General features: G+C 27.5%; 40 protein-coding genes (1 of these 40 running past the window's edge). 16 read left to right on the top strand and 24 right to left on the bottom strand.

Features of this window, described 5'->3' with window-relative positions:
• Positions 1-137 precede the first annotated feature (137 nt).
• A complete protein-coding gene (locus tag BLA33_RS04265) occupies positions 138-716 on the top strand; it encodes a hypothetical protein (protein ID WP_075226571.1) in 579 nt (192 codons plus the stop codon).
• A gap of 102 nt (positions 717-818) precedes the next feature.
• On the opposite strand, the gene BLA33_RS04260 is transcribed toward BLA33_RS04265, so the two are convergent.
• Together BLA33_RS04260 and BLA33_RS04255 are read right to left on the bottom strand one after the other, a co-directional pair.
• Positions 819-1,838, bottom strand: coding sequence for a glycoside hydrolase family 3 N-terminal domain-containing protein (locus BLA33_RS04260; RefSeq protein WP_029346899.1), 1,020 nt, complete (start codon positions 1,836-1,838; stop codon positions 819-821).
• Positions 1,826-3,304 carry a UTP--glucose-1-phosphate uridylyltransferase gene (locus tag BLA33_RS04255; protein ID WP_029346900.1) on the bottom strand — a complete coding sequence of 493 codons (1,479 nt, stop codon included), beginning with the start codon at positions 3,302-3,304 and terminating at the stop codon, positions 1,826-1,828. The genes BLA33_RS04260 and BLA33_RS04255 overlap by 13 nt, the downstream gene beginning before the upstream one ends.
• Before the next feature lie 138 nt (positions 3,305-3,442).
• Here BLA33_RS04255 and BLA33_RS04250 point away from each other — a divergent pair, with 138 nt between their 5' ends.
• Positions 3,443-5,230, top strand: coding sequence for a phosphoglucomutase (locus BLA33_RS04250; protein WP_029346901.1), 1,788 nt, complete (start codon positions 3,443-3,445; stop codon positions 5,228-5,230).
• Positions 5,231-5,302: 72 nt separating this feature from the next.
• On the opposite strand, the gene trpS is transcribed toward BLA33_RS04250, so the two are convergent.
• The 3 genes from trpS to BLA33_RS04235 are packed head-to-tail and all read right to left on the bottom strand — an operon-like array spanning position 5,303 to position 8,359.
• Complete coding sequence (gene trpS / locus BLA33_RS04245) at positions 5,303-6,352, bottom strand: tryptophan--tRNA ligase (RefSeq protein ID WP_029346902.1); 1,050 nt, start codon at positions 6,350-6,352, stop codon at positions 5,303-5,305.
• 2 nt (positions 6,353-6,354) lie between these two features.
• Positions 6,355-7,443, bottom strand: a complete 1,089-nt coding sequence (locus BLA33_RS04240) for an AI-2E family transporter (protein ID WP_029346903.1) — start codon at positions 7,441-7,443, stop codon at positions 6,355-6,357.
• 55 nt (positions 7,444-7,498) lie between these two features.
• Positions 7,499-8,359: a haloacid dehalogenase-like hydrolase gene (locus BLA33_RS04235; protein ID WP_029346904.1), complete on the bottom strand. Its 861-nt coding sequence runs from the start codon at positions 8,357-8,359 to the stop codon at positions 7,499-7,501.
• A 108-nt stretch (positions 8,360-8,467) separates the two neighbouring features.
• On the opposite strand from BLA33_RS04235, the gene cdaA reads away from it, so the two are divergent.
• The 7 genes from cdaA to priA are packed head-to-tail and all read left to right on the top strand — an operon-like array spanning position 8,468 to position 14,778.
• Positions 8,468-9,238 carry a diadenylate cyclase CdaA gene (cdaA, locus tag BLA33_RS04230; RefSeq protein WP_004792857.1) on the top strand — a complete coding sequence of 257 codons (771 nt, stop codon included), beginning with the start codon at positions 8,468-8,470 and terminating at the stop codon, positions 9,236-9,238.
• Between the two features lie 4 nt (positions 9,239-9,242).
• Positions 9,243-10,247, top strand: a complete 1,005-nt coding sequence (locus BLA33_RS04225) for a YbbR-like domain-containing protein (protein WP_029346905.1) — start codon at positions 9,243-9,245, stop codon at positions 10,245-10,247.
• Positions 10,244-10,618 (top strand): holo-ACP synthase, encoded by a 375-nt coding sequence (acpS, locus tag BLA33_RS05760; protein WP_029346906.1) that lies wholly within the window; start codon positions 10,244-10,246, stop codon positions 10,616-10,618. Before BLA33_RS04225 ends, acpS begins: the two co-directional genes overlap by 4 nt.
• 3 nt (positions 10,619-10,621) lie before the next feature.
• Entirely contained in the window at positions 10,622-11,461 is an 840-nt protein-coding gene (locus tag BLA33_RS04220; RefSeq protein ID WP_029346907.1) for a DUF2225 domain-containing protein, read from the top strand.
• Entirely contained in the window at positions 11,462-12,202 is a 741-nt protein-coding gene (truA, locus tag BLA33_RS04215) for a tRNA pseudouridine(38-40) synthase TruA (RefSeq protein ID WP_075226569.1), read from the top strand.
• On the top strand, positions 12,195-12,794 hold the full coding sequence (locus BLA33_RS04210) for a uracil-DNA glycosylase family protein (protein ID WP_029346908.1): 600 nt from the start codon (positions 12,195-12,197) through the stop codon (positions 12,792-12,794). The genes truA and BLA33_RS04210 overlap by 8 nt, the downstream gene beginning before the upstream one ends.
• Complete coding sequence (gene priA, locus BLA33_RS04205) at positions 12,787-14,778, top strand: replication restart helicase PriA (RefSeq protein ID WP_075226567.1); 1,992 nt, start codon at positions 12,787-12,789, stop codon at positions 14,776-14,778. The genes BLA33_RS04210 and priA overlap by 8 nt, the downstream gene beginning before the upstream one ends.
• On the opposite strand, the gene udk is transcribed toward priA, so the two are convergent.
• Together udk and BLA33_RS04195 are read right to left on the bottom strand one after the other, a co-directional pair.
• Positions 14,775-15,395, bottom strand: a complete 621-nt coding sequence (gene udk, locus BLA33_RS04200) for a uridine kinase (RefSeq protein WP_004792201.1) — start codon at positions 15,393-15,395, stop codon at positions 14,775-14,777. The genes priA and udk overlap by 4 nt on opposite strands.
• Positions 15,395-15,769, bottom strand: a complete 375-nt coding sequence (locus BLA33_RS04195) for a rhodanese-like domain-containing protein (RefSeq protein ID WP_088123893.1) — start codon at positions 15,767-15,769, stop codon at positions 15,395-15,397. The genes udk and BLA33_RS04195 overlap by 1 nt, the downstream gene beginning before the upstream one ends.
• Before the next feature lie 129 nt (positions 15,770-15,898).
• Here BLA33_RS04195 and BLA33_RS04190 point away from each other — a divergent pair, with 129 nt between their 5' ends.
• Positions 15,899-16,864 (top strand): YitT family protein, encoded by a 966-nt coding sequence (locus BLA33_RS04190; RefSeq protein WP_029346827.1) that lies wholly within the window; start codon positions 15,899-15,901, stop codon positions 16,862-16,864.
• On the opposite strand, the gene BLA33_RS04185 is transcribed toward BLA33_RS04190, so the two are convergent.
• The 6 genes from BLA33_RS04185 to ruvA all read right to left on the bottom strand — a co-directional run bounded on the left by BLA33_RS04185 (position 16,861) and on the right by ruvA (position 22,801).
• Entirely contained in the window at positions 16,861-17,841 is a 981-nt protein-coding gene (locus BLA33_RS04185; protein WP_029346828.1) for an RluA family pseudouridine synthase, read from the bottom strand. The two genes, BLA33_RS04190 and BLA33_RS04185, sit on opposite strands and share 4 nt — an antisense overlap.
• Position 17,842: 1 nt before the next feature.
• On the bottom strand, positions 17,843-18,355 hold the full coding sequence (locus BLA33_RS04180) for a hypothetical protein (protein ID WP_075226565.1): 513 nt from the start codon (positions 18,353-18,355) through the stop codon (positions 17,843-17,845).
• A 7-nt stretch (positions 18,356-18,362) separates the two neighbouring features.
• Positions 18,363-20,030 carry a diphosphate--fructose-6-phosphate 1-phosphotransferase gene (locus tag BLA33_RS04175; protein WP_029346829.1) on the bottom strand — a complete coding sequence of 556 codons (1,668 nt, stop codon included), beginning with the start codon at positions 20,028-20,030 and terminating at the stop codon, positions 18,363-18,365.
• Between the two features lie 77 nt (positions 20,031-20,107).
• Positions 20,108-21,148, bottom strand: a complete 1,041-nt coding sequence (gene queA / locus BLA33_RS04170; protein WP_029346830.1) for a tRNA preQ1(34) S-adenosylmethionine ribosyltransferase-isomerase QueA — start codon at positions 21,146-21,148, stop codon at positions 20,108-20,110.
• Positions 21,123-22,166 carry a Holliday junction branch migration DNA helicase RuvB gene (gene ruvB / locus BLA33_RS04165; protein ID WP_029346831.1) on the bottom strand — a complete coding sequence of 348 codons (1,044 nt, stop codon included), beginning with the start codon at positions 22,164-22,166 and terminating at the stop codon, positions 21,123-21,125. The genes queA and ruvB overlap by 26 nt, the downstream gene beginning before the upstream one ends.
• Before the next feature lie 44 nt (positions 22,167-22,210).
• A complete protein-coding gene (gene ruvA, locus BLA33_RS04160; protein ID WP_004792319.1) occupies positions 22,211-22,801 on the bottom strand; it encodes a Holliday junction branch migration protein RuvA in 591 nt (196 codons plus the stop codon).
• Positions 22,802-22,871: 70 nt separating this feature from the next.
• Between ruvA and BLA33_RS04155 the strand changes: the two genes are divergently transcribed.
• Positions 22,872-24,011 carry a PQQ-dependent sugar dehydrogenase gene (locus BLA33_RS04155; protein WP_075226563.1) on the top strand — a complete coding sequence of 380 codons (1,140 nt, stop codon included), beginning with the start codon at positions 22,872-22,874 and terminating at the stop codon, positions 24,009-24,011.
• 14 nt (positions 24,012-24,025) lie between these two features.
• Here the strand turns inward: BLA33_RS04155 and BLA33_RS04150 are convergent, their stop codons facing one another.
• Together BLA33_RS04150 and BLA33_RS04145 are read right to left on the bottom strand one after the other, a co-directional pair.
• The gene (locus BLA33_RS04150) at positions 24,026-24,757 is read right to left on the bottom strand and encodes a YebC/PmpR family DNA-binding transcriptional regulator (protein ID WP_029346832.1); all 732 of its coding nucleotides are present in this window, start codon (positions 24,755-24,757) and stop codon (positions 24,026-24,028) included.
• Entirely contained in the window at positions 24,758-25,663 is a 906-nt protein-coding gene (locus BLA33_RS04145; RefSeq protein ID WP_029346833.1) for a bifunctional 5,10-methylenetetrahydrofolate dehydrogenase/5,10-methenyltetrahydrofolate cyclohydrolase, read from the bottom strand.
• Positions 25,664-25,812: 149 nt separating this feature from the next.
• Between BLA33_RS04145 and BLA33_RS04140 the strand changes: the two genes are divergently transcribed.
• Both BLA33_RS04140 and bamB read left to right on the top strand, forming a co-directional pair.
• Positions 25,813-26,451, top strand: coding sequence for a BB0027 family outer member beta-barrel protein (locus tag BLA33_RS04140; RefSeq protein WP_004792165.1), 639 nt, complete (start codon positions 25,813-25,815; stop codon positions 26,449-26,451).
• Between the two features lie 7 nt (positions 26,452-26,458).
• A complete protein-coding gene (gene bamB, locus BLA33_RS04135; RefSeq protein WP_075226561.1) occupies positions 26,459-27,508 on the top strand; it encodes an outer membrane protein assembly factor BamB in 1,050 nt (349 codons plus the stop codon).
• On the opposite strand, the gene BLA33_RS04130 is transcribed toward bamB, so the two are convergent.
• Genes BLA33_RS04130 through lepB (BLA33_RS04120) form a run of 3 tightly spaced genes read right to left on the bottom strand, consistent with a single transcriptional unit; the run spans position 27,494 to position 29,532 of the window.
• On the bottom strand, positions 27,494-27,925 hold the full coding sequence (locus tag BLA33_RS04130) for a DUF188 domain-containing protein (RefSeq protein ID WP_075226559.1): 432 nt from the start codon (positions 27,923-27,925) through the stop codon (positions 27,494-27,496). The genes bamB and BLA33_RS04130 overlap by 15 nt on opposite strands.
• Positions 27,915-28,550 carry a signal peptidase I gene (lepB, locus tag BLA33_RS04125; protein WP_075226557.1) on the bottom strand — a complete coding sequence of 212 codons (636 nt, stop codon included), beginning with the start codon at positions 28,548-28,550 and terminating at the stop codon, positions 27,915-27,917. The genes BLA33_RS04130 and lepB (BLA33_RS04125) overlap by 11 nt, the downstream gene beginning before the upstream one ends.
• A gap of 1 nt (position 28,551) precedes the next feature.
• A complete protein-coding gene (gene lepB / locus BLA33_RS04120; RefSeq protein WP_029346834.1) occupies positions 28,552-29,532 on the bottom strand; it encodes a signal peptidase I in 981 nt (326 codons plus the stop codon).
• Between the two features lie 70 nt (positions 29,533-29,602).
• Here lepB (BLA33_RS04120) and BLA33_RS04115 point away from each other — a divergent pair, with 70 nt between their 5' ends.
• Positions 29,603-31,066 carry an SUMF1/EgtB/PvdO family nonheme iron enzyme gene (locus tag BLA33_RS04115; RefSeq protein ID WP_029346835.1) on the top strand — a complete coding sequence of 488 codons (1,464 nt, stop codon included), beginning with the start codon at positions 29,603-29,605 and terminating at the stop codon, positions 31,064-31,066.
• 11 nt (positions 31,067-31,077) lie between these two features.
• On the top strand, positions 31,078-31,530 hold the full coding sequence (gene smpB / locus BLA33_RS04110) for an SsrA-binding protein SmpB (protein WP_075226555.1): 453 nt from the start codon (positions 31,078-31,080) through the stop codon (positions 31,528-31,530).
• Between the two features lie 73 nt (positions 31,531-31,603).
• Here smpB and BLA33_RS04105 read toward each other — a convergent pair whose 3' ends face one another.
• From BLA33_RS04105 to BLA33_RS04080, 6 genes are all read right to left on the bottom strand, one after another.
• The gene (locus BLA33_RS04105; RefSeq protein ID WP_032985425.1) at positions 31,604-32,137 is read right to left on the bottom strand and encodes a P13 family porin; all 534 of its coding nucleotides are present in this window, start codon (positions 32,135-32,137) and stop codon (positions 31,604-31,606) included.
• A gap of 66 nt (positions 32,138-32,203) precedes the next feature.
• Complete coding sequence (locus BLA33_RS04100; protein WP_029346837.1) at positions 32,204-34,084, bottom strand: DNA topoisomerase IV subunit A; 1,881 nt, start codon at positions 34,082-34,084, stop codon at positions 32,204-32,206.
• Entirely contained in the window at positions 34,084-35,883 is a 1,800-nt protein-coding gene (locus tag BLA33_RS04095; RefSeq protein WP_075226553.1) for a DNA topoisomerase IV subunit B, read from the bottom strand. Before BLA33_RS04095 ends, BLA33_RS04100 begins: the two co-directional genes overlap by 1 nt.
• A gap of 20 nt (positions 35,884-35,903) precedes the next feature.
• Positions 35,904-36,641, bottom strand: coding sequence for a 1-acylglycerol-3-phosphate O-acyltransferase (locus tag BLA33_RS04090; protein ID WP_075226551.1), 738 nt, complete (start codon positions 36,639-36,641; stop codon positions 35,904-35,906).
• A gap of 8 nt (positions 36,642-36,649) precedes the next feature.
• Positions 36,650-38,188 carry a pallilysin-related adhesin gene (locus BLA33_RS04085; RefSeq protein WP_029346838.1) on the bottom strand — a complete coding sequence of 513 codons (1,539 nt, stop codon included), beginning with the start codon at positions 38,186-38,188 and terminating at the stop codon, positions 36,650-36,652.
• A gap of 11 nt (positions 38,189-38,199) precedes the next feature.
• Positions 38,200-39,705: a peptidylprolyl isomerase gene (locus tag BLA33_RS04080; protein ID WP_029346839.1), complete on the bottom strand. Its 1,506-nt coding sequence runs from the start codon at positions 39,703-39,705 to the stop codon at positions 38,200-38,202.
• A 191-nt stretch (positions 39,706-39,896) separates the two neighbouring features.
• Here BLA33_RS04080 and BLA33_RS04075 point away from each other — a divergent pair, with 191 nt between their 5' ends.
• Positions 39,897-40,566: the 5' portion of a protein-glutamate O-methyltransferase gene (locus BLA33_RS04075; RefSeq protein ID WP_004792220.1), read on the top strand. It continues 182 nt past the right edge of the window; only the first 670 of its 852 coding nucleotides appear in the window; it begins with the start codon at positions 39,897-39,899; its stop codon lies off the right edge, out of view.

Here is a 40,566-nt window from a genome sequence, read left to right as displayed (position 1 = left end):
TTTTTATACTATTAGATTATATATATATATATAATCTAATAGTATAAAAAGCTTAAAAAAACTAAATAGTTATAGTTGAAGAAGTTGAAAAAAAGGCTTGTATATAATAATATTATATACAAGCCAACTATACTGCAATGAAATATACTACTATTTTATCAATCTCTTTATTAATGTGTAGTGTCAATTTATTTTGTTTCCAAAATAAATTGACTACTTCTTGCTGGGAATTCCCTAAAGAAAATATAATTAAAAAAAAAATGAAAATAGGTGTAATTTACCATAATTATATAAATCCTATCTTTTATAATGAAAACTATAAATACATTGCCTTTATCGGAATATTAACAGCTTATAATGAATGGATTGAAATACAGTTCAGTCCCATAAATTTTTTTACTATCCCAATAAATCAAGATTTTGTTTCAAATGCTTATTTTAATTTAGCTTTCACTATTTACATTGCTAAATATTCAATTTCAGCTGATACACTTACTATAAAATTCTTTATTGGAACCCAAGTCGATTTAACTCTAAGAACTAGTATCTTTATAGGGAAAACAACTAATGCATTTCTCTATCCAATCCTTCCCGTAATTGCCTTAAAATTTGAAATTGATTTCATACCTAATAACTATAGCATTTACTATAAATTATCAACTTCTTTTAAAGAATTTATTCTTTTGGATCTAGGAATTTCTATATTTATACCATAAAAAATTTTAAACATTTTTCTTCTTTTTGAAATGTTTTAGCAAAAGACTATCCAATTACCTAAAATAAAACAAAGACCAAAAACAAATTTTTTAGCAATTTTGCTAGGGAATAAGAACTATATTTATACCTGAACTTAAAGACTTTTTAATAGCATTTTCAATATTAGAAAAACTTCTTGTAATTGCTCCCATATTATAAGAGTCTGTTATCATAATACTAGTAATATTTAAATTTTCTCTTATAATATTAACAATACTTTTAGACATGCTAGTTATATCTTTAGAAATTTTAGGAACATTTGCATGGCCAATCATGATAAATTTAGAAGTCTTACCAAAAACAAACGGCACAAAATTATTTAACATTAGAAAGCTTTTACTATAAGGTAAAAAAGCCAAATATTTATGTGTATCTGTGGTTGCTCCCCCTAATCCGGGAAAATGTTTAATTGCCGAAAATACTCCATGATTCTGCATGCCATCAATAAAAGCTTCTACCATAAGTCCAATATTATAAGCAGAATATCCCCCGAATGTTCTATTTAGTAAAGGGGTATGTGGTATAAATTTTATGTCGGCAACTGGAGCCATATTTAAATTAATACCCAACCTGCGCAATTGTTTAGCAAGAACTTCACCAATTTTATAAATAAGATGCAAATCTTTGACATCCCCTACATACTCCATAGCCGGAAAATTATAAACTCCCATTTTTTTATTTTCACTAGCTCTACTAACTATCCCCCCCTCTTCATCAATAGCAATAAAAATATCATGTCCAATATGACTTTTTATTGCGTTAATCAATCCTTTTGTTTGCTCAGCATCTTTTAAATTTTCTCTAAATAAAATTATACCAATCGGATTAATCTTTTTTATTCTATTAATATCATCGAAATTAAGTCCCTGAACATTTTTAAAATCTTTTAAATTTCTAATTCCAATAAATAATCTTCTATCTTTTAAAATAGTTTGAAAATCAAATTCACCTAAAAACCTCATTAAATCTACAAGATCTGATTTATCCTTATTGAAATATTCATAATCTATTTCTGGTAAAGATTCTATCGCAAATAAATTTAAACAAAAAAAGATAAAAGATAAAGCTTTTAAAAAGCCCATCTACAACACCTATTAAGCAACCCATAATCTTTTGATAACAAATTAGAAAGAGAACAATACAAATCTTTAGTAGCATTAGAATTAGCAACTCTCTTTCTACAACAATATTTGTACCTATCTTCAAGATAATTACTATTAAGCAACATGTCGATAAATAACTTTGCAGGAAGGAATCTTTTACTTCTGTCAACCGTTAAAATCAATGGATTTTCCATTAATTTTAATACTTCCCACGTTATTTGCTCAACCGAAATATATTTACCAACTTCTTTATCTTGCTCTATAATTCTAATGGGCATTTTTTCTATTATTTTATCAATATTTTTTATCAAATATTCTAAATTAAAAAGCCCGGTAGCACAATTAAATAACAGCTTATTACCCTTATTCTCAAACTCTTGTATAATCTCTGAAGAAATACCTCCACCAATATCAACACAAGTTAAACGATTCTCACTATTTACTGCCAATACCCCTCCCTTAAAATCTGTCTTGCTTTTAAAACTAAATTCAAATCCAGAAGAACAATTCGTTAAAGCCATTATAGCAAGTGCTTTAAAATTAATTGTATAACCCATATTATCAACATTACCAATGTATACGAATCTTTTCCCAGATTCATAAAGCTGTAAATAAATATCTTTTAAAATTTTAAAATTTTGACCATGACCAGCAGGCAAAGCTAAAATAGAATTATCATTTTCATTATCCTTGAAAGTAAAATATTGATAATTAGAATTATTAAGTTTTTCATAACAATAAATTAAAGGTTGAATAGCTGTAAGAATATCTTCTTTTTTCAAATTGCAAAAATTTACACTTTTAATCAAATCATCTGCAAATAAATGCTCCAAAAATTTTGAAATAAATTCATCCGTTTTGCAACTAGTCATTTGAAATATTGAAGGCTTAATCCTTCTACCATAAAAAGATTCATATCTTTTGGCAACCATTAAAAGATGTCTGATTTTCAAAGCAAAAAATGAAAATCCTAAACTACCGTCTTTATTAATATAAGCTGGGGTCATACCCTTTGGGAATTCTCCAAATTTTTCTTTAAATTCAAGTATTTTAGATTCATATAGCATGTATAAATCTTTATTCAACTCCCTATTTTTAGCTAAATCAAAATAACTTGTTGCAGAGCCTCCATTTAAAATTCCAAAAGAAAGATATGGGAAAAGAATTAGTCCCAAATTTTCAAGATCGCAAGAAGAAAAAATATAGCAATCACCTTCTTCTGAATGCAAAAATTTAGAAAAATCATAAAAATATTTTTTTAAATTGTCTTCAACCAAACCTTTGTTAAGCTTAAACTTTAAAATTTTATCTGAAATATTAAAAATATTTTCATGACTATCACAAGGAAAATATTTAATGGATTCAAAATTATTAATTCCTATCTCACCAGAATTAAGTTTTTCGAGTATCATTTCAGAAAAAATTTTATCAACTTTAACATTCATCAGTAAAAACTAAAACCATTAAGATAAAGCTTATTAATATAAGCAAAAAAACAAATTTTCAAGTATAATGATATAAGTGACATATTATTGATTATTATAGCAATAATATAACTAGAATATCAATGAGAAGAAATTTAAATGCTTAAACAATATTCACTTAACATGAAGAATTTTAAAAAAGCTTTTGATGAGATGATATTTTCTGCTTCGGGATTTAGAAAAATTTTTGCAAAATCAAAAAATGAAGATTCAACAGAAAATGAAATAGACAATGAAGATAAAGTGTTAATAGCGCTAATAATCTTCACAATATCAAATTATTTTAAAAATGAATCCAGACCCTATATTGGATTAGGATTAGATTCAAGACCAACTGGTAACATTATTGCAGAAATAACAATGAAAATATTAATAACAAGCAAAGAAAAGATTAAGTTTTTTGGCATACTCCCAATAACTGAAATTTTAGCTTGTATAAAAAAAAGCAAAGATTCAAAAGGCTTCATTTACATCTCTGCAAGCCATAATCCAGTAGGTTACAATGGAATAAAAATAGGATTAAACGATGGTGGCGTACTAAATTCTGCAAAAACTCGGGAAATAATAAAACAAATTAAAAATAATAGCCAAAATGAAAAGTTAATAAAGCATTTAATTAATACTCTGAATAAATTTGATGAAGATAAAGCACATTTAGAATATTATAAAAAAACAATAAAATTGGAAAAAGAAAACAAAAACCAATCTTACGAAGCCTATAAATCATTAATACATGAAATAGCATATGAAAATGATATTAACAATAAAAATATCGAAATTTTAAAGAAAAGAATATTAAAAAATCCAATTGGAATAATAGCAGAAATGAATGGAAGCTCTAGAATCAATTCAATAGATAAAGAATTGATAGAATCTTTGGGATTGAAAATAGAATTACATAATGACAAAATAGGCATTTTTAAGCATAATATTATTCCTGAAGGAAAATCTTTAAATAAATGTAAAAAGCTACTACAAAAAAAATATATAAAAGACAATTCTTTTGAACTGGGATATGTACCGGATTGTGATGGAGATAGGGGTAATCTAGTGTTTATAGACAAAGTCACAAACACTACAGGCATTATCGAAGCACAAAAAATATTTGCACTTGTAGTAATTTCAGAGCTTAGCTATCTTTATTATACAGGAATAAAAAATAACATAGCAATAGTAACCAATGATGCAACATCTCTAAATATTGAAAAAATTGCAAATTTTTTCAACGCCAAAGTTTACAGAGTAGAAGTTGGAGAAGCCAATCTAACAGAAATGGCAGATGATTTAAGAGCCCAGGGATTTATTGTAAAAATCTCAGGAGAGGGATCAAATGGGGGTTGCATAATATATCCTTCAAGGGTAAGAGATCCAATTACCACTCTGCTTAGTATCGTAAAATTATTAAAAATGAAAGAACTTTATCAAATATGGTGCAAATTGTCCAAAAACTACTATAAAGAAAAATACAGCTTAAAAGATATTTTAAATACAACAAATTTTTATAGCAATGTAATAGTATCATCCAAGAAAGCCAATTTAACAAATCTCAAAATAGAAAACCAAGAAATTTTAAAAAGCAATTACGAAAATTTATTGATTAAAGAAATAAAACGCAACAAGTTGTTTCAAGAATTATCAATAGTTGATTATGAAATCATTAACTACGAAGGCAAAATACAATCTAAGATTAGAACAGGAGATGCCTCGGGTGGATTAAAGGTATTATTAAAAACTAATAAAGAAATCGTTGCAACCTTATGGATGAGAATCTCAAAAACAGAACCAGTAACAAGGGTGCTTAGCGAGGTTATTTATACAAAAAGAAATATTTTGCTCAAGCTATTAGAATTTAATAAAAGATTAATAAAAAAGGCAAACCTACTATAATAATTAATATTGTTTGATTTAAATAATAAGTTGATCACAACTATAAGTCTATCATAAAATTAATAATTTTCATTATTCATTTTTTTGTTTTTCAACACTAGACTTTATCCCATTCCAAGTTTTTGAAAGTCCTACTAAATCTTTAACCTCTTTTACTACTTTATTTGCAATAAACCTTGCCTTGCTTGTACCATTAAAAATAATTTCATCAATGTAATCTTTTTTTTTGGCTTCATAAAAACTTCTTTTATCCCTGATTGGCTTTAAAAAGCTATTCAAAGCTAAAAACAATTTCTTCTTAACCTCAACATCACCTACTTTGCCCTTCTTATACCTACTTTTAAGATCTTCAACTTCTTCATGATTACTATTAAAAATAGTGTGATAAATAAAAACAGGATTACCTTCAACATTACCGGGAATATCTGCCCTTATTCTATTTGGATCTGTATACATAGACATAATTTTTTTTTCTAACAAATTTTCATCATCTTTTAAAAAAATTGCATTATCAAGACTCTTGCTCATTTTATTTTTACCACAAATACCTACCAAAGGACTAGAATCTGTAAAAACAGATTCGGGTATTGGAAAGAAATTATTTTCGTACAAATGATTAAACCTTCTTGCAAGTTCTCTTGCAAATTCAATATGAGATTCATTATCACGCCCAACGGGAACTAAATTTGCCTTCGCCATTAAAATATCTGCACTCATAAGAACAGGATATCCCAAAAGACCATAAGGAATCTCCTTGAGTCCAGCCGCAATGCTCATATCCTTTATACTTGGAATCCTTTGCAAACGCGCAACAGTAACAATCATTGAAAATATTAAATAAAGCTCAAAGAGCTCGGGTATGGCTGATTGCAAATATATACTAACCTTATTAGGATTAATCCCGCAAGCAAGATAATCTAAAACCATTTCTCTAACATTAAAAGGTATTGTATTAATACTTTTTAAATCGGGTTTTGTAGTCAAAGTGTGCAAATCGGCTATAATAAAATACGTTTCATACTTTTCTTGAAATTTTAGTCGATTTACTACAGATCCCACATAGTGCCCTAAATGAAGAGCACCAGTAGGTCTATCTCCAGTAAGCATAACCTTTCTTTTCAAAATCAAATCTCCTTATCTTTGCCTGAAAAATGCCTAATATTGCTTAAAATCTCAGAACCACCTAAAAATACGGAAAAAGACTTTAACCAACTTACATTATCAACTATTACCTTTACAATCACAGTAAAAGGATAGGCTATTAAAAGGCCCACAATGCCCCAAAGCCATCCCCAAAAAAACAAAAAACATAAGAGCAAAAATGGTGAGATATCAAGTCTTTTTCCCTGCATTTTTGGCTCAAGAATATTTCCAATCAACATTTGAACGGAAGTATTGTATATAAAAATATAAAGCACTATGTTTAAATTTGGATAAAATTGAATTAAAGATGTTATTACAATAAAAAACACAGCTAATATAGATCCAATGCTAGGAATAAAATTGAAAACAAAGGTAAGAACTGCCCAAACAAGAGGAAAATCTTGTCCAAACAAAGTTAATCCAATAAACACTAAAATACCTGTTAAACAGCTCATAAGAATTTTTATCCCCAAATATTTGCCAATTTGATTATTAATCGTATCTAGAGCCCCAATAAATCTAGTAGATACTCGCTTTTTAAAAGCTTTATCAAGTTTCATTCCAAAAACATGGATTTCTGAAAGCAGAAAATACAACAACAAAAAAACCACTACTAAACTACTTGTAAATCCAATAATCTCATTAGAAGCTCTTGTTAAAAAAGGATAAATGTAGCCAGAAAAATTAATATCATTAATAACAGAGCTATCAACTTTATAGCGACTAAGCACATCTTTCATAATAAATGCCAATTGATTTTGATAATAGGGTAATTGTCTCATTAAAACAGTAACACTGTAATAAACAAAACTAAAAATCAAATAAGAAAAAGAAAATAATAAAAAAAATATAATAAAAACTATTAAAAATTTTGGAACTTTAAATCTTGCTAAAAAAGTATAAACGGGATAAACTAAAAATCCCAACACTATGGAAATAGCCAAAGGTTTAAATACGGCTTCTGCTATTTTAAAAGCCCCAATAAATATTAACACTATGACAATAAAATAAAAAACAGATTCTACTCTCCAAGGCCTTAACCCTTGATTTGTATTTAAATCTTTAAACATATTCCCTCTTTTCGTTTTTACTGTTTTTATCAACTAAAGGAAAATAAATCAACAATTAACCACAGCTCAAACAAATTTTCTCCATTATCCAATTATACAGTTTAGTGCCCTTACTGTAATTAGCCTCAGCAAAATCTCCAACTCTATTCTCATAAAACAATTTTTTTGCATTTTTATCATTTCCATGATACACTGTCAAGGTATTTTTACAATGATTTAAAATATTATTTAAAATTTCAAATGCCGGAACATCACTAAATCCATCTGCAATATAAAATATATTTTTAAAAGGAATTTCTCTTTTACTCTTTGGAACTCTCTCATTAATCTTCTCATAAGAACCTTTATTAATTTCAAAAATAACTCTGGTTTTTATTGTATGATCTACAAAGTAACAAACACTGCTTAAAACTTTATTTTTAGAAAATTTTTCATCTCTAAGCTCATAAAAAGGCATCAAATAAGAGTCTATAAACTCACATGCCCACACTTTGCTCACATAAGGCGCAATTTTGCTTCCCAAAATCATTTGTCTAAACCCGCTTGAAACAATATAAATTTTAACCTGCGAATTATTATTTTCCAACTTCTTATTTATTTCAGATATCTCATCAAATAAAGCAATAACCCCTTCAAAAAATCTTAACTTAGCACCTGAATTAAATAATGCTCTATTATCTAGACTTTTAAAAAACCCCTCTCTTACATAGGTTAAAAAATGAGATAAATATATCATTTCATTAGAAATTATATTATAACCGCTTTGCTTATAAACATGCTCTAAGCTTTCAACCTCTTTCCAAAAGGAACAAGAATCAACACAATACTCATCAAAAAGCACTTGCTGCATATTACCATAAATAAGAGTATTGTCAAAATCAAATATCAAAGCTACAATATTTTCTCTTTCATTCATAAATTCAAAAACAATTTAATTTAATTATAAACTGTGCTTATTTATATATTTTATATTATACTAATATAAGTTAATAAGTATAGCATTTTAACATTGAGTAGAAAATTTATGATAGACATAAATGATTTAAATCATATAAAAGATACTTTTTCAAGAATTTTAGATCTAAGCTTAATTAGCATCCTGGTGTACTACATATATAAAAATGTAATCAATTCTTATTCTACAAATCTACTAAAAGGAATGTTGATTATCACCTCTATAGGAATTATCTCATATTATTTAAATCTCTATACCATTAGTTGGCTGTTAAATTATATAGCTAATATACTACCAATAACAATAGTCATACTTTTTAATCAAGAAATAAAAAAAATAATAATGAAAATTGGAAATTTCAATTTAGCTTTTAAGCTTTCAAATAAAAAAGAAGAAACTTTAAAAGTTATTTCTGAAATCCTTAAAGCAGTTAAACACCTGTCTGAAAACAAATCTGGCAGCCTAATATGCATTGAAAAAAAAATACAGCTGGAGCAAATAATAAATAAAGGAACCAAAATTGATGCACTAATATCTAGTGAGCTACTAATATCACTATTTGAGCGCGAAACCCCTCTTCACGACGGAGCCGTAATAATTAGTAAAAATAAATTAAAATATGCAGGCTCATTTTTACCATTATCTAATGTTGATTCTATTAGTAAAGCATTTGGAACAAGACATAGAGCAGGACTTGGAATTTCTGAAAATTCTGATGCAATAACAATAATAACCTCCGAAGAGACCGGGTCTATTTCTATTACAGTCAATGCAAAATTGGAATACAATTTAAACTTAAATGAAATTAGAAATAAATTAAATCTCGAACTAATAGAGTAAATAAATGAAAATAAGCAAAAAAATAACAAATATAATAAAGTTACTATTTGATGATTGGCAAAATAAAGCTATTTCCATTTTAATAGCTATTCTAATGTTTGTAGCGTTTAATTTCAATAAAATAGAATCAATAACAACTGAGAAAGAATTCAAGATAATCTTGAATGATCAAATAGCTCTTGGGAAAGTTCCCGACTTTAGCAAAGTAAAGATTACAATAAAAGTCAACAAAGATGACTTAAAATACCTTGATCTTAATAAAATAATATTATTTATTGAAGCATCAAAAATAAAAATTCCTGGAAAATATAAACTACCAATAAAAATAAAAAATCTTAACTCAATACACATTGCAGAATATAAACTTTCAAAAACAAATGTATTGCTAAATCTTGATAACAAAATATCTAAATTAGTTAAAATAGAGCCCAAGTTTAAACTTATAGAAAAAGATGGTAAGGGAGAATATTTTATTGCAAAATACAATATATTACCTGAACATTTATTAGTATGTGGACCCGAACAAGAACTCAAAAAAATAAACACTATTCAAACCAACGTAAAAGAGTTTGATACAAGAACATTATTTGTATCAGATTATCTTGAAGTAGTTTCCCCAAATTCCCTAGTTATGCTTGAAAAAAGTCATGTAGTGATCAATATTTATTTAAACAAAAAATATTCAAATACAACAATAAAATCTCCTAACCTTATTTTTAATAATCTAAAAAATGGTCTTGCGATTAAAGATAAAGAAAAAATAATAAACCCAGAAAACAAAATGTTTGTAAAAATAAAAACAAGACTTTCTGAAAAACAAATTAAAACCCATGTAAACAATCAAAACATAAGCCTTGCTTTTGATTTATCAAGTATAAAAACCCCCGGAATTTACAACATTACCACAAATATAATTCTTAAAGAGAATATCAATGAAACAGAAATATATGATTATGAACCAAAAAAAATAAAACTAGAAATAATCGAAAGCTCGGAGATCAAGCCATGAAGTCAATAGGATGTGATATAATAAAAGTTGGTAGATTCAAAAATTTTTTAGAAAATAAAAAAAAATTAGAGAGATTCTTTACACATAAAGAAATTGAAAATTTTAAATTAAAAGGGGGAAGTGTCATAGAAAGTTTAGCTGGAAAATTTGCAGCTAAAGAATCTTTAATTAAAGCATTAAGTCCACTATTGCAACATAAAATACATTATAGTCTTAAAGATATTGAGGTAATAAAATCTTTAAAAGGAAATGCAAAGTTTTATTTGCATAATGAAATTGAAAAATTTGCAATTAAAATGAATTTAAAGCTATACCTAACAATATCCCATGAAAAGGAGTACGCTATTGCATTTGTAATGGTAGAAAATTAATTCATGAAAAAAATATCATATTTTACAAAAGAAAAAATTGAATGCCCTATATGCTCTTTTAAGTTTCAAAAAGAAGAGCTTTTGACTGGAAGTAGTAGATTAATAGCTGGTGAGTTGAAAATTGATCTAAAAAGAGAATATATAAAAAACAACAAATATGGCAATATTTATCCTAGAATATATTCTGTAACAGTATGTCCAAAATGCTACTTTGCAACATTTCCAAGCGAATTTAATTCAATCCCTAAAAACAAAAAAGAAATTTTGCAAAATAAAAAATCCGAAAGAAAAAAAATAAATGCTATTTTTGATGACATGATTAACTTCAACAAATCTAGAACATTAAAAGAGGGGGCTGCAAGTTACATTCTTGCTATGCTATGTTATGAACATCTTGAAAAGAATCATAACCCCACTTTAAATCAAGCAAAATCAGCAATAAGGGCCGCTTGGACATTTGAAGACCTTGAAAAAGAAGAGCCGAGCAAAAACTACAATTATCTTCAAAAAATATTTTATCATAAAGCTGCATATCTTTATAAACTAGTTATTGAAAAAGATAAAGACAATTCAGAACCTGTTAGCTCATCAACCATATTTGGTCCAGATACAGATAAAAATTATGGCTATGACAGTGTTCTCTACTTATCAGGTCTTCTAGAATACTTTTATGGAAATAAGGATAATAAGGAATACAGATACAAACAATTAAACGATATAAAAACCACTCTCTCTAAAATAGCCGGAATGGGTAAATCTTCAAAAGAAAAGCCTTCAATACTTTTAGATAAAATCAAAGAAGTCTACTTTAAAATATCAAAGGAAATGAAAAATCTTAAATAAATGAAAAAAATATTAGCTGAAATCGCTTATGACGGATCTATATACCATGGATTTCAAATACAACCAACAAAGCCTACTATTCAAGGAGAAATCGAAAAAGCTCTGATGAAAATCAACAAAAAAAAAGTAAAAATTCATTCATCTGGTAGAACAGATAAAGGAGTTCATGCAAAAAAACAAATAATAACTTTTGATATTAATATCAATATTCAGCTAAATAATCTAAAAAAAGCTTTAAATGCCATATTATTAAAGAATAGTATAAAAATACTAAAACTCAAGTATGTGAAAAATTCATTTCATCCACGTTTTAATGCCCAAAAAAGAAAATACAGCTACCGTATATTAAATAGTAATAACTACTATCCCTGGGAAGGCTATCAAGCTCACTATGTAAATAAAAAACTAAACATTAGCAATTTAAACCAAATGGCTAAAATATTAATTGGAAATCATGATTTTACCACATTTTCATGCATAAAAGATAAAAGCAAATCCAAATTTAGGAATATCTATTTTGCCAAATTTAAAAAAAGAGGAAAATATATTATTTTTGAAATAATAGGATCTTCTTTTTTGTGGAAAATGGTAAGATCAATAATGGGCACAATGCTGGATATTGAAATAAAAAATGAATCAGTTTCTACTTTTGAAACAATACTAAAATCAAAAAATAGAAACCTTGCAAGAACAACTGCTCCCGCAAATGCTTTATTTTTAGACAAGGTTTACTATGAATAACAATATTTTAACTAAAAAACTTTTTCTACTTAAAATATTGACAAATAATATCGAAGGCAAAATTACAGAAAATTTTGACAAAATAAATAATGAGATTAAACAAAAAATAGAAAAAGTTAAAAATGTTAAAATTTATCAAAAAAATGAAAATAGCGAAAAAACTGCAGAAATATCCATAAAAAACAAAAATTTAACGAACCTACTATCAAATAGTAGCTTACAAGAAAAAAGTATCAACGATTATATCATAATATATGTAAACAAAGACTATCTCGACGAACCTTCAAGGGATATTATAATAAAATGGTGCAAAAGCATAAACATGCACAATTATAAAATAATAGATACTATTGAATCACTTAACTTAGAAATCAGCAACAAAAACCTTAAAGCAATTTTATCTTGCGAAGAAATAGATTTTTTCTTAAATCAACCGCTAAGAATTCAAATTGTAAGAGGAATAGAACTAAGATTTAAAGGCATTCCATTGGTTTTTACACACCTTCCTACAAATCAAATAAAAAATCCAGAATTAAAAAAAGAAATATGGCAGGATTTAAAAATAATCAAAGGCATAATAAAATATGGATGAACATTATCATTCAACTTATTACTATGAAATTGCAATAAATATTCCTTTAAATAAACTTTTTCTTTATAGGTCTAACTTGAATCTAGAAATTGGAATAAGAGTAATGGTTAATTTTAATGGCTCCAATAAAATTGGAATAATTATTAAAAAATATCCTGAAAGCGAATTCAAAGAAAAATTTGAATTCAAAATAAAAGAAATTATTAAAATAATAGATAAAACTAAAATAATAACAGAACATAATATTGATTTAGCACATTGGATTAGTAGAAAAACATTTTCGGGATTTGGAGAAACTTTATTCTTTGGGTTGCCCAAAAATTCAAAATCTGAAAAAAATCAAACATTACCTTCAATAAATGATTATCCGTATCCGGATCATAAAAAGCACCTGCAACTAAACAACGAACAACAAAATATTTACAAAGAAATTATTGGGTCAGAAAAAACTAATGTTTTTTACCTTTTTGGAATACCTGGATCTGGAAAAACTGAAATATTTATCAAATTGTGTGAATACTACTTAACACTAGAACAACAAGTACTCTTTTTGATTCCTGAAATATCATTAGGATATCAAATAATAAAAAGAATAAAATATGCATTAAATATGCATCATAAAATTTATGAATATAACTCTAAAGTTTCAAATTCTAATAAAAATTTAATATGGAATAAAGTCAAAAATGGAGAAAGTCTGATTGTTGTTGGCATTAAAAGTGTGCTAATGCTGCCTTTTACCAAATTAAAATTAATAATTATGGACGAAGAACACGAAACTACATACAAATCTGAAAATATTCCAAGATTTCACTCAAGACACATATCATTTTTTTTGCAAAAAAAATTTAATGCTAAATTCATAATGGGAAGTGCAACACCTTCTCTTGAAGCATACCACGCAATGAAACATAACCAAATAAAGAAAATATTAATGCAAAATAAATTCTTTCAAAGCAAAATAGAAGATATAAAAATAATAAACATGAAAAAAGAACCTAGCACAATTTCATCAGAACTATTATACAGCATACAAAAAAGTTTAAATGAAAAAAGACAATCTTTAATTTTCATTAATAAAAGAGGATATTTAAAAAATCTTGAATGCAACGAATGCGGGCATACAATTTATTGTCCAAATTGCTCATTTAGTCTGATTTACCACAAAAAAGAAAACAAACTTTTATGCCACTATTGTAATTATAAAACAAAAACAGCAAGTAATTGCCCTAAATGCAAATCAAAAGACATTAAATACAAAACTTATGGAATTCAACTTGTTGAAAAAGAATTAAAAAAATTTTTGCCAAATGCAAAAATTGCAAGAATAGATTCCGATATTACAAAAATAGAAAATATAGATTCAATAAGTAAGTTCGAAAACAAAGAAATAGACATACTTATTGGAACACAAATCATTGCAAAAGGATTTAATTTTGAAAATATAAAAACATTAGGTATAATAAACGCAGATACTGGAATAGGATTGCCTGATTTTAGAAGTAGCGAAAGAATTTTTACAACACTCTCGCAGATTATGGGAAGAGCCGCAAGATTTAAAGATGATAACACAATTATAATACAAACAAAAAATCCTAATTATTATGCCATAAAATGTGCTTATAAGAACCAATATGAAGAATTTTACGAGCAAGAACTAGATATAAGAAAAAAATTAAACTATCCTCCGTTTAACAAAATTATTAGAATAATATTTAGAAGCAAAAATGAAGAATCTGCTAAACAAAAATGTTGGGAATTCTTTGAAAAATCTAAAGAATTTTTGCAAGAAGGAATTGAGCACTTGGGCCCATCAGAAGCTATTATGAAGAAAATATCTAAAAATTATAGATACAATATAATATACTTGTCAAAATCCTATGGCTTACTTGAAAAACTAGTTAACAAGACAAGAGAAAAGGTAAAACTAACAAATACTGTTTACATTGAAATAGATTATTATCCAATATCATTATTAATTTAGACAAAATCTAGCCCTTCTTTACTTAAAGACTTAAGAAACGTTGAAAGTACATAAAGAGCTTTATCATTGTGACCTCCTTCGGGAATAATAAGATCAGCATATTCTTTGGTAGGCTCAATAAATCTATAATAACCCCATCTAGTGGTATTTAAATATTGATCAATAACCGATTCTAAAGTACGTCCCCTTTTGGAAATATCTCTCTTTAAACGCCTAATAAATCTAATATCATTTGGGGTGTCAATATATATTTTAAGATCTATTAAATTTCTTACTCTCTCTTCAACAAAAATCATAATACCTTCAACAATAATAACGGGAGTTGGAACAACCATAACCGTTTTAAGTTGTCTTTTATGATTAATAAAGTCGTAAAGAGGCATATCTATTGGGCTATTTTTTTTTAAATTTTTCAGATGTTCATAAAATAAATTATTATCAAAAGCATCCGGATGATCAAAATTCACCTTAGAAAACTCATATTCATAATCACCCACACTCTTATAATAATTATCTTGAGAAATAAGGACAAACTCTGGAATAAACTCACTAATCTTGCTTACAACTGTAGTTTTTCCGCTTCCAGAACCACCAGATATCCCAATAATCTTAGCCATCAACTAACTTCTTCTTTTTTAGCTTGTGGCATGTCTTTCAAAGTACCAGCTACAAACACATTCTTAAATCCCATGCTTTTTAAAACTTTTTTAGCCTCATAAGATTTATTAAAACTTTTACCATAAACAATTATTTGGGACTCAAAATCACCCAATTTATCTTTTTTAGCAAATAAATTATTAAAAGGAATGTTGATCGATTTAAAATAATGAGACTTACTATATTCTTTGGGAGATCGAATATCTAAAATTTTTGCTCCATTTTTGATTTTTTCCAACAAAAATAGATTAGCCCTTTTCATCCTAAGGATAATAAAAACCCAAATATAAAAAAAAAGCAGAACTACTAATACTATAAATTTTATATAATTCATCGCCATAGTTTTCATGAACATAATATCAAAAAAAATAAAAAAAGGGAATAAAATTGTTTTTTTTGCAAAATTAATATAGAATTCAAATAAATTATTAACGTATAGCTTAAAAGCAACTTTAGAGTTAAGATGAAAAAGAAAAAAAAGATAAGTCGTCGCAGAATTAAAAAAAAACTCAAACTATTATTCATAATACTAACAAAAAAAATAAAAACTATAACTAAAAATCCCAAACTAATATTTGACAGCACAATACAAATAGCTTTAGGCTCTGCACTAATGGCAATTTCTACAAATGTTTTATATATTCCTCATGGACTTCTTAGTGGAGGAATTGGGGGAATCGCATTAATGATGCATTACCTGTTAAGCTTCAATTTAGGATGGACAATATTTGCATTAAACATCCCATTATTTCTTATTGGAATAAAATTTCTAAATATAACATTCATTATTCAAAGTTGGATTGCAATGGGATTATATTCTATTGTAATAAACTATTCCCAGTTTTTACAAAATAAAATACATCTTAACGATATGATGCTTGTATCAATACTAGCCGGACTTATTTCTGGACTTGGACTTGGACTAATATTTAAGGGCAAAGGATCTTCAGGAGGATCAGATATAATTGCGATGATCATTAAAGAAAAATATTCAATTAGCATTGGAACAACAAACTTCATAGTTAACTTAGCAGTATTAATACTTGCGACCTTTTTCTTTAATATTGAAATAGCCCTTTATACACTAATAGCATCATTTGTAACATCTATCATGACAGATAAAACAAGCACCGGATTTGGCAATCAAAAGGCGATATTAATCATTTCCGATAAAGGAAAAGAAATTGCTTATCTTCTTACAAATAAGTTAAAATTAGCCGCTACATTAATAGGCGGAAAAGGAGCTTGGGCAGGAACAGAAAAAACCATAGTATTTATAGTAGTTCCAATAATGCGTTTGTCAAGAATTAAGTATATATCACAAAAAGTCGATCCAAATTGTTTTATAACTGTTATTAACACTAATGAAATAACTGGGGGCAAAATAATAACTGATTCAGCCTTATCAAAACAAGAAATTTCAAATTAAAAATCTTTTAAGAAGAGAATCAAATTATCAATAATCAAATTCAGTTCATCGCTCTTGTAAAAATTTGACAAAAAAATAATAAATCTTTTGGGAAATTCAGAAATGAATTTCTTGAAAGAATTTTTTCCAACATCAACTTCAAGCTTATAAGAATGAAGCATTAAAGTTACTGTTTTAAAACTGCTATCTACTCTACCATAAACTTCATCTCCCAATATTGGAAAATTAAGATATTTCATATGAACTCTCAATTGATGCGTACGACCGGTCTTAGGTTTTAAAGCTAAAAGAGAATATCCTCCAAAATTAAGCAACAATCTATATTCTGTTAATGCTTTTTTACCCCTATCTTTAGAAACACTAAATTTTTTTCTATTGTATTTATCTCTATCTATAAAAGATTCAATACTTCCAGAAAAACTATTAAAATTACCCTTAACAATTGCAATATAGACTTTATTTGTTTTTTTATCTTTAAACTGCTGCGCTAAAAAGCTCAAAGTGTTAATGTTTTTTGCACAAATTAGTACTCCAGAAGTATCTTTGTCTAATCTATGAACAATTCCAGGTCTAACTTTTTCTTCATTAAAATTAATTTTCAATCTTTTTATATGGTATAAAAGAAAATTTACAACAGTATCATCCCAATGCGATATTCCAGGATGACTTAAAATTCCTTGTGGTTTATTAATAACAATAATATTAGAATCTTCATAAATTATAGCAATAGGGATATTATTGGGCCTAAGACAATCAATTTGATTACTCTCTTTGTCAAATTCAATCAACATTTCATCATTCTTAAAAACAGGCTTAGACAATTTTATCTTAAAAAATTTTCCATTACTCTTTTTGAACGCTTCTACATTTCTTCTTTTAATTTGACTTCTAGTAAAAATTTCTAAATTATTTGATAAGTAAAGATCTAATCTTAAAGCATTTTCTTTAACAGTAAATTCTTTCTTAAGTCTTATCATATCACTGAAGCAAATAATCAATCAAAGCAATAGTTAATGCAACCATAGCCCCAATGGAAGCTGAAATAATAAATTTTTTATAAATTTCATCTTTTGAAAAACTAGGGCCATTTGAAAAAGGATATGGAACGTAATTTGCATTCATTCCGCTATAAAAATAATATCCTACATCAAAAAAAAACAAGCTTAAAAATAAAACTATTGGAAAAGACCCAATGCTAATAGCTGAAAACCTAAACAAATCTTTTGCTGATTTTGACGCAAGATCATTCTCAAGATTTAAAGCTTTATTCTCTTGAATATTTTTATAAAGAAAAGAATCGTCCTTATCAAAAACAGGTATATTATTTTTTTTTTGAGAAGCAAAATTGCCACTGGAAGTTAATTTGTCTTGCAATGGCAAACTTTTGGCAATACTTAAATTTAAATAATTGAAATTCGGCTTGGAACAATCAAGTGAATTTGAATAAACATTCAAAACACTAAAAAACAATAACAAGCTTCCAATAAGCATAAATTTTCTACTTCAATAATTCGAGCTTTAAAGTCTCAGTTATTTCATCAACAATCTCAGAAGAACCAAAATACTGTACAGGACCTGGATATAAATACAAATTATTAAAAGCCCACTTATCACGATTTTCAACAAACTCTTTAAATGGTCTTCCTTCTAAATCAACTAGAGCTTTTTTTATAACAGGCTTTTGCACTCCGTATCTCTCTTCCATGTTCATTAACATTGTTAGGGGCACTCCTCCTGCAATCCAATCCGTTGGTTTTGAATTTAAATTTTTTATACAAGACATATAGCCTGTTAGACCATTTAAAATGAGAATAGCAGCATTATATCCTAAGCTATAGCAATAATCACTATCAAAATTAGAAGGAAAAGCGCTTCTACCTTCATAGCCAAAGAAATGATCAACTGGAATAAAGCTTCCCTTATATTCTCCCCTTTTTTTCATCTCGCTTAATCTTGCTTGAACCATTTCAATAAACAATTTTTCAGTAGGGACTCTTGAAACATTAAAATTCCCATGAGGATCTCTTTCTAAAATTGAATTTACAAGTTCAAATTGAATAAACAAAGGTAAAGACAAATAAACTTTCTTCATATAATCACTAAGCTTGGCAACGAAAACTTCTTTCATTCCTTCAATATCAAGTCCCTTAAACTCCACTATATTTTTATCAAAAATATTGCATAATTCAACCATTAAAGACTTAACTTCTGGAATAAACTCAATTACGCCTTCAGGAACTATAACTATTCCAAAATTATCTCCATTTAAAGATCTCTTTAAAATAACAAACACCATTTCATCAACAATTTCAGATAAAGTTTTCTTTTTAGCCAAAACCTCTTCAGACACAATACAAATGTTTGGATGAGTTTTTAAAGCACATTCCAAAGCAACATGAGAGGCACTCCTACCCATAAGTTTGACAAAATGCCAATATTTTTTAGTTGACATAGCATCTCGACATAAATTACCTATCATCTCAGAATAAATTTTTGTAGCAGAATCAAACCCAAATGAAATTTCAATATGATTATTTTTAAGATCAGCATCAATTGTCTTTGGGACTCCAATAACCTGTATATTTTCTCCCTTCTTTTTAAAATACTCTGCAAGAATAGCAGCATTAGTATTCGAATCATCACCACCAATAATAACAATTGCATTAAGATTGTTTTCTTTGGCAACCAATAAAGCTTTATTATAATGCTCTTCTGTTTCTATTTTTGTTCTTCCAGAAGATACAATATCAAAGCCTCCAGTATTTCTATAAGAATTCACCAAGCTCTCAGTAAGTTCAATTTTATCATTCTCTAGCAGGCCCAAAGGGCCCCCTTTAAATCCAAAAAGTTTTGAATTTGCATTAAATTTTTTTATTGCATCAAAAATACCAGATATAACATTATGCCCCCCAGGAGCAGGACCTCCAGAAAGAATAATTCCAATATTTAAGGCTTTTGAAAAAGATATATTAGACTCACCCTCGGTAAAACTTACAATTGGCAATCCATAAGTATTCTTAAAAAATTCCTTTAAAGCCTGTCTATCTTGAATTGATTCAGTCTTTTCTCCATAAACTAAGCTAATATTCTTAAAATCTTTTTTTAAAATATTTGGCAATTTAGGAACATACTTTTGCCTTTCTTGCTGCAAAAGAGAAGTATTCATACATTTTCCTCCTAATTAATTAAATTAAATTGAGCGTCTATCCTAACTTAAATATTAAAATAATTCACAACTAATATCTATATATGATTTAAAACTAACATCGCATCACCATAAGAAAAAAATTTATAACCTTTATTTATAGCTTCTTCATAAGAGCTAAACACAAAATCTTTGCCTGCAAATGAAGAGACCAGCATCAAAAGAGTAGATTGTGGTGTATGAAAATTTGTAAAAAGCATGTCAACAAACTTAAAACAATAATTTTTACCAGGATAAATAAAAAGATTTGTACTTTGCTGACCTGTTTTAAATTTTTTAAGCTTATTGTCATAAGATGACTCTAGGGCCCTAAGCGTTGTGGTGCCAATTGATAAAATTTTTTTACCAAGAAATTTAGCATTCTCCAATCTAGCAGCCACAGAATTTTCTATTAAAAAAGTTTCAAAATGCATATTATGTTCTTCAACCTTTTTTGATCTTACAGGAAGAAAAGTGCCAAGCCCCACATGAAGAGTGATAAAATCATATTCAATATTGTTCTTTTCAAAAGCAGAAAACAAATCCCTACTAAAGTGCAAACCTGCGGTTGCAGAAGCTGCCGACCCAACATACTTAGAATAAACAGTTTGATATCGATCTTCATCTATTTTATCATAATCTCTTTTAATGTAAGGAGGTATAGGAACAAAACCATGTTTTTCAAAATAATCTTCATCAACATTATTATCAAATTTTAAAACAATTTCACTATTATTTTTTGACAAAATTTCGCCCATTAGTCCTTCAGGGAATTTGTAAACATTGCCAACAATTTGCTTTTTAGACTTAGAAATCAACGCAGTAAACAAATCAGTGCCAATTCTATCTAAAATTAAAAATTCAATATTATTACCCATCTCTGATTCTGCATACATTCTTGATTTTCTAACTTTTGAGTTATTAAAAATAATAAAAGTATCGCTATTTATATATTTTAAAATATTGTTTACAGAATTTTCATGATAAATTTTTTGCAAATTAGGATCTAGCACCATTAACCTTGAAGATCCTCTTTTTTCACTTGGATATTGAGCTATTAAAGAATAGGGTAAATTAAAATGAAACTCTTTGGTTTTCACTAATATTATCCTCTTTCATCTCTAAGTTTAAGTGAAGATACGCAAACTCAGTAGCTTTACGACCTCTGTGAGTTCTGTTAATAAATCCTTTCATAATTAAATAAGGTTCATAAAAATCTTCAAGAGAATCTGCTGTCTCCCCTACAGAAATAGCCAAAGTATCAACGCCTACAGGTCCCCCATTAAATTTCAATATTAAACTTCTTAAAATATTTCTATCTTGCTCATCAAGACCTTCTCCATCAATTCTAAGCATTTCAAGCCCAATTGAAACAATGTCGCTTGTGACAACCAAACTTCCAGTTACCTGAGCAATATCTCTTATTCGTCTTAGCAATCTATTTGCTATACGGGGAGTTCCTCTTGAACTTCTTGCAAGAAGAAATGCAGCATCCTCTTCTATTTCAATATTTAAAATAATAGAATTTCTCTTTATTATCTCAACAAGCTCTATTTCGCTGTAAAGTTCAAATCTTGCAGTAATCCCAAATCTCGCATAAAGTGGAGATGTTACTTTTCCTGGTTTAGTAGTAGCTCCAATCAATGTGAATTTTGGAAGTGGCATTCGAACAGTTCTTGCATTAGCTCCTTGCCCGATTACCCAGTCTAGCTCATAATCTTCCATGGCAATACAAAGCATTTCTTCTATTATTGGTCTAAGTCTATGTATTTCATCAATAAATAAAACACTCTTCTCATCAAGACCTGTCAAAATTCCAATAATATCTTTGGGTTTGTCAAAAGCCGGAGCTGAAGTAATCTTAATCGAAGCATTCATCTCAAAGGCAATAATACTTGCAAGAGTAGTTTTTCCAAGGCCCGGAGGACCACTTAAAAAAACATGATCTAAAGCTTCACCTCTCTCTTTAGAAGCTCTTATAAAAATACTAAGAGTTTCTTTAACATTAACCTGACCTTTGAAATCTTCAAAAACTTTAGGCCTAAGCTCATTTTCACTCTTATCATATAAATAATTTTCATTAGAACTTAAAAAGTTTATACTATTTTCGTCTTTCATAAACACCTCTTAAAGACTATTTTATAACTATCAAAAACTAATAATTAATTCGACATTCTTTTTAAAACCTCCTTAAATAAAAACTGTTCCTTTTCAGAGTCTTTTAAATTTGAAAATTCAATTAGATCGCAAGCCTCCTTAAGCTTGCTATTTACAATTTTTCTGTCAAAACCCATGCTAACAATTGATTCTTCTAATTCTTTAAATCCAAAAAGACTAGATTCAAGCTCATTATTAATCAAAAGCTTACCCTGAAGATGTAAAAACATTTTACCAGCCATTTTTTTGCCAATACCTTTGATTTTAGAAACAAGCTCAACATCCTCTCTATCAATAGCGTCCTTAAACTCATTATACCTTATATTAGAAAGCACTCTTAAAGCAGCCCTTGGCCCTATTCCGCTTACTCCAATAAGACTTTTAAAAATCTCTCTTTCATCTGAATTTAGAAACCCAAAAAGCTTTAATTCATTTTCTCTAGCATAAAGATAAGTAAAAAGTTCAACCTTGTCTGACAACTTAAAATTAGCAAGGCAAAATGCACTAACTAAAAGCTCAAATTCAAAAACAGTAGTCATTAAAACTAAACTAGATTCTTTTTTTTCTATAACTTTACCATGAATCTTATTTATCATATAATTAAATTATATTACACAGAAACATCCAATTTAAAGCAAAAGCATTAAATAAAAAAAAGGACACTAAATGAAAAATCAATTTCTATATAGCTATTTTCTATTAATTACAAGTATTTTTTTAATCTCATCTATAACTATGGCAGCAGAAGAAATAACAACCGCACTAAAAGTTCCAAATGGATTTAAAGTCGAAATTTTTTTAAACAATACAATTGAAAAACCAAGAGGAATTACAAGCGATCAAGATGGAAACATATTCATAGGATCTGGAAGTACTTTTGCATACTTTGTAACAAAAAACAAAAAAATTTATACCATAGCAAAAACTCTAAAAAAACCTATTGGTATTGCTTATTGGGACAATAAATTGTATATATCTTCTGTAGATAAAATATATGTAGTTAAAAATGTAAAAGAAGAAATTAATAAAAGCATAAAAGCAAATAAAGACTATACATGGAAAATGCAAATTTTTTCACTTTTACCAAAAAATACTACCAAAATGCATGCTGGACGTTATATTAAAGTGGATCCTAAAAATAACAAATTAATAGTAAACATAGGATCCCAACATAATGCCAAAATTCCTTCAAAAAAAGAAGCAATAATTCTAAGCATTGATTTAAAAACAAAAAAAGAAGAAATAATAGCTTTTGGAGTAAGAAACTCAGTCGGATTTGATTTTCATCCAATTAGCAATGAAATATATTTCAGCGACAATGGCCAAGACGGATTGGGAGATAACATTCCCCCAGATGAAATAAACCTAATAATCAAAGATAAAGAACATTTTGGATTTCCCTATATGTTTGGGAAAAACCAAAAAAATTACAATTTTTATACCAAAGCACCAAAAAACACTAAGTTTAGCCCATCTATTTATGAACTTCCTGCACATGTAGCTCCGCTTGGAATACATTTTTACCAAGGAAATAACTTTCCAAAAGAATATATAAATAAATTATTTATAGCAGAACACGGGTCATGGAACAGATCCTCTCCTGTTGGCTACAGGATAACTACGCTAGATATTGATCCACAAAAAAAAATAGCAAAAAATTATAAGGTTTTCTTATCTGGATTTTTAAAGCACAATAACTCTAAATTTGGACGCCCTGTTGATATAATCACATATTACGACGGTTCAATTCTTTTTTCAGATGATTTTGGAAATAAAATCTACAAAGTCTACTACGAAAAGATTTAAATAAAACTATAAACTTAGCTTAATTCTTCTGGAATCTCCAAATTATGAATTACTTCCTGAACATCATCAAAGTCTTCAAGCTTTTCAATAAGAAGAATTATTTTTTCTGCTTGCTCTTTGTTTAAGGAAATTTTATTTTCAGGAATTAAAGCTACCTCTGCCATCTCTTCTTTAAATTTAGTTTTCAAAAAAGATAAGACTTTATCAAAATCATCAGGATTTGTTATAACTTCCGCTTCATTGTTTGAAACCAAAATATCTTCAGCACCAGCTTCTAACGCAAATTCCATTATTTCATCCTCAAGATATTTTTCTAAATTGTAAACAATAAGACCCTTTCTGTAAAACATATATGAGACTGAACCTGGAGTACCAAGAGACCCTCCACCTTTTGCAAGAACGCTTTTTACATCACTGGAAGTTCTGTTTTTATTGTCTGTCAAGCATTTAATCATTAGAGCCACTCCATAAAGAGCATAAGCCTCATAAGTTATTTCAAAATATTCAACCCCTTCATTACCGCCAATGCCCTTTTTTATTGCCTTCTCAATATTATCTTTTGGCATATTGGCAACCTTAGCCTTATTAACAGCGACCCTTAGTCTTGGATTAGACTCAACATCTCCCCCGCCTATTTTAGCTGCAATAGTTATTTCTCTTATTAGTTTTGTAAAAATTTTATTACGCTTTGCGTCAAGAGCACCTTTTTTTCTCTTTATTGTTGACCATTTGCTGTGACCAGACATTTACACCTCCACTAATTTTTCCAACCGATCTAAAATGTCAAACATATTATTATTGATTAAATGAGCTTTAATTGTATTAAACATTAACATAAGAACCGTAACAGGCCCTATTCCTCCCTTAACAGGAGTAATAAATTTAACACAATCTTTAATATTGTCAAAATCTGTATCACCTGAGAGAATTTTTCCGTTATCAGTTTCAACCTCAGAAATACCAATATCAATAACATAAGGTTCCCCGCACAACATGCTTTTATCTATCAACTTGGGCTTACCAACAGCAGAAATAACAATATCTGCCTGCCTTAAATAAACATCTAAATAAATGCTTTTGCTGTGACAAGCAATAACAGTTGCATCATAAGGCTTTGATGAGAGTAAGATTGAAATAGGCTTTCCTACAAGAGGACTTCTACCAACTACAACAACCGTTTTCCCTGATGTTCTTATTCCTTCATCTCGCAAAATCTTTAATAAAGCAAGAGCTGTACAAGGAATAAATCCTTTTTTATCACCCAAAATCATTTTACCTAAATTAACAAAAGATAGGCCATCAACATCTTTTGAATACACTATGCTATTTAAAATAGAATTTGAATCCATATCCTTCAAAAGGGGCAATTGCACAATAATCCCATCTGTACTTAAATTTTTATTTTCTCTATCAATTACTTCTAGAATATCGCTTTGAACAGAATTCGCAGAAAATTTAATTACTTCAACATTTAAACCAATCTCTTTTGCAACTCTATTCTTAATTGAAACATAAAGCTTGCTTGCAGGCTCATCATTTGCTAAAATAACTTTTAATGCAATTTTATCTCTCAAATCGTGCTGTTTTAAGAATTCTTTCAATATTAAATAATACTTATTCGCAAAATCCTTCCCATTAAACACAGTATTCAAAACATGCCTCTTAAACCTAATAAGATTACCTTAATATTATACTTAGATTGTCAATATAAGGAAAGCTAAACTACTAAATTTCAAATTGTAATTAAATTTATTTTCAACTATAATAAACAAGGATAATAATTTTAAAAGAATGGAGAATAATGAAAAAGTATTTTTTTATAACGCTAATTGCAGTCTTGTTAATTAGTGTAAACATAAAAAAAATTGAAGCCGCAGTCAACATTGATAGGCATACAAACTCTACTTTGGGAATAGATTTAAGCGTTGGGGTACCTATTTTTTACAACGACCTATCAAAAGCTTATCCTACCAATTTATATCCAGGAGGTATTGGAGCAATAAAATATCAGTATCATATTTTAAATAATTTAGCAATTGGACTTGAACTAAGATATATGTTTAACTTTGATATTAACCATTCTTTTAATATATTAAATCCAGATTCAAGTGTAGGTAAAATTTTTTATAGTGTGCCTATTACATTTTCAATAAACTATATATTTGACATAGGAGAATTATTCCAAATCCCAATTTTCACAAATATAGGGTTTTCTCTTAATACATATGGAGATAGAAATAATAATATTACAAATTTAAGAACTTTTGATGCGCTCCCTACAATCGCTTTTGGATCTGGAATTTTATGGAACTTTAACTATAAATGGTCTTTTGGAGCAACAACATCCTGGTGGATGATGTTTGAATTTGGAAATTCTGCTAAAATGGCACATTTTGCACTTATATCATTATCAGTTACAGTAAATGTAAATAAATTGTAGGACAAAAATGAAACAAAAATATGAAAACTATTTAAAAAAAAAAATAATTTTAAACCTATTAATATTTTTACTACTGACATGCTCAAGCGAATCCATATTTTCCCAACTAGGAAATCTGCAAAAAATAAAACATGAATATAACATTTTAGGCAGTTCAAGCCCAAGGGGAATTTCTCTAGTAGGAGAAACTCTCTATATTGCAGCCATGCATTTATTTAAAAAAGAAAACGGCAAGGTTGAAAAAATTGACTTAAGCGATTCTTATGAGTTTATAAATGACATTGTAAATGTATCTGGGAAAACCTATCTTTTAGCGCAAAACAAAAAAGCAGAACTAGAAGTTTGCGAGCTAAATGGAAAAGATTGGGCATTAAAATTTAAAAAACCACTAAAAGCGTATAAATTCTTAAAATCTGTGGGAAACGATGGCATAAAAGAAGCATATATTTTAGCTATAGACAAAAATAATAAAGAGAGAATTTTTAATCTAGAAGGAGTCGACAAAACACCATCACAAGCTACTGAAAATGATAAATTTTATCAAATATCAAATGAAGGTAACTTAATTACAGGAAATTCACTTAAAGTATGGCAAATACATAATAATACATACACAAACATAGACTACCAACAAGCCAAAGAAATAATGCCTATAATTAAAACAAACATTAGAGGTTTTTCTGAAATTTTAGTAATGACTGGTGGTTATAATAGTTTAGAAACAAAATTTAAAATGTATTCGAATGCAAATAATTACACAACGCCAATATTTATTCAAGACGAAGTAGGTGAATTTAGCGGATACTTTGCAAGGGAATTTAATGATGTGATATTAATCGGAAGCAATAATGGATTTGCAGAATTTACAAAAAATAAAGAAGGAATTTTTGCTTTACAAGCACCTTCAAAATCTGTAGAACCTGGAGCTTATAACGGTTCCCAGCTAAGCAAAACGGGTCTTAACGATATTATTCCTGTATCAAACAACACAATTTACATATTAACTCAGGGCAAAGGTTTGTGGAAATTGGAAAATAAAAAATTAACTAAAGAATAAAGAATAAAAATTTGTTATAAATTTTTCATATCTAAACTTATTAAAATCTACATCATAATATTTTTTAATCTTAATTTTCAAATTAAAATTAATCTTAGATCTAAAATATAAATAATTTATATTATTTACATTAAAAATTTGACCCTCATCATTCATAACCTTAACCCCAAGATTTAAAAGAAGTTTAGCAAAAAAAATATCTCGAGTAATTACAAGGCTGTACCTATCTGCTAAATTCAAAATAAATGCATCAACATCGTCTACCACCTCTAAAAAAACATTTTCTGTTTTTTCTAAATTCAAAAACTTATTAGAAACTACAATAAGTTTTGATTTATTGTGCAATATAAATTTTTGCAAAAATTTTATTATCTTAAAATTACAAGAATCAGCATCAACAAAAATTTTATTTAACAATCTTATAGTCCACTACCCTAAAGGCCAAAAAAGAAACAATAGCATTTTTATTAATAGGTCCAAATATTCTAGAATCATTTAAAACACTTAAATTGTCATTTAATAAAAAAACTTCATTTTTTTTCAAAATGAAGCACTTAACCACTTCATCTGTATTGAAAAAATTATTCAACTTATAATAGCTAACTAAATTGCCATTCAAATAAAAAAAATCTGTATCCTTTTTATTTACCAAAACATTCAAACCTCTAACATAAACAGAATCGCCCTGAACAGCCGCTATTCTTGATACCTTATAGTTTGCTCTTTTAAGAATTTTATTTAAAAAAAAGAAATCTTTTATTAACGTTAATAAAAAATTATTACTTAACCTAAAATCTTCATAAAGAACAATATCATTCATTTTCAAAGGAATAAAAAAAGACGTTATATGTCTTGCAACAAAAAACAAACTAGCATTTTTTGTTATGGTTGGCAACATCTCATTACCTTTAATCATAAAAATTTGCAAAACAAACTTTGTGAAAAAAAAATTTAACATTAAAAATGTTAAAACATATTTAAAAAAAATTTTTCTTTGCCTTTTTCTTAAAAGCCTTTGTTCGAAAGTTAAATATGGAGCCACTTTAAATAAATCCTACTCTAGAAAATGGAAGATATATTATTAAAGTTTTTCCAAGCACTTTATTCTTATTTATTACACCAAAAAATCGACCATCATGAGAATTGTCTCTATTGTCTCCAATTGGCAAAATATATCCATAAGGAACATAAATCCCATAATCCCTTATTATAGCTTTCTCCATATAATAATCAACATATGGCATAAAAGCAGACAAATACTTATATTCTAATCTTTCAAACTCAAACCTATCAATCACTCTAACATCAAAAAATGAGAAATCGGGAATGCGACTTAAATTTATATTTAACTGACTCAAAGCAACAAACATAGCAAAATCACCATAAATCCCATAGTCCTCATTTGCTACAATTTTCTTAATATTAAAATTTTGATCAACCAAATCCCGATAAGAATCTTCTAAAATAAAATTTTCTTCGCCTTCTCTTTTAATGTAAGCTTTACCGCTGTTAAATCTAACAATTTTTCCATCTGCAAATACACCTCTTTTAACTAGAAATCTAACATTAGGATTGCCATATTCATCTCTATCAAGATCAATAAAAGATAACGTTAACATGTAAAGTATTCTTTGAAAAATATCAAAAAAAACACCCTTTGATTTATATTCTGGATTTTCAAAAATAATAACATCGGATTCTTCTGGGGCTTTAAAACCATTAATCTTAAATAACCCTGGTAAAAGTTCAGGACCGTAAGAAAATTTATCTACAAATAAAAAATCCCCTATTTGAAGAGTATTTTCCATTGAACCTGACGGTATTTTATAAGCTTGGACAAAATATTGATTTATTACCAGTACAAAAATTGCCGCTGCTACAAAATCAAATAAAAAGTTGAGAAAAAATCCTCGTTTCTTAGCCCTTAATTTGCAAAAATACTTCTTTCTTTTTCGATATGTCAAGTATTTTTCAACAGAGTATACCAAAAAAGATGCAAATTTATCTAATCTTCTTAAATACATAATCTAACCTCAAGAATTAAATCATACAAAATATTGACACTTATTTAAATACTTTTCTATACTTTAAAAGATGAAGGAAATTGATGAGAATTCAAATATTGATCTTCTTGAAGTTAAATTAAAGCCAATTCTAGGAATAGTTCCCAAAGTTTACGTATTTCTTACAACAATAATATTACTTTTAAGTTTAGTATCAGTTTTAATTATTATACCTAAGTTTAAAAATCCAGGAGCGTATTTAAAAATAAATTCTAACATTGAAAACACTTATATCTATTTAAACGAAAAGTATATCGGCAGAACTCCACTTAATAAATATATAAATACCACTGAAGGAATCCTTAAAGCAAAAAGGATGGGATTTAAAACCTACGAACAAAATATAAAAATTCACAACAAATTTTTTGGAAGCTATAATTTACAAATAAATTTAGAACTGGTTGATCCTGAAAAGATCATTGAACAAAGACAAAAAGAACTCTCTATAATGGTAAAAATAAAAAATACTAATGAAAATACAAAATTAATCCCTGTATTTTCATTAGTATCTAGTGAACTCAAAGAACATCCTGAATACATTAAAAAATTTCTAAAAGATTCCATACCTTACTTAAATTCAATAGAAATGTTTAAGGATTTTTTAGATTCATATAAAGCAGTGTATTCAATAGACCAAAGCAATAGTGATCAAGAAAAAATATGGAACTCTTTAAAAACAAATTTTAACTTAGAAAATAGAGCTATCTTTTGGTTTTTAGAAAATTTAGATAAAGATCTCAAAATACTAACAAAAAATAAACCCTGGATTAAAAAATTAACCAAAACTCTAGACAATGAAAACATTCAATTAATTTCTAAAAATGAAAAAATTAATATAAAGTTACCTAGATTTAAAAAAATAAATTCAAATAAAATCGAAAAAATTCAAAATTATGAATTAGATTCAAAAAATATTTCACTAAAATCTACCTATAGTATAAAAGAATTTCTTATTCAAGAGCAAAATGTTACAAAATATGAGTATCAAGATTTTTTAAAAGAAAATCCAAAATGGGCATTAAATAACAAAGAAAATTTAATAAAAGAACAACTCGTAGATGAAAATTATCTCAAAAATTTTAATCAAATAGGCTTAAATGAAGCTATCACAGGTATATCTTATTTCTCAGCAATAGAATATGCCAACTGGTACTCTAAAAAACTTCCCAAAGGATTTAAAGCAAGACTCCCTATATCACAAGAATGGGAATTGTACCAAAAAGAACCAAACAAAAAATCATTAAATATTAATGAAATATCAAAAAAAGTTGGATTTTGGAATTTAATGCAAAATTCGTCTTTTAACGATATTGCAATGTTTAAAAATGAAAAAAATTTTTATAACGAAAATTCAAATTTTTATTCATTAGTAACAGAAGTTAGAACATACTCCCATGAAAATAATAATTTAATCAATCCATCAACTAAAGCTTCTTTCTTGAAAAATTGGAGTTCTCCAAACATTGGTTTTAGATTGATTGTATCAAAGGATTAGAAGGAATAGATTTGAACACAAACGCTTTACTTCTTGAAAACAAAAAGGCAAAATTTAATTACTTTATTGAAGAAAAAATAAGTTGTGGAATAGTACTGAAAGGAACTGAAGTAAAATCAATAAAGGCAAAAAAATTGTCATTTAATAATAGCTTTGCAAGCATAAAAAAAGAAGAATTGTGGCTTGAAAACTTGCACGTATCAAAATATAAAGAAGGAAATATCTTTAATCACGATGAATTAAGACCCAGAAAGCTTCTAATCAAAAAAAAGGAACTACAAAGACTAAAAAAATTTAAAGAAAAAGAGGGATACACTTTAATTCCTATTAGTTTTTATTTAAAAAAATCAATAATTAAAGTAGAAGTTGGGATATGCAAAGGAAAAAAATTGTATGATAAAAGAGAAATACTAAAACAAAAAAGCATAAAAAAAGATCTTAGCAGAGAAATAAAATATAAATAAAAGCTCTAATTTTCAACTACAATGAGCAATCACAATACAAAATTGCAATCACTCATTTTCATAATAAATAAAATTAATAACTTTTTTTGAAAGACAGTCCAAACCCAAGGGCACTAGCTTGGCCCATGTTAATATCAAAACTAGGCTCAAATCCTCCCAAGGCTATATTAAGACTATTTTTCAGCTTCCTGTTATAATTATTAGCAAATGTAAATGGAAGAACAATTTCTGTCAATCTTGTCACAGCCATAGTAACCACACCTGCCAACATCATTCCCTTACCCCAAGTCCACTTAAAATCAGCTTTTTTAGCATTATTATCAAAATCCTTGATGTCCAAATAAGCTCCTGTAAGTATTAAACCTATACCAACCGCATCAAATCCAAGAATAAGAGAACCTCCAAGGATATCTCCTTGAGCAAAAGAACCTATCCCGAACCCTAAAAAAAGGTTCAATAAAAATGGTACAAGAGAATCTTTCTTATTGGTTTCATAAACCAAAAATTTTTCTCCCGCTCCCAGATTAAAAGTGCTTTTAGAATCATCTTGAGCAAAACTAGAAAAAGCACAAAAGGCTACCAAAATAAAAATTAAAAATTTATTCATAAAAACCCCTTTACTAAACTGGTACTATGGTAGCATATTAATGAAATTTAAAAAAGGCTTTTGGAACTATTTAAATTTAACTTTTTTCAAATTGTTACTCGAAATTCGCTTACCAATAGAGCTTCTTGATTTAACCATAAAATTAGCAATTTCAATTCTTTTAACAATATCTTTATTTGTTGAAAATTCTACAAATTGGGGATTCAATGAAAAATCAACAAATTCATCATTTTCTCCTAAAAATTCATAGACTTTATCTGTAATAAACTTATCTATTTTAAATCTTTTAATATAATAAAAATTGTCAAGTTTATTAAGATAAATTATTGAAAATATTTGTGCTTTTGAATTATTTATATCATAAACTAAAGCACATATATTCTTTTTATCTATAAATGCCTTGTCTTCAATATTTTTAAGAACATAACTATTTTTCCTAAAAACCAATATTTTATCATAATAACTAGCATTTCCGATAAATTCACCATCAAAAAGACTAGTTCCTACAAAACCTTCTACCAAGTTCAAATAAACTTTCATATTCTTTGTAGCTATTTCTTTTACATTCTTTGATTTGATTAAAGAAATTTCAGTCTTCCTTTGATGATCTTTAGAGTACTTTGCAAGTAATAAATCAATAAAGTTTATTGAGTATCCTCTTATTGAGGAAATATTGCTATTTACACTCTTTAATTCTTTATTTAAAATTTTAATATCCTTAGAATTTTTATCAATATCAAAAAGACTTATTTTTCTAATTGGAATCTTAAGCAAATTTTCAACATCTTCTTTCAAAACTTCCCTTGAAAAAGATTCTTTATATTTTAAAACCTCTGACAATATTATACTTACAATATTTTCTTCTTTAGAAATTGTTTCAAGAAGTTTATAAATCTTTTTTTCAATAAAAATTTGTTCTAGTGTTTTATAAAATATTTTTTCAAAGATCTTATTTCTTTGCAATTCGAGTTCCATTTTTAAAATTTTTTGAAGATGGTCTGCATGAAACTTAATAAGATCTTTAATAGTATAAACAACAGGATACCTCTCACTAAGCAACAATAAATTAACAGAAATTGATATCTGGCAATTTGTATAATGATACAACTTTTCAATCACTTCACTTGCATAAACACCCCGCGGCAAAGATAGTTCTATAGCCACATTTTCAGCAGTAAAATCATTAATGCTTGAAACTTTAATATAATTCTTTCTAATCGCTTTCTCAATCGAAGATATTAAGCTCTCAGTAGTCTCACCAAAAGGCAATTCCCTTATTACAATTGTTTTTTCATCTATAGTTTCAATTTTAGCTCTAACTAAAACTTTGCCGTTACCATCAGCATATTCATTAACATCAACTATTCCTCCTGTTGGAAAATCAGGATAAATATCGTAAGTCTCTCCAAGAAGCTCGCTCTTTACTGCGCTTAAAATCTCATTAAAATTGTGAGGCAGTATTTTGGCTGCCATTCCAACAGCAATTCCCTCGCTTCCCTGAATTAAAATAACAGGAATTTTTGCGGGATAAAGCAAAGGTTCATTATTTCTTCCATCATAAGAAGATTCATAAACTGTTATCTCTTTGCTGTAAAGAACATCAAAAGCTAAAGGGGTCAATCTACATTCAATATATCGAGAAGCAGAAGCAGGATCACCTGTCAATAAATTGCCAAAATTGCCTTGCTTTTCAATAAATAGATCCTTGTTGGCAATATTAACAAGAGCCTCATAAATTGAAGTATCACCGTGAGGATGGTATTTCATTGTATTACCAACAACATTTGCAACTTTATGAAAATTACCATCATGCATTTCAAAAAGAGAATGTATAATTCTCCTTTGAACTGGCTTAAATCCATCAACAACACTAGCAATAGCGCGATCTTTAATAACATAAGATGAATATTGCAAAAAATTATCTTTAAGTATGCTTCTAATATCCATTAAATCAAATTCTCCATAATAAAATTCCGCCGCTCAGGAGTATTTTGCCCCATATAAAAACCCAATTTCTCTTTTATTTCTTTAATATTAAAAAGATCCACTTTTGTAAGTTTAATGCTATTAATATCAATAAAACTTTTAAATTCATTTGGAGAAATTTCACCAAGGCCCTTAAACCTTGTCACTTCACATCCCCCCTTAAGCTGGATCATGGCCTTTTTCTTTTCTTCCTCAGAATAACAATAGATCGTGTTTTTTTTGTTCCTAACCCTAAAAAGAGGAGTTTCTAAAATATACATATGACCATTTAAAATTAAATCTTCAAAAAAAGTTAAGAAAAAAGTTAACAACAAATTTCTAATATGAAATCCATCAAAATCTGCATCAGTTGCTATTACAACCTTATTGTACCTTAAATTTTCAATTGATTCTTCAATGCCAAGAGCCACCATCATATTATAAAGCTCTTCATTTTTATATATTTCAGATTTATTTTTTTCAAACATATTTTGAGGTTTGCCTCTAAGAGAAAATATAGCCTGGGTATAAACATCTCTACAAGATACCATTGAACCCGTTGCAGAGTCCCCTTCTGTTAAAAAGATCATAGTTTGTTCTGACTGCTCGTTGCTACCATTAAAATGAAATTTACAATCCTTAAGCTTGGGGATTTTAAAAGATATTTTTTTTGCTCTCTCTCTTGCCTCTTTTCTTACACTACTTAGTTCTTTCCTAAGTCGTTCATTGTCAACTACTTTTTTCTCAATCAATTTTGCAAGTATTTTATCTTTATATAAAATCTCAGAAATTATCTTTTGCACTTCCCTTGCAACATTACCTCTAGTTTCAATATTTCCAAGCTTATTCTTAGTTTGGCTTTCAAATATTGGGTCTTTAATTTTAACAGAAAGAGTTGCAACAAGCCCTTCTCTAATATCTGTTGACGAATATGTTTTTTTAAGAAAATCATTAATAGCTCTTACAAAGCCTTCTCTAAAACCAGTCTGATGGGTACCTCCATCGTTGGTATATTGCCCATTAACAAATGAAAAATAAGTCTCTCCATAATTATTTGTATGAGAAAAAGCAAACTCCAAAGTTTTACTAGAATAGTAAACAATATCATAAAGCAAATCATCACTTTTAATTTCTGAATTCAAAAAATCTAAAAGACCGTTTTTGGATTCAAAAATTTGATTATTATAGTTTATTATAAGCCCTTTATTCAAACAAGCATAATGGAAAAATCTTCTCTTAAGAAAATCTTCACTGTAAGAATATTTTCCAAATATCTCTGAATCCGCTAAAAACTCAACATAAGTACCGTCTTTATCAGAAGATTCCATTTCTCTGGATTCTAATAAGTTTCCTTTAGAAAACAAAGCCTCAAAAGATTTACCATTCCTTGTTGATCTTACTAGAAATTTTGAACTTAAGGCATTAACTGCTTTAGTTCCAACTCCATTAAGTCCTACAGAAAATTGGAAAACATCATCATTGTACTTAGCTCCAGTATTAATAACTGAAACGCTCTCGACAACTTTCCCAAGAGGAATTCCTCTTCCATAATCCCTAATAGTAATGAGATTATTTTCTTTTTTTATAAAAATTTCATTTCCATAACCCATAATAAACTCATCAATTGAATTGTCTATTATCTCTTTAATTAGAATATAAATACCATCATCAATATTAGAGCCATCTCCTAAACGTCCAATATACATACCAGATCTTAATCTAATGTGTTCAAGAGAAGATAGGGTTATTATTTTACTTTCATCATAATTTTGAGTCTTCATCTAAATCCTTGCTTTATAAATTAAATTTTAATAGTTTCAAGCTTTTTAACTATTTGATCTCTAATAATACTAGTAAGATTCTCTTTTTCATATTCACTTAATTTTAAAACATCTATCAAAGGATGGACATGAATATAAACAGATACTCCAGAATTAAAAATAATATTTTTAATGAAAAAGTTATTAGTATTATAAAGAGTAACAGGAAGAATAGATGTTCCTGTCTTTAATGCCATCTTAATTGCACCTTTTTTAAAAACCTTAGTATCCCCCCCTCTGTTCCTAGTCCCTTCAGGGAAAATTCCAATAGATCTACCCTCTCTCATAACCTTTATTGCCTTAGCCTCAGCAATAGCAGCAGATCTTATGCTCTTTCTATTGACAAAAATAGCGCCCATAACAATTAAAACAAGATTCACAAAAGGAACCCTAAGCAAAGAATGTTTTGCTAATATTACAAATGGATTAACAAAGGTATAAATAAAAATTAAAGGATCCATAGCCGCAATATGATTTCCCATTATGATTATATTGCTTTTTTGGGGAATATTCTCAGAACCTGTAACAATAATTTTAATTCCAGCAAGCCATAAACCAATCTTAATGCAAGCTCGCATCATAATAAAGCTAAATCTAATAACATAACGCTCAAGTGAAAAAATCTTACAAATCAAGTAGAAGGGAAATAAAAAAAAAATCAAAATCAAAAAGAACAATAAAACATTAAAATAAGTTATAACACTTCTCAATATTTTCATAAAAACTATTATCCTATTTTTTCTATTCGCTCAAGTTTTAATTTTTGTCCTTTAACTAAGCTTACATCATCTTTTAAAATTTTAATAGGATTAAGAATAATTGTAGAAAATTTTTGCTTTTGAACAACTCTCTCGATATGTTCAAGAAAAAAAGATTCAATAAGCTTGTAACTACCCATATCAATTTCATATTCAAGAACAAAATTATTTTTTAAAGGGAAAATATTAAAAATGCCATAATAAATTTTATTTTCATCAATATAAGTTAAATGGGGATAAGAAAAATCATAAATCTTGTCCTTATAAGCGTAATTCCCACTAGGAATAAAATAAATATTATTACCTTTTTTTTTAACAACGTTTAAGACATTTTCATCAAATCTTTTAAATGATCCTGAAAATCCACTATTATCGTAAGAATTTGTACTGGTGTCAATTTTGATTTCAATGTTTTCTTTATCTACAATTTTTATCCAAAAATTGTAAACTATCAAATCTGAAAAAAGAGACTTCGCACTAACATTAAGAGTGTTGTAAGCCGGTTTTGAAATATATTCAATCTTTGCAACTTCTTGAGAATTTTTTCTAAAAAGATTGATCTCGCTTGATTGTCTTTCAAAAGACAAAAATAAAACTTCATCAATCTCTTTGCCTTGTTTTTTATTATAATCATAGGCGTCGTACCAAACTCCATGCAAAAATCTATAAACTTCATCTTTGCTTAAATTCTTTAAAGTTTTGTAAATATTATTATCAATCTTGCCAACTTTTTCACTCACAGAAGAAAGATAATATTTGCCCTGAACATGGGAATATTCATATTTTTCAATCTTACTGATTATTAAATCTTCTCCTACTTTTTCATATTTTTCTAAAGAAATAGGATAGCTTTCTCTTGACCTATTTTCTTCATAAGCTGAAGATCTTGCATACTTATTAATAAGAACAGTACCATTAACTTTGTCAAAAAATATGGGCTTATAAGAAGATACATCATTTAAAACAGATTTTTGAAAAACGTACAAAACGGATTTATCTTTTAAAAATCCTTGAACAACTATATTAAAATCATAATCACCTGTAATATCCTCAAGATACATGTTATAAGAATTTTTTGGGTCAATATCTATTTGAGTTTTGAAAAGAATCGTTCCGACTTTAATTTTAGGATCAAAACCAATAATAAATAAATACGCATTAAGATTTGAAAAATTTTGAGCTAAGACCACCTGTTCAAAATAAACATCTAAATTTAAATTTTCCTGCTGAACTGCAAGAATTTTATAGCCTTTTAAATCTATAATATCTCCAAAAAAATCTTCCATTTTGTTAATTTCTAAAACATTAGAATTTGGATTATCGATTTTGGGAGAAGATTTTACATCTTTATTAAAAACAATAAAATCCTTGCTTGCTTTAGAACAAGCAAGCAATGTAAAAAAAAAGAATAAAAACAAAAATCTACAAAAATAGATATAAACACAATTATAAAGTCGAATTAATTCTTTAGTAAAATTAATTAAGCTAGCTATCAAAACCTTTACCATACATTCATTTCTTAATTTTGACTAAAGTTTTGTAAAGCAAAAAATGACTCATTAAAATTATTAACAAAATCTTTTTTATTTAATAAAAAATCTGTAATCAAACCGCTATTCGCAATGTTTAAATTGTCAAGAAGTTTTTCATTTTTAAGCTCTTCTTTAAACGGTTTAGATCTTTTTTTAGCTGAGTTCAGAAAAAATAAATAAACTTTTTTATTTGCTACAAAAGGCTTAGACCAAGAATTTTCTTTTAATCCAAAAACAACATTGTAAAAAGATTTGCTATTATTAAACTCAACCAACTCTTTTAAAGTATTGGGATAAATATTAACATTATAAGATAAATTAACAATTTCTTCTTTTAAACTAAACCGATATTTTTCAAGAGCTTGGCTTAAACCACTAAGCTTAACATCACTAAGAAAATTATTTAGTTTATTTTCCAAATAACCTTCAATAACGCTTGGCTCATAAGTTTCAATATAATTTTTAACAGAGCTAATATCACGATCTGAATTTTTATCAAAATTATGAACATTGCCAAATGCCTTATATATTTGATATTCATTTTTATTTTTAATCTTGATAGGCTTGCTAAATTCACTCTCTCTTAAAGAAAAAATAAAATCTAGATCTTCTTTTTTCTCAATATTAAGATCTAAATCAAAATAATACTTATCCAAAGAAACAACACCTTTGAAATTAGCTATATCATCTGAATAAAGCTTAGCAAGCTCTTCAAATGGAGTTTTGTTTAATAGCTTATCATAAGCATTCCTAGCGTCATTCATATTTTTAAAACGAATAGACGCAAGCGATAAGCGTTTGAATAAATTTAAATTTTTCTCAGCATAAGATATTGCTTCTTTATTAGAAAAATCTTGATAAGAAAGAGAAAGATATGAAATATGCCTTTCTACAGTACTCATATCTTTAATCAGATTAAAAAGAGACTCGGGAAATATTAAATTACTATTTAAAAAAATTTTTACATTAGAAAACAGTATATTTTCTACCATATCATCATAAATTTTAACTTTTTGATAATCAGAAGCTTTATTATATCTTTTAGAACTAAAATTCCCATTAGAGTCTAAATACTCAGGAGATCTTAGTAAATTTTTATTCAACATCTCTTTAGAGATGTAAAAATTATATTTTTTTATCAAGTCAAAAAAAGCAATATCCTCAACATATTTCATAAATGCCAAATACCAGGCATTGTAATCTATATTAATATTTTTAGCATTTCCTTGTAATCTAGAATAAAGATTTGAATAATAATTAACATACTTGGCAAACTTACTATCTTTTTTATAGTAAATAGGTTGACCTTTATAAGAACCAAATTTTAAACCAGATGAATGAGCATTGTCAAAGATCCCTGGAAGTAAAGGTGCAATAATAAATCCGAAAACAATTAAAATAAGAGCAAAAATACCCCATATACCAACTTTTTTTTCTTTAGATTCAAGTGCAACTAAATCATTTTTGATTTTTCTACTACTTCTTTTTCGCATAAAACAACCTTTAATAAGTAAGCATACTAATAATTTAACTACTAAATTATCACAATTGAAAAATTATTGCAATTGAAATATTTAACTTAAGCTGTACGCTTTAATATTATAGAACTAAAAAAGAAATTTTTACATTTTTAATATTTAAACAAATCACTCTGGGTCAAAAAGGAGAATAAAATCAAAAGCATATGAACATAAATCAAAACAAATTCAACCTTAATATAAATATAACTAAAGACGAACTTTCAAGATTAATAAAAATAGTTTATAACAATTTTGGAATAAATCTCAGCGAAAAAAAAAAGATGCTAATTGAAAGTAGATTATCATCTCTTCTTAAAGTTAAAGGTTTTAAAAATTTTACTGAATACATTAACTTTTTAGAAAAAAGCACTGGAAATATTCAATTAATTGAATTAGTAGACAAAATATCAACCAATCATACCTATTTTTTCAGGGAATCTAAACATTTCGATTTTTTAAATAAAAAAATATTACCCAAACTTGCTGAAAAAATATTAAAATCACAAAACCCAGAAATTAGAATATGGTCAGCCGGATGCTCAAGCGGTGAAGAACCGTATACAATTGCAATGATACTGCAAGAATACATGGAAAATAATAAAGCAAATTTTAAAGTCAAAATCTTAGCAACAGACATTTCAATTAGCGTTCTAAGAGAGGCTCATGAAGGAATTTATCCTGAAGATCGTATAATAAACTTGCCTAAATATTTAAAAACTAAATATTTAAATCAACTTAAAGATGATAAATTTCAAGTTAAAGAAATTTTAAAAAAAATGGTTTACTTTAAAAAATTAAATTTAATGGATGAAAAATTTCCATTTAGCAAGAAAT

This window comes from Borreliella garinii (genome assembly GCF_001922545.1).
Classification (GTDB): Bacteria; Spirochaetota; Spirochaetia; order Borreliales; family Borreliaceae; genus Borreliella; species Borreliella garinii.
The sequence above is the reverse complement of the archived record's forward strand: the minus strand, read 5'-3'. Positions and strand labels throughout refer to the sequence as shown.

What these genes read in the sequence shown, in the direction of transcription:
- BLA33_RS04225 (WP_029346905.1), top strand. Translation starts at nt 9,243, where the DNA reads ATGAAAATAAGCAAAAAAATAACAAATATAATAAAGTTACTATTTGAT.
- BLA33_RS04210 (WP_029346908.1), top strand. Translation starts at nt 12,195, where the DNA reads ATGAATAACAATATTTTAACTAAAAAACTTTTTCTACTTAAAATATTG.
- BLA33_RS04080 (WP_029346839.1), bottom strand. Translation starts at nt 39,705, where the DNA reads ATGCGAAAAAGAAGTAGTAGAAAAATCAAAAATGATTTAGTTGCACTT.
- priA (WP_075226567.1), top strand. Translation starts at nt 12,787, where the DNA reads ATGGATGAACATTATCATTCAACTTATTACTATGAAATTGCAATAAAT.
- ruvB (WP_029346831.1), bottom strand. Translation starts at nt 22,166, where the DNA reads ATGAAAGACGAAAATAGTATAAACTTTTTAAGTTCTAATGAAAATTAT.
- BLA33_RS04140 (WP_004792165.1), top strand. Translation starts at nt 25,813, where the DNA reads ATGAAAAAGTATTTTTTTATAACGCTAATTGCAGTCTTGTTAATTAGT.
- BLA33_RS04095 (WP_075226553.1), bottom strand. Translation starts at nt 35,883, where the DNA reads ATGAAGACTCAAAATTATGATGAAAGTAAAATAATAACCCTATCTTCT.
- BLA33_RS04250 (WP_029346901.1), top strand. Translation starts at nt 3,443, where the DNA reads ATGCTTAAACAATATTCACTTAACATGAAGAATTTTAAAAAAGCTTTT.
- BLA33_RS04115 (WP_029346835.1), top strand. Translation starts at nt 29,603, where the DNA reads ATGAAGGAAATTGATGAGAATTCAAATATTGATCTTCTTGAAGTTAAA.
- truA (WP_075226569.1), top strand. Translation starts at nt 11,462, where the DNA reads ATGAAAAAAATATTAGCTGAAATCGCTTATGACGGATCTATATACCAT.
- BLA33_RS04195 (WP_088123893.1), bottom strand. Translation starts at nt 15,769, where the DNA reads ATGAATTATATAAAATTTATAGTATTAGTAGTTCTGCTTTTTTTTTAT.
- cdaA (WP_004792857.1), top strand. Translation starts at nt 8,468, where the DNA reads ATGATAGACATAAATGATTTAAATCATATAAAAGATACTTTTTCAAGA.
- BLA33_RS04220 (WP_029346907.1), top strand. Translation starts at nt 10,622, where the DNA reads ATGAAAAAAATATCATATTTTACAAAAGAAAAAATTGAATGCCCTATA.
- BLA33_RS04260 (WP_029346899.1), bottom strand. Translation starts at nt 1,838, where the DNA reads ATGGGCTTTTTAAAAGCTTTATCTTTTATCTTTTTTTGTTTAAATTTA.
- BLA33_RS04085 (WP_029346838.1), bottom strand. Translation starts at nt 38,188, where the DNA reads ATGGTAAAGGTTTTGATAGCTAGCTTAATTAATTTTACTAAAGAATTA.
- BLA33_RS04240 (WP_029346903.1), bottom strand. Translation starts at nt 7,443, where the DNA reads ATGTTTAAAGATTTAAATACAAATCAAGGGTTAAGGCCTTGGAGAGTA.
- BLA33_RS04155 (WP_075226563.1), top strand. Translation starts at nt 22,872, where the DNA reads ATGAAAAATCAATTTCTATATAGCTATTTTCTATTAATTACAAGTATT.
- BLA33_RS04235 (WP_029346904.1), bottom strand. Translation starts at nt 8,359, where the DNA reads ATGAATGAAAGAGAAAATATTGTAGCTTTGATATTTGATTTTGACAAT.
- BLA33_RS04255 (WP_029346900.1), bottom strand. Translation starts at nt 3,304, where the DNA reads ATGAATGTTAAAGTTGATAAAATTTTTTCTGAAATGATACTCGAAAAA.
- bamB (WP_075226561.1), top strand. Translation starts at nt 26,459, where the DNA reads ATGAAACAAAAATATGAAAACTATTTAAAAAAAAAAATAATTTTAAAC.
- BLA33_RS04150 (WP_029346832.1), bottom strand. Translation starts at nt 24,757, where the DNA reads ATGTCTGGTCACAGCAAATGGTCAACAATAAAGAGAAAAAAAGGTGCT.
- udk (WP_004792201.1), bottom strand. Translation starts at nt 15,395, where the DNA reads ATGGCTAAGATTATTGGGATATCTGGTGGTTCTGGAAGCGGAAAAACT.
- BLA33_RS04185 (WP_029346828.1), bottom strand. Translation starts at nt 17,841, where the DNA reads ATGATAAGACTTAAGAAAGAATTTACTGTTAAAGAAAATGCTTTAAGA.
- BLA33_RS04105 (WP_032985425.1), bottom strand. Translation starts at nt 32,137, where the DNA reads ATGAATAAATTTTTAATTTTTATTTTGGTAGCCTTTTGTGCTTTTTCT.
- BLA33_RS04090 (WP_075226551.1), bottom strand. Translation starts at nt 36,641, where the DNA reads ATGAAAATATTGAGAAGTGTTATAACTTATTTTAATGTTTTATTGTTC.
- acpS (WP_029346906.1), top strand. Translation starts at nt 10,244, where the DNA reads ATGAAGTCAATAGGATGTGATATAATAAAAGTTGGTAGATTCAAAAAT.
- lepB (WP_029346834.1), bottom strand. Translation starts at nt 29,532, where the DNA reads ATGTATTTAAGAAGATTAGATAAATTTGCATCTTTTTTGGTATACTCT.
- BLA33_RS04180 (WP_075226565.1), bottom strand. Translation starts at nt 18,355, where the DNA reads ATGCTTATTGGAAGCTTGTTATTGTTTTTTAGTGTTTTGAATGTTTAT.
- BLA33_RS04265 (WP_075226571.1), top strand. Translation starts at nt 138, where the DNA reads ATGAAATATACTACTATTTTATCAATCTCTTTATTAATGTGTAGTGTC.
- BLA33_RS04175 (WP_029346829.1), bottom strand. Translation starts at nt 20,030, where the DNA reads ATGAATACTTCTCTTTTGCAGCAAGAAAGGCAAAAGTATGTTCCTAAA.
- ruvA (WP_004792319.1), bottom strand. Translation starts at nt 22,801, where the DNA reads ATGATAAATAAGATTCATGGTAAAGTTATAGAAAAAAAAGAATCTAGT.
- BLA33_RS04100 (WP_029346837.1), bottom strand. Translation starts at nt 34,084, where the DNA reads ATGGATATTAGAAGCATACTTAAAGATAATTTTTTGCAATATTCATCT.
- BLA33_RS04190 (WP_029346827.1), top strand. Translation starts at nt 15,899, where the DNA reads ATGAAAAAGAAAAAAAAGATAAGTCGTCGCAGAATTAAAAAAAAACTC.